Source organism: Helicobacter cappadocius, assembly GCF_030688855.1.
Taxonomy (GTDB): Bacteria; Campylobacterota; Campylobacteria; order Campylobacterales; family Helicobacteraceae; genus Helicobacter_J; species Helicobacter_J cappadocius.
This window is the reverse complement of the sequence record NZ_JAUYZK010000003.1, coordinates 115,343-173,013: the sequence shown is the minus strand read 5'-3', so window position 1 is coordinate 173,013 and position 57,671 is coordinate 115,343. Positions and strand designations below refer to the sequence as shown.

59 protein-coding genes and 1 pseudogene (1 of these 60 cut by a window edge) are annotated in these 57,671 nt (G+C 32.4%); 20 read left to right on the top strand and 40 right to left on the bottom strand.

What is annotated here, in order from left to right; all coding sequences use genetic code 11:
* A protein-coding gene (locus Q5I06_RS03345; RefSeq protein WP_305516902.1) for a hypothetical protein crosses the window boundary here: on the bottom strand, positions 1 to 754 show its 5' portion. It extends 635 nt beyond the left edge of the window; only the first 754 of its 1,389 coding nucleotides appear in the window; its start codon is at positions 752 to 754; its stop codon lies beyond the left edge, outside the window.
* 137 nt (positions 755 to 891) lie between these two features.
* On the bottom strand, positions 892 to 1,173 hold the full coding sequence (locus Q5I06_RS03340) for a hypothetical protein (protein WP_305516903.1): 282 nt from the start codon (positions 1,171 to 1,173) through the stop codon (positions 892 to 894).
* A gap of 72 nt (positions 1,174 to 1,245) precedes the next feature.
* Between Q5I06_RS03340 and Q5I06_RS03335 the strand changes: the two genes are divergently transcribed.
* On the top strand, positions 1,246 to 2,271 hold the full coding sequence (locus Q5I06_RS03335; protein ID WP_305516904.1) for a DNA cytosine methyltransferase: 1,026 nt from the start codon (positions 1,246 to 1,248) through the stop codon (positions 2,269 to 2,271).
* On the opposite strand, the gene Q5I06_RS03330 is transcribed toward Q5I06_RS03335, so the two are convergent.
* From Q5I06_RS03330 to Q5I06_RS03180, 31 genes and pseudogenes are all read right to left on the bottom strand, one after another.
* Positions 2,257 to 3,894, bottom strand: coding sequence for an ATP-binding protein (locus tag Q5I06_RS03330; RefSeq protein WP_305516905.1), 1,638 nt, complete (start codon positions 3,892 to 3,894; stop codon positions 2,257 to 2,259). The two genes, Q5I06_RS03335 and Q5I06_RS03330, sit on opposite strands and share 15 nt — an antisense overlap.
* Before the next feature lie 53 nt (positions 3,895 to 3,947).
* The gene (locus tag Q5I06_RS03325; protein WP_305516906.1) at positions 3,948 to 4,478 is read right to left on the bottom strand and encodes a restriction endonuclease; all 531 of its coding nucleotides are present in this window, start codon (positions 4,476 to 4,478) and stop codon (positions 3,948 to 3,950) included.
* A 33-nt stretch (positions 4,479 to 4,511) separates the two neighbouring features.
* Positions 4,512 to 5,441, bottom strand: a complete 930-nt coding sequence (locus Q5I06_RS03320; RefSeq protein ID WP_305516907.1) for a hypothetical protein — start codon at positions 5,439 to 5,441, stop codon at positions 4,512 to 4,514.
* Positions 5,442 to 5,656: 215 nt separating this feature from the next.
* On the bottom strand, positions 5,657 to 6,031 hold the full coding sequence (locus Q5I06_RS03315) for a hypothetical protein (protein ID WP_305516908.1): 375 nt from the start codon (positions 6,029 to 6,031) through the stop codon (positions 5,657 to 5,659).
* Positions 6,028 to 6,435: a hypothetical protein gene (locus Q5I06_RS03310; RefSeq protein ID WP_305516909.1), complete on the bottom strand. Its 408-nt coding sequence runs from the start codon at positions 6,433 to 6,435 to the stop codon at positions 6,028 to 6,030. The genes Q5I06_RS03315 and Q5I06_RS03310 overlap by 4 nt, the downstream gene beginning before the upstream one ends.
* A gap of 57 nt (positions 6,436 to 6,492) precedes the next feature.
* A complete protein-coding gene (gene ssb, locus Q5I06_RS03305) occupies positions 6,493 to 6,963 on the bottom strand; it encodes a single-stranded DNA-binding protein (RefSeq protein WP_305516910.1) in 471 nt (156 codons plus the stop codon).
* A 66-nt stretch (positions 6,964 to 7,029) separates the two neighbouring features.
* Positions 7,030 to 7,221: a hypothetical protein gene (locus Q5I06_RS03300; RefSeq protein WP_305516911.1), complete on the bottom strand. Its 192-nt coding sequence runs from the start codon at positions 7,219 to 7,221 to the stop codon at positions 7,030 to 7,032.
* A gap of 156 nt (positions 7,222 to 7,377) precedes the next feature.
* Positions 7,378 to 7,578, bottom strand: a complete 201-nt coding sequence (locus tag Q5I06_RS03295; protein ID WP_305516912.1) for a hypothetical protein — start codon at positions 7,576 to 7,578, stop codon at positions 7,378 to 7,380.
* A gap of 139 nt (positions 7,579 to 7,717) precedes the next feature.
* Positions 7,718 to 9,637 carry a type IA DNA topoisomerase gene (locus Q5I06_RS03290; protein ID WP_305516913.1) on the bottom strand — a complete coding sequence of 640 codons (1,920 nt, stop codon included), beginning with the start codon at positions 9,635 to 9,637 and terminating at the stop codon, positions 7,718 to 7,720.
* A 596-nt stretch (positions 9,638 to 10,233) separates the two neighbouring features.
* Positions 10,234 to 11,982: pseudogene (locus tag Q5I06_RS03285) on the bottom strand (type IV secretory system conjugative DNA transfer family protein); the annotation flags it as partial.
* Positions 11,983 to 12,208: 226 nt separating this feature from the next.
* Positions 12,209 to 12,748, bottom strand: a complete 540-nt coding sequence (locus tag Q5I06_RS03280; protein WP_305516914.1) for a hypothetical protein — start codon at positions 12,746 to 12,748, stop codon at positions 12,209 to 12,211.
* Between the two features lie 23 nt (positions 12,749 to 12,771).
* Positions 12,772 to 13,734, bottom strand: a complete 963-nt coding sequence (locus tag Q5I06_RS03275) for a CpaF/VirB11 family protein (RefSeq protein ID WP_305516915.1) — start codon at positions 13,732 to 13,734, stop codon at positions 12,772 to 12,774.
* Positions 13,731 to 14,015, bottom strand: a complete 285-nt coding sequence (locus Q5I06_RS03270; protein ID WP_305516916.1) for a hypothetical protein — start codon at positions 14,013 to 14,015, stop codon at positions 13,731 to 13,733. Before Q5I06_RS03270 ends, Q5I06_RS03275 begins: the two co-directional genes overlap by 4 nt.
* Before the next feature lie 2 nt (positions 14,016 to 14,017).
* Positions 14,018 to 14,569 (bottom strand): hypothetical protein, encoded by a 552-nt coding sequence (locus Q5I06_RS03265; RefSeq protein WP_305516917.1) that lies wholly within the window; start codon positions 14,567 to 14,569, stop codon positions 14,018 to 14,020.
* On the bottom strand, positions 14,566 to 15,138 hold the full coding sequence (locus tag Q5I06_RS03260) for a hypothetical protein (protein ID WP_305516918.1): 573 nt from the start codon (positions 15,136 to 15,138) through the stop codon (positions 14,566 to 14,568). Before Q5I06_RS03260 ends, Q5I06_RS03265 begins: the two co-directional genes overlap by 4 nt.
* Positions 15,135 to 15,707, bottom strand: a complete 573-nt coding sequence (locus Q5I06_RS03255) for a hypothetical protein (RefSeq protein ID WP_305516919.1) — start codon at positions 15,705 to 15,707, stop codon at positions 15,135 to 15,137. Before Q5I06_RS03255 ends, Q5I06_RS03260 begins: the two co-directional genes overlap by 4 nt.
* On the bottom strand, positions 15,704 to 16,282 hold the full coding sequence (locus Q5I06_RS03250) for a putative barnase/colicin E5 family endoribonuclease (protein WP_305516920.1): 579 nt from the start codon (positions 16,280 to 16,282) through the stop codon (positions 15,704 to 15,706). Before Q5I06_RS03250 ends, Q5I06_RS03255 begins: the two co-directional genes overlap by 4 nt.
* Complete coding sequence (locus tag Q5I06_RS03245) at positions 16,279 to 16,857, bottom strand: putative barnase/colicin E5 family endoribonuclease (RefSeq protein WP_305516921.1); 579 nt, start codon at positions 16,855 to 16,857, stop codon at positions 16,279 to 16,281. The genes Q5I06_RS03250 and Q5I06_RS03245 overlap by 4 nt, the downstream gene beginning before the upstream one ends.
* Positions 16,858 to 16,907: 50 nt before the next feature.
* Positions 16,908 to 17,447, bottom strand: coding sequence for a hypothetical protein (locus Q5I06_RS03240; RefSeq protein ID WP_305516922.1), 540 nt, complete (start codon positions 17,445 to 17,447; stop codon positions 16,908 to 16,910).
* 10 nt (positions 17,448 to 17,457) lie between these two features.
* Positions 17,458 to 19,434: a collagen-like protein gene (locus Q5I06_RS03235; RefSeq protein WP_305516923.1), complete on the bottom strand. Its 1,977-nt coding sequence runs from the start codon at positions 19,432 to 19,434 to the stop codon at positions 17,458 to 17,460.
* A 10-nt stretch (positions 19,435 to 19,444) separates the two neighbouring features.
* Positions 19,445 to 20,152: a hypothetical protein gene (locus Q5I06_RS03230; RefSeq protein ID WP_305516924.1), complete on the bottom strand. Its 708-nt coding sequence runs from the start codon at positions 20,150 to 20,152 to the stop codon at positions 19,445 to 19,447.
* Positions 20,153 to 20,166: 14 nt separating this feature from the next.
* Positions 20,167 to 21,420, bottom strand: coding sequence for a DNA type IV secretion system protein ComB10 (locus Q5I06_RS08725; protein WP_370692172.1), 1,254 nt, complete (start codon positions 21,418 to 21,420; stop codon positions 20,167 to 20,169).
* A 56-nt stretch (positions 21,421 to 21,476) separates the two neighbouring features.
* Positions 21,477 to 22,853 carry a TrbG/VirB9 family P-type conjugative transfer protein gene (locus tag Q5I06_RS03220; protein WP_370690922.1) on the bottom strand — a complete coding sequence of 459 codons (1,377 nt, stop codon included), beginning with the start codon at positions 22,851 to 22,853 and terminating at the stop codon, positions 21,477 to 21,479.
* Positions 22,850 to 24,196, bottom strand: a complete 1,347-nt coding sequence (locus Q5I06_RS03215; RefSeq protein ID WP_305516925.1) for a VirB8 family type IV secretion system protein — start codon at positions 24,194 to 24,196, stop codon at positions 22,850 to 22,852. The genes Q5I06_RS03220 and Q5I06_RS03215 overlap by 4 nt, the downstream gene beginning before the upstream one ends.
* A gap of 10 nt (positions 24,197 to 24,206) precedes the next feature.
* Positions 24,207 to 24,989 carry a Rha family transcriptional regulator gene (locus tag Q5I06_RS03210; protein WP_305516926.1) on the bottom strand — a complete coding sequence of 261 codons (783 nt, stop codon included), beginning with the start codon at positions 24,987 to 24,989 and terminating at the stop codon, positions 24,207 to 24,209.
* A 1-nt stretch (position 24,990) separates the two neighbouring features.
* Positions 24,991 to 25,284, bottom strand: coding sequence for a hypothetical protein (locus Q5I06_RS03205; RefSeq protein WP_305516927.1), 294 nt, complete (start codon positions 25,282 to 25,284; stop codon positions 24,991 to 24,993).
* Complete coding sequence (locus Q5I06_RS03200) at positions 25,284 to 26,429, bottom strand: type IV secretion system protein (protein WP_305516928.1); 1,146 nt, start codon at positions 26,427 to 26,429, stop codon at positions 25,284 to 25,286. The genes Q5I06_RS03205 and Q5I06_RS03200 overlap by 1 nt, the downstream gene beginning before the upstream one ends.
* Positions 26,416 to 28,773: a VirB4 family type IV secretion/conjugal transfer ATPase gene (locus tag Q5I06_RS03195; RefSeq protein ID WP_305516929.1), complete on the bottom strand. Its 2,358-nt coding sequence runs from the start codon at positions 28,771 to 28,773 to the stop codon at positions 26,416 to 26,418. The genes Q5I06_RS03200 and Q5I06_RS03195 overlap by 14 nt, the downstream gene beginning before the upstream one ends.
* A gap of 8 nt (positions 28,774 to 28,781) precedes the next feature.
* Positions 28,782 to 29,042: a virB3 type IV secretion protein gene (locus Q5I06_RS03190; protein ID WP_305516930.1), complete on the bottom strand. Its 261-nt coding sequence runs from the start codon at positions 29,040 to 29,042 to the stop codon at positions 28,782 to 28,784.
* Positions 29,042 to 29,326, bottom strand: a complete 285-nt coding sequence (locus Q5I06_RS03185) for a virB2 type IV secretion protein (RefSeq protein ID WP_305516931.1) — start codon at positions 29,324 to 29,326, stop codon at positions 29,042 to 29,044. The genes Q5I06_RS03190 and Q5I06_RS03185 overlap by 1 nt, the downstream gene beginning before the upstream one ends.
* 25 nt (positions 29,327 to 29,351) lie before the next feature.
* Positions 29,352 to 30,035, bottom strand: coding sequence for a hypothetical protein (locus tag Q5I06_RS03180; RefSeq protein ID WP_305516932.1), 684 nt, complete (start codon positions 30,033 to 30,035; stop codon positions 29,352 to 29,354).
* A gap of 104 nt (positions 30,036 to 30,139) precedes the next feature.
* On the opposite strand from Q5I06_RS03180, the gene hisS reads away from it, so the two are divergent.
* Entirely contained in the window at positions 30,140 to 31,465 is a 1,326-nt protein-coding gene (hisS, locus tag Q5I06_RS03175; RefSeq protein WP_305516933.1) for a histidine--tRNA ligase, read from the top strand.
* Between the two features lie 29 nt (positions 31,466 to 31,494).
* Here hisS and Q5I06_RS03170 read toward each other — a convergent pair whose 3' ends face one another.
* Entirely contained in the window at positions 31,495 to 32,280 is a 786-nt protein-coding gene (locus Q5I06_RS03170; protein WP_305516934.1) for an outer membrane beta-barrel protein, read from the bottom strand.
* 235 nt (positions 32,281 to 32,515) lie between these two features.
* Between Q5I06_RS03170 and Q5I06_RS03165 the strand changes: the two genes are divergently transcribed.
* The 10 genes from Q5I06_RS03165 (at position 32,516) to Q5I06_RS03120 (ending at position 42,181) form a co-directional block, all read left to right on the top strand.
* Entirely contained in the window at positions 32,516 to 33,142 is a 627-nt protein-coding gene (locus Q5I06_RS03165; protein WP_305516935.1) for an META domain-containing protein, read from the top strand.
* A complete protein-coding gene (locus Q5I06_RS03160) occupies positions 33,142 to 33,729 on the top strand; it encodes an IMPACT family protein (RefSeq protein ID WP_305516936.1) in 588 nt (195 codons plus the stop codon). The genes Q5I06_RS03165 and Q5I06_RS03160 overlap by 1 nt, the downstream gene beginning before the upstream one ends.
* Before the next feature lies 1 nt (position 33,730).
* A complete protein-coding gene (hemJ, locus tag Q5I06_RS03155; RefSeq protein ID WP_305516937.1) occupies positions 33,731 to 34,174 on the top strand; it encodes a protoporphyrinogen oxidase HemJ in 444 nt (147 codons plus the stop codon).
* 8 nt (positions 34,175 to 34,182) lie between these two features.
* Positions 34,183 to 35,592 carry an argininosuccinate lyase gene (gene argH, locus Q5I06_RS03150; protein WP_305516938.1) on the top strand — a complete coding sequence of 470 codons (1,410 nt, stop codon included), beginning with the start codon at positions 34,183 to 34,185 and terminating at the stop codon, positions 35,590 to 35,592.
* Positions 35,567 to 36,298: a bifunctional demethylmenaquinone methyltransferase/2-methoxy-6-polyprenyl-1,4-benzoquinol methylase UbiE gene (gene ubiE, locus Q5I06_RS03145; RefSeq protein WP_305516939.1), complete on the top strand. Its 732-nt coding sequence runs from the start codon at positions 35,567 to 35,569 to the stop codon at positions 36,296 to 36,298. Before argH ends, ubiE begins: the two co-directional genes overlap by 26 nt.
* 1 nt (position 36,299) lies before the next feature.
* Positions 36,300 to 37,688 carry a cation:dicarboxylate symporter family transporter gene (locus tag Q5I06_RS03140; protein WP_305516940.1) on the top strand — a complete coding sequence of 463 codons (1,389 nt, stop codon included), beginning with the start codon at positions 36,300 to 36,302 and terminating at the stop codon, positions 37,686 to 37,688.
* The gene (gene xseB, locus Q5I06_RS03135; RefSeq protein ID WP_305516941.1) at positions 37,681 to 37,908 is read left to right on the top strand and encodes an exodeoxyribonuclease VII small subunit; all 228 of its coding nucleotides are present in this window, start codon (positions 37,681 to 37,683) and stop codon (positions 37,906 to 37,908) included. The genes Q5I06_RS03140 and xseB overlap by 8 nt, the downstream gene beginning before the upstream one ends.
* On the top strand, positions 37,905 to 38,672 hold the full coding sequence (locus tag Q5I06_RS03130) for a carbon-nitrogen hydrolase family protein (protein ID WP_305516942.1): 768 nt from the start codon (positions 37,905 to 37,907) through the stop codon (positions 38,670 to 38,672). Before xseB ends, Q5I06_RS03130 begins: the two co-directional genes overlap by 4 nt.
* Positions 38,673 to 38,762: 90 nt before the next feature.
* Entirely contained in the window at positions 38,763 to 40,604 is a 1,842-nt protein-coding gene (gene rpoD / locus Q5I06_RS03125) for an RNA polymerase sigma factor RpoD (RefSeq protein ID WP_305516943.1), read from the top strand.
* A 2-nt stretch (positions 40,605 to 40,606) separates the two neighbouring features.
* Positions 40,607 to 42,181 carry a phosphoethanolamine transferase gene (locus Q5I06_RS03120; protein ID WP_305516944.1) on the top strand — a complete coding sequence of 525 codons (1,575 nt, stop codon included), beginning with the start codon at positions 40,607 to 40,609 and terminating at the stop codon, positions 42,179 to 42,181.
* 198 nt (positions 42,182 to 42,379) lie between these two features.
* Here the strand turns inward: Q5I06_RS03120 and ftsZ are convergent, their stop codons facing one another.
* From ftsZ to Q5I06_RS03105, 3 genes are read right to left on the bottom strand one after another with little or no spacing between them, the layout of a single operon-like run.
* The gene (gene ftsZ / locus Q5I06_RS03115; protein ID WP_305516945.1) at positions 42,380 to 43,516 is read right to left on the bottom strand and encodes a cell division protein FtsZ; all 1,137 of its coding nucleotides are present in this window, start codon (positions 43,514 to 43,516) and stop codon (positions 42,380 to 42,382) included.
* A 13-nt stretch (positions 43,517 to 43,529) separates the two neighbouring features.
* Entirely contained in the window at positions 43,530 to 44,918 is a 1,389-nt protein-coding gene (ftsA, locus tag Q5I06_RS03110) for a cell division protein FtsA (protein WP_305516946.1), read from the bottom strand.
* 9 nt (positions 44,919 to 44,927) lie between these two features.
* Positions 44,928 to 46,394, bottom strand: coding sequence for a peptidylprolyl isomerase (locus Q5I06_RS03105; RefSeq protein ID WP_305516947.1), 1,467 nt, complete (start codon positions 46,392 to 46,394; stop codon positions 44,928 to 44,930).
* A 189-nt stretch (positions 46,395 to 46,583) separates the two neighbouring features.
* Between Q5I06_RS03105 and Q5I06_RS03100 the strand changes: the two genes are divergently transcribed.
* The 8 genes from Q5I06_RS03100 (at position 46,584) to Q5I06_RS03065 (ending at position 55,549) form a co-directional block, all read left to right on the top strand.
* Entirely contained in the window at positions 46,584 to 47,879 is a 1,296-nt protein-coding gene (locus tag Q5I06_RS03100) for an adenosylmethionine--8-amino-7-oxononanoate transaminase (RefSeq protein ID WP_305516948.1), read from the top strand.
* Between the two features lie 66 nt (positions 47,880 to 47,945).
* Positions 47,946 to 48,662, top strand: a complete 717-nt coding sequence (gene pyrH, locus Q5I06_RS03095; protein ID WP_305516949.1) for a UMP kinase — start codon at positions 47,946 to 47,948, stop codon at positions 48,660 to 48,662.
* A 32-nt stretch (positions 48,663 to 48,694) separates the two neighbouring features.
* Positions 48,695 to 48,913, top strand: a complete 219-nt coding sequence (locus Q5I06_RS03090) for a DNA-directed RNA polymerase subunit omega (RefSeq protein ID WP_305516950.1) — start codon at positions 48,695 to 48,697, stop codon at positions 48,911 to 48,913.
* Between the two features lie 12 nt (positions 48,914 to 48,925).
* Positions 48,926 to 51,067, top strand: coding sequence for a RelA/SpoT family protein (locus Q5I06_RS03085; protein ID WP_305516951.1), 2,142 nt, complete (start codon positions 48,926 to 48,928; stop codon positions 51,065 to 51,067).
* Between the two features lie 9 nt (positions 51,068 to 51,076).
* Positions 51,077 to 52,321 carry a tyrosine--tRNA ligase gene (tyrS, locus tag Q5I06_RS03080; RefSeq protein ID WP_305516952.1) on the top strand — a complete coding sequence of 415 codons (1,245 nt, stop codon included), beginning with the start codon at positions 51,077 to 51,079 and terminating at the stop codon, positions 52,319 to 52,321.
* A 16-nt stretch (positions 52,322 to 52,337) separates the two neighbouring features.
* Positions 52,338 to 53,429 (top strand): nitronate monooxygenase, encoded by a 1,092-nt coding sequence (locus Q5I06_RS03075; RefSeq protein WP_305516953.1) that lies wholly within the window; start codon positions 52,338 to 52,340, stop codon positions 53,427 to 53,429.
* 3 nt (positions 53,430 to 53,432) lie between these two features.
* On the top strand, positions 53,433 to 54,680 hold the full coding sequence (locus tag Q5I06_RS03070; protein ID WP_305516954.1) for an N-acetylmuramoyl-L-alanine amidase family protein: 1,248 nt from the start codon (positions 53,433 to 53,435) through the stop codon (positions 54,678 to 54,680).
* An 8-nt stretch (positions 54,681 to 54,688) separates the two neighbouring features.
* Positions 54,689 to 55,549: a hypothetical protein gene (locus Q5I06_RS03065; RefSeq protein ID WP_305517018.1), complete on the top strand. Its 861-nt coding sequence runs from the start codon at positions 54,689 to 54,691 to the stop codon at positions 55,547 to 55,549.
* A 3-nt stretch (positions 55,550 to 55,552) separates the two neighbouring features.
* On the opposite strand, the gene Q5I06_RS03060 is transcribed toward Q5I06_RS03065, so the two are convergent.
* The 3 genes from Q5I06_RS03060 to Q5I06_RS03050 form a co-directional block, all read right to left on the bottom strand.
* Entirely contained in the window at positions 55,553 to 56,236 is a 684-nt protein-coding gene (locus tag Q5I06_RS03060; RefSeq protein WP_305516955.1) for an MqnA/MqnD/SBP family protein, read from the bottom strand.
* Between the two features lie 83 nt (positions 56,237 to 56,319).
* Positions 56,320 to 56,979: an ABC transporter permease subunit gene (locus tag Q5I06_RS03055; protein ID WP_370690925.1), complete on the bottom strand. Its 660-nt coding sequence runs from the start codon at positions 56,977 to 56,979 to the stop codon at positions 56,320 to 56,322.
* 15 nt (positions 56,980 to 56,994) lie between these two features.
* Positions 56,995 to 57,630, bottom strand: coding sequence for an amino acid ABC transporter permease (locus Q5I06_RS03050; RefSeq protein WP_305517014.1), 636 nt, complete (start codon positions 57,628 to 57,630; stop codon positions 56,995 to 56,997).
* Between the last annotated feature and the right edge of the window lie 41 nt (positions 57,631 to 57,671).

Genomic DNA, 57,671 nt, shown 5'->3' with positions numbered 1-57,671 from the left:
CTTCTTTAGTTTTAGCATAGCTGTATAAATCCCCTGATAAAGAATATTCATCAAGTTTTAATTTGCAATCGTGCATATCTATGTTGTGTCTTATCACACTAGCTTTTGCACAAAACTCTAGTGCTAATGCTCTTCCGCTAAGCGTTCCTGCAACTGCTTGAGTGTTTGAAGTAATATCATCTGAGAGTGCATCTCCTAATCTTTTAAAAGCTTTGATTTCTTCTGATTCTATTCCTATTTTACTAAGTAACATCTTGATTTGTTTGGGAGCAATTTTATCATAGCTTAGCCAAGGGCAGTTCGTACTTATTCTTTTCCAATGTAAATGATCTCTAATATCATAGTTTTTTAGAGTTTTTTGAAGTCTTTGGGCATTTTCTCCCATTCTTTTGATAATATCATTAGCGTCATCTATAAATTCTGCAGGATTGGCTATAGCAATTGATGATCCATTTAGAAAACTATTAACGCCATTCATCATTTGATTGATTTGATCAAGCTGAGCAACAGTGGCTTTAGCCTCTGTGATGATTTGGTTGTATTGTTCTATCATTTTAGAGGCTTTTGTGATTTGATCTGCCATTCTTGAAGCAGTGATTGCAGCTGTTGCATTAGCCTGTGAATCATGTACTTCTTGCACTGGAGTTATGGCATTTAACATTACTATAGATACAGTGCTTAAAAAGATTGTTTTTATAAGTTGATGGATTGTATTTGTGATTTGTTTTGTCATATTCATAGATTGTTCTTTCATATCTAAAATCCTTGTATAGTTGATTTATTTGAGTGATTTGATAGCTATTTCATAGCAAAATTTACTTTAGTATTAAAAAATCCTATCAGAGAATAGGTAAATCAGAAATGCAAAATCGATGTTTTAGTTTTTGATAATTAAATTGTATTAATTTCAGATAACTCTTTTAATCTATCTTTAGTTATTTTTTTTGCTTCTAGTAGCTCAATAATTCTTTGCACATACATTGGAATACCATTTTTTTGCCACCCATAAATAGTAGGTGTTGAAATACCAGAATACCTTGAAAAACTTGATATATTACTATTTAATAGACGGAGTCTTTTTTTTAGATCATCAAAAATAATTTGTGATTTTTTTGATTTTGTCCTTGTTTTGCCATATATTGTATTTTTGTTTTTTCTTGATTTATTTTGCATTATTTTTAAACCTTAATTAATAAATATTATATTAAAATAATACAACTTAAAAATCATTTAAAAGGATTAAAGGTGAAAAAGATTCAAGCGATCGATTTTTTCAGTGGTGCAGGAGGGTTGACAAAAGGTTTAGAACTAGCAGGTATTAATGTATTTGCTGGAATTGATTTTGAAAAATCATGCAAAGATACTTATGAGAAAAATAATGATGCAATATTTATTAATAAAAATATCACAAATATTACAGTCAAAGAAATCAAAAATCTTTTTAAAGAGAATGTGTCTAAAGGTGATTATACAATGTTAGCAGGTTGTGCCCCTTGTCAGCCATACAGTATGATAAATACAAGAAAAAAACAAAATGATGATAGGAAAACGCTACTTGATGAGTTTAGAAGAATTATTAATGGTGTAAAACCACATTTTGTATTGATGGAAAATGTAAGTAGGTTGAATCAAGAAAATCCTTACTTTTTTAATTTTATTGTAATGCTTCAGAAAAATGGTTATCATTTTGAGTATAAAGTCCTAAACGCAAAAGATTTTGGTGTAGCTCAAAATAGAAAAAGACTTTTTTTGATTGCCTGTAGAATAAAAGGCGTAAGGTTGTCATTTGATAATATTCAAAAACAATCTCCAATCACCTTAAGAGATGTTATTTATAATTTAGAATCAATTGAGCACGATAGACCTTCTGAGAAAGATACTTTACATCGTTCTAAAAAACTCAATGAAATAAACCTTAGAAGAATCAAATCTACTCCATTAAATGGTGGTTTAAGGACTAATTGGAGTGATGATTTGAAATTACCCTGCCACTCCAAAAAAGAAATATTTTGTGATAATTACGGAAGATTAGCTTGGGATAAAATAAGCTCAACCATCACAACCAAATTTAATCAATATTATAGTGGTAGATTTGGACATCCCGAACAAGATAGAGCATTGTCTTTAAGGGAGGGGGCATTATTACAATCTTTTCCAAAAGATTATGAATTTTATGGAACAGATAGTCAAATAGCAAAACAAATAGGAAATGCGGTTCCAGTAAATCTTTCTAAAGCAGTGGGAGAGATTTTTACATCAGCTATTTATTGAACTAAAGAAAATATTATCCATTTCTAAGAATAAGTCTATCATTGCTAAAAATCTTTTTGAGTTTTCAATGGAGAGATTTTTATTTATACATTTTCTATCATTAGTGTGATAAATTATATTTCGAGCAATTACAACTGCTTCTCCCCATTCTCTCATCAGTTTGACAAGATTTTTTTGATTATCAGTGGATAGATTATTTGCATCTGAACTGAGTTTATAAAATTTACTTTTTTCTGCATAAATTTGATTAAAAAGTGCATTGCCATCACTCTGATTGTAGTTATACTTATCTTTTAGTGTTTGTATTAAACAATCATATGAGGTCGTGATATTATCTTTGAAATCATTTTTACTGCGTCGATTGGAGTTTAAAATCTTAATTGGAATAGTTGAATCTATTAATTCTCTAAATGATTTAAAGCTCTTATCATTGATTTCTTCTTCAGAATTGGATTTCAATTGAATATTTATTAATTTAAACAACTCTTCTCGGATAACTTTATTATAAATATTTTCGATCTCTTTCTTCATATCTAAATAAATATCTTGTTCTTTAAAATTTTGTAATTTTTTTTCAGTTCGTTCCTTAGAATCTTCATCATATAATCTAGCATAAAATTTTATAAGTTTTTCTATGATATCAAAAAGTTTCTTTGTAGTTTTTGTTTCACTCAATGCTGTTCTATCTGTTCCAATGTTGTCTTCTAGCTCATTGTCAATAAAATCCACATTAAATTCTGCATATAAGTGTGCGTATGCATAATTATTTGAAGGGTTTATATTTAAATAAGTTGCCTCTTGGCAAAGTTTTCCTCTAGCAAATAAAATTACTCCTTTATTCTCTTTTATATTTACTGTTTTTTCCCTTGCTATTATTATTCCAGTAATTTCATTATCTTTTATGTAATTAATAATTTCTTCATCTTTAGTAAATCGATCTATATCTTCTGGAATTTTATAACTAAATCTTATGTCATGATTTAAAACAAGTTCATTTCTATAACTTTTATTGATAATATTTTCCCCTAAATATATAGTAAATCCATCTGGATCATCAGGAATATTATCATACATAAGATTCAATCTTTTTGCTATAGATTCAGCAAGATTTTTATTATCTATAATTTCTTTTGTATTTTCAGATAAATAAATAATTGTTCCATTGGGATGTTCAACTGCTTGAGGGCGATCATCTATCATTACCTCAAGATTAGAATCGCCTTCTGCATTCTGGATACATTTAACAGTTAGAGAACTTTTATAGTTATCCTTAAAAGTTTCTATTTTAAAAGAGTAAAATAACCCAAAAAAAGCTAGTTTGCCAAGACCCTTTCTGCCTGTTACTAATCTTCCTTTTTGTGTTTTTGTAGATATGTATTTTTTCCGTCTATTTTCCCCAATTTTCAAGAAATTATCATTGAGTTCTTGTAGTGTCATTCCGGTACCGTCGTCTTCTATAATAATACTCCCTTTTTTCCTATCAATTTTAATTTTTACATAAGAAGCATCTGCATCATATGAGTTGGTAATATATTCTATTAAGATGCCATAAATATTTTTATAGAGATTTTGTCCCATTTGCCTAATGGCATTAAACGTAACATCAAATTTAGCTTCTTTCATCAATCAAACCTCTATAGTGTATGTTATCCAGAACTCTCGCTTTTTAAATAACTTCATATCATCAAAGTATTGTCGTGATATTTTTCTTTATTGTCTTCATTGCATACTCTGTATTTTATTCTAGCACTATTTCTACAGTAATCTTTGGCTTTTTGCGTAAGAATATTATCGTGAGAAACAAAAATTCTAATTTGAATATCTGTTATTTTTTGAAATGACCAAATATATGATTTCATAAAGCTATCTATATGTTCTTCGAGTTCAATGAGTTCTTGTTTTTCCATTTGATAAGGACTACTTACATCATAATTCTTACACTGAATCATCATCAGTTCATCATCTTTGATAGCTATCAAATCAACTTTATGATCAGCAATTAAAAAAATCTTTCCTGTTTGAATCACTTGAAAATCCCTATTAGCTAAAACATTTCCAACAAATAACTCATAATCATCTCCTTTGTTTTGACTAGGAGTGCCTTCTTTTAGAGAAATAACCTCAATATCATTGCCAAACAAACTAAGAAGAGTTTCTAGTTTGTTGGCAGTGTCAGTATCTTCAATATTGATTCTGATGCTTTTCATTCTTTATTTCTTAATAATGTAATTCATAATGTTTTAAAACCTATACGCATAGTTGATGGTGAGGTAGGATTGGTTTAGTAGGCTTATTTTATAACTTGTAACAGAAGTTAAACTCGCGTCGGAAAGTACGGCTGTAATTGGCTCTGAATCATAATACACTTGTTTAGAACCTAATTCACTAAATATCCCACCAAATCGATACATCAACTCAAACTGATGATGTCCATAGTAATAATGCAGTCCTATGACAGGGTAGAAGCTATTTAAAAAAATACTATCTAATTTTTCATCATCATAGTTACTTACTGTTGATTTACCATTCACATAAGCATCAAATTCATATCCAAGTCCCACATTTAGCCCTAAGGTATGCTTACCTCTTTGCATAAAATCCCATAGATACTTCACATCAAAACCAAATTTTATGGGTATATAAGATATGCTCCCAGTTACATTATCTCCAAATAGTGGATCAACAGCTGATAATTGCCAGCTATTCCCAAACCCTGAATACAAATGAGCAGAGACTTTGATGCCATGTCTTTGAGAGCTTCCAAAATAGTGTTGATAGCCCCCTACCAAACCCAGATCAAAGGTAGTATTTGAAGCAGTAAAAAGAATAGTAGAACTACATTGAGTTCTCCCATCACAAGTATCTTGAATATAATAGGTATCATTAATGGTATCTCCCCCCAAAACCCCCTCTACTCCTATAAATCCTCCATTTTTTGAGTTAGGATTTTTTGTTTTTCCACTTTTACTATCAATAGTTAAACTATTATTTCCATCAGTATTGTTTTTATTAACCATTTGATTTTGTTTTTCTAATTCTTTTTTCTTCTTCTGAAGTTCTAAGAGTTTGTTCTCTTTTTCTAGTCTTTGGATTTGATCATCTATCTCATCAGCTATTGCTATACTGCCCAATAGTGCAGTAGCCACTAAGGCACTCATCATTATTTTCATTGCTTTCTCCTTGTGTTTTTTGTTATGAATTCTTTAAGGCTTCAAGGCTCTATCTACCTTGCTACAAATTTTATGATCTTCTCTATCTAGGCGGTTTACCCTCACATCTTTGTTGAAAAATCTCTATTTAAAAATTACTTACATATTTGGCAATTATTCTAACTTATGATTTCTTAAAATAAAATTAGCTATTTAATTATTTGTTTGCTTTATGTTTATTTTTCCACAGACAATTCCTCACAACCCTTGTGTTTGCTGCAACTAAGCTTAAAGCTTTTGGGAGGATTTTTTGATAAATCTGTGGTGGTAAAATCAACTCCTTTGCTATTTTTGTCTATCATTACACTTTTAGTACCATCACCACTAGCAATATTGGGATAACTTCTTACAAGTTTTCCTTCAAAATAAATCCTTAATTCATTTGTATAAGGATTATTTTCAACCAAATACTCTTTGTATTTTGCCACCAATGGAGCAGATCCATAATAAACTATTGGAGCGCAAAAATAAGTGATGAGAATTGCTACAATAGCTGCAAATATATCGATCATTCTAATTTTTGGCAAATTTTTTAATATGTTTTTCTTCATTTCTCTAGTCCTTTTTCCTTTAGTGCTGCTTGAATTTTTGCTTGTAATTCTTTTTTTCTTTCTGCTGATTCTTGTTCTTCAGCTCTCTTCTTCTTGGCTTCTTGCTCTTCAGTTTTTCTCTTCTCTGCCTGATAGACTTTAAAATCTATATATTGTTTTTCTAAAAAATGTTTTTTTAGAAAAAAAACAACGACTTCATCTTCATTCAAGCAAAAGGGGAAACACACTAAACAAAGAAAAAACAGAAAATAAGGAACAGAAAATGTTCTCTTTTTGAGAACTGATAGCATTCCAAAAAAAATACAAAAACAAAAAAATGCAAAAAAGAATCCGCTAATTCCAATAATAAAATCAGTATAAGTAAGAACATTTTTATAGTCGAGTAGCCAATATATAATTTCCATTTTAGTTCCTTTAAAATAATTTCCATAATATATTATTGATTAAAAATCCCCTTTGAATTAAAAGGGAAGTTCTTCATCAGTAATGCTGATAGTATCTGTGATTTCCATATTCACAGGATTTGTCTGTGTGTTGTTTTGGGTTTTCGATACTTGATTATTATTATCTACCACAGTTGCATTATCATTTGAATCTGAATCGCTTTTGCCATCTAACATCTTCATGGATTCTGCCATAATGATATGTTTGCTTTTTTTATCTCCATTTTGATCGCTCCAAGTCTCTAAATGCAACCTTCCTTCAATGAGGACTTTTGATCCTTTTCTAAGGTATTGATTTGCTACTTCAGCAGCTCTTCCAAATAACTTCACATCTATAAAACACACCTCTTCGCCTTGTGATCCATCTTGTTTCTTGAACCTGCGATTACTAGCAAGTCCCATAACTGCCAATGCCATACCACTACTAGGCAAATATTTTAAATCAATATTACGAGTCAAATTTCCAATCATAATCACTTTGTTATACATTTTTTATCCTTTATTTTATTTTTTATTCCTTGCCACTTATAAGGGGTGAGATACACTAATAAACCCTTAAGCACTTAATAATTCATCAATCATGAGTAAGCACGATTGTGTCTTAAATAGCAACTCTGGATCAATTTCAATGCCTTTTTTATCTAATTTAGTGTATTCATCCAAATTGTTCTCTAAATCATTTTTCAACGCCATTAGTTCTTCTTTGCTAAGCTTTTCCATATCCAGTTCTAAATTCATTTTATTCATTTGTTAATCCTTTATCTTATGTATCCCCTTATAGATAAACCATAAATTGATACAAACATATCAAGTCTTAAAAACTAAGACAAATGCAAAAACCAAAAATACCTCACAAAAATAAAAAATGGCGGAGAGGTTAAATACTGCATTTGTTGTACCCCCTTATTTTCTTTTATCAATCACATCAAAACAAAACCACTCTTTATGGATAATCTTGAGTGCATTATTAATATCTTCCAAAACATAGGGAATCTCCATCTCAGAAAAAACTTCTGCTAAAAAATCTTGTTTATCCTTAATATCTAATGCCAAATATTCTTTGGCTAAACTTCTTGAATTTTGATAAGTTGTTTCTAAATTCATGTTCTATCCTTTATCTTTTGATGAACATATTATGCCACTGCTAAAGGGCTTAAAACCCACAAATAAAGCCATTTACACGCCTTTTATTCCCTTATATAAACAGAGGTTTGAAGATTTTTTCAGGATTATTTTTTCCCTCTCACTTCTTCTGATTCTCTTGCTTTTTAGCTTTATTAAACTCTGCGATATGTTTATCAATAAAGTCTTTGGCAACATAGCAATCTTTTTCTAGGTCTTTTGGTAAAGGCAATTTCAATCTACTAGCAATCGCTTTTACAAAATCAATCTGTTTAGAGCTAGGAGGAATGCGTTTAGAAGTTTTTTTGTCTTTATCTTCATCTTTTTTATTTCCAAATTTTCCCACTTCACTTCCTAGTTTTTCTTCTAACTCTTGCATAAATTCTAAATAACTTGCTTTATTTGAAGTAATATCATCTAGCTTTTCTTCCATTTTTTTAGTGAATTCAATATCTAATATCCATTTATGAACATTGTTTTTAAAGAAATTCACCACTTCTGTTCCTCTAGGTGTTGGAGTGATTTCTCTTTTTTTGCCATCAATGCTGATATATTCTTTGTTTTGCAAGGTTGGAAGATAGGTTGCATAAGTGCTAGGTCTTCCAATTCCATTTTTTTCTAACACTTCAATAAAATCAGATTCCACATAGCGTTTTGGAGGGGTTTTAGCTATTTCTTTGATAAAGATGTTTTTTATATCGAAGAGATCATTTATTTGTAATCTATCAGTGTTGATTCTCTCTATACTCTCTTCATCTTTATCTTCAGAATCTTTTTGAGCATCTTTTTTAAAAGCATCTAAATACCCTGCCTCTTTGAGATTTTTAAACTTCAAAACAAAAGAAGTGAGCCTGATATTAAAAGTGAGTGTGGTGTTTTCATAAATTGCACTTTTGCATTGAGAACAAATAGTATTTTTAAAAATGAGTTCATAGAGCTTTTTTTCATTCTCACTTTTAATGCCTTCTTTTTCACAAATATTATTTAAATCCTCAAATCTATGTGGATGAGTAATCCTAATTGCTTCGTGTGCTTCTGCTTGTGAGTTTTTACCTGCACTATAGGTTGTGTATTCATAAATATCATTATAGATAGGTTCATAAAATTTCTGATGTTCTTTTAGATACTCTTGTGAAATGAATTCACAATCAGTTCTTATATATGTAATAAGCCCTGCTTCAAAAAGCTTTTGAGCAATGTTTTGAACTTCTTTAGTGGAAATATTTAAAGCTTTAGAACCTGCTTTGAGGAGTTTAGAAGTACTGAAGGGTTTAGGAGGAGCTTCTTTGCTTTCTTTTTTTTCTATAGAAGTTAAAACCGCACTTTGAGCTTCTTTGAGTTTATCTAATTCTTTTTGAGCTTCCTCTTTGTTTTCAAATTTGAATTCTTTTGAATCTTTGATGTGTTTGAGTGTGTATTCTTTACCAAACAAAAATATATTGCTATTAAGTGCATAGCTCTTCTTCTCTTCAGCAGATAAAGAATTAAAATTATTAATGGCTTCTTCTCTTTGGACAATCAGCCCCAATGCAGGAGTTTGCACTCTTCCTGCTGAGAGAGCTTTGATATTAAGCATTTTAGAGATATAAGGGGATAGAGAATAACCTATAAACATATCACTTACCCTTCTTCCTAAAAATGCTTCGTAGTATTTTTTATTAGTTTGAGCAAATAAAACTGCTTCTTTCAATCCTTTAGTAATACCACTTTCTGTGATTTCATGAAACTCTGCTCGATAGACTTCTTTAGCTAAATTTTTGATTTTATGATAAAACATATAGCCAATCCCATATCCTTCTCTATCAGGGTCTGTTGCGATATAAACCTTCTTATCTTTGCAACTATTGATGTAATAGGCGATGTTTTTCTTCTTAGTTTCCATATAATCAAAAATAGGAGCAAAATTTTTAGAAACTTCAATATCTTTGAGTTCCAAAAAATGCCCAGCAGTGGCTAAAACTTTCGCTCCTGTTAGAGATTGTATTTTTTTGATTTTATTAGGTGATTCGATGATGATAATGCTATCTTTTAGTTGTTGCATTGGTTATCCTTTTGTTGGGTTTTATTCCTAATTCAAATATTTCTAATTCACTCATTTTTTTCTCCTTTTGCTAGAAGTCCTAAATACCCTTCTAATCATTCTTAGAATCTTTAATATTTTGAATATTTGGTAAAAGTTGTTCATTACTATCCAACAGGCTCGATTTTTACACTTAAGCCTTTTTGTCTTGCCATCTCTATTTCAGGCTCTTTTTCAAGCTTATTAATAAGAGTTGGATTAATATCTTTAGAAGTAGAAGGAGGCATTAATCTCACTAGAATTTCCTTATCTGTAAGCTCTAAAACATATTCTTTTTTATCTTTATTTGGATAAGGAGGATAGATATGTGTATCATCTAAGTCATTAAATAATTTTGCGTATTCGTATTTGATTTTTCTCTCTTTAAAGTATTCTTCTTGTTTTTGTTGTTCTATGTATCGTTTTTGTTCCATTGCTAGATTTTCTTCATCTTGAGGATTGTTTGCATATTCTTGTTCTTGCAGTTTTCCTTCTTGCTCTAATAATTTTGCCTCTTCGATGGTTTTTTCTGCTAAAGGAATAGCTTTAATTTTGTTATTAAAGTTTGAATTTTGAGTTGTCAGTGTCTCTTCTTTTTTGCATTCCCAATTGATTTTTCCAAGCATTTCTTGGTCTTTATAATAATAATTTGCCTTGAGCTTAACTGGAGTAGCTTGAAAACCTTTAACTAAAATGATGACTTCATCTTCATTGAGATTTAAAATATCTTGTTCGCTTACAAGTTCTTTGCCTTCTTTGTTATAAGTGCTTGTTCCGCCAAATATGAGGCTATTTTTTTCAGTAGAATAACTTTTGGTATTTCGCGTGTATTTTCCGATCTCTTCTGATATGGATTTTGCATATTTATGATCAGTTTTAAAAATAATTTTGTAATTAACAGTTGCTCCAAGTATTTCAGCGTCTTTTTCAGAGTAGTATTTTTCAATGAGTGCATTGCTTTGAGTGATAAAAAGCACTACGACTCCATAACTTCGAGAAAGAGCGGGCATTTCTAGCAAAAATTCAAGTTTTCCAAATCTGACAAATTCATCAAGTATGAAGTAAATCCTCTCACTTTGTTTTTTGCTTTCTTTTAAAAGGAGATTTTTAGCAATCGATTCAAGCAATATTCTAATAAGAGGTGCTAAGGTATTAATATCAGTTTGAGCAATTTTTACATAAAGAGTGATGTTTTCATTTCTAAAATCTTCATATTCAAAACTCATTCCATCAGTGGCATTTTTAACTTGATAGCTTGTAAAAACTCCCATTGTTCTATTGTATGTGGATTTGATAGAAGAAAATTCATCGCCCCCGCTTCCCCCTGACCAAGCCCTTGCATAATCTTTTACTATTTCATCAAGCCTTCTATTTTTGGGTTGTTTTTCATTTTCAGGTTTGTCTTCATCTAAGTCAGGGTCTTGTTCTCTTGCTTTTAAAGAATAATTTCTAGGATCATTAGGATCAAGATAAATTTGTTCGCTAACTTGTTCAAAAAACAATTTTTCAGGATCGCTATTTTCTTTTTGAATAGGTAAACCATTTTTAAGTATTAGTATTCCCTCATCATCGTGTTTCCATAATTTTGCATATTGAGGACTTAGAGGGTGGATATAGGGTTTATAATCCCTCATTGTAGCTGTTGCGATTCTAAAAAGATTGGATTCTCCATATACAGATAAGTCATAAAGTGCATAAAAAATAAATAGGTTTCTTCCTTGATTAATCCAATGCGGGTCAGAGTTTTTTTCTTCTACAAAAATAGTTTGTGCTACTTCTTCTACCAATCTTCTTCTTGCATTAAAATCTAGTTTTTCTACAATGCGTTTATCAAATGGGTTGAATTTGAGTGTGTTATCTTTACCAAAAGGATCAAAAACTAAGATTTTATTTTTAAGTGCTTTTTGTCTATAACCAGCGGTCAAATCGTGTAATTCCCCTTTAATATCAAGCACGATACAACTTGTAGGTAAGTGCAATAAATTAGGTATAGCAATAGCAGCTGTCTTTCCACTACCAGGCGGAGCTATGATAAGGGCTGAAAGAGGTTCGCTAAAATAAACAGGTTTTTTATCTAAAAGATTATCCCAAAGTCCTAGCTTAAAACCATCATCAAAGTTGAGCTTCATTTTGTTTTTCTTTTTCATTCCAAGCTTTAAAAACTCTTTTAGGTTTTTTGTCATTTTATTTGCACTAAAAAAATTGATAGGATTGATGAGTTTGAAGAAATCTTTTAGAAAATCACTCAAAACAAAACGATAGTTCTCAATATCAGATTTGACTGCCCACTTTGCTTTTCCGTGCGTAGTGGATGAATTCTTTGGCATAGTTAGCACAAATAAGGCTATAAGGGGAGCTAAACCAAAAATAGCACTCAAATATACTCCTAGCTTAAAGCTTTTAAAGGAGGATAGGTTGCTAAAAATAAGCTTTTGAAATTCATAGTTTTTTTGGAAACTTCCTAGATGGAAAAAAATATCTAGCATATATCCAAAAACAAAGGGAAATAAGATGATGGCGATAAAATAATACAAGGGTAGATATTTTTTATTTTTAAACATTGGTGTTCTCCTGAGATATTTTTTGATCTTCTTTTTTGATTTGATTTTTGTATTTTTGAAGTTTATTTTTGATTTTTTTTGTCTCGATGCCATTGTTGTCTAAAATAAGCAAAAACTCTAAAATAAGAATTCTCAAGCTAGTGATGTCATTGCATAGATTTTGTAATTGAACAGAGATATTTTTTAAATCTATTTTAGATAAATCGTTTATTTCTCCTCCATCAAGGAGTTTTTGAATATTAAGTGAATATGCTATTTGATTGATGTTAGAATAAGTCGCATTTGTACCTTCATAAAGTCCTTTATTAAGTTTAGTGAGTGCAAAAATCCTAGAGACATTTTCATTATTTTCTTGAGATTTTTCTAGCAACATCTTTTCTAAAAATTTGGTCATCGTTAGAGAATTCTCTTTGGAGTTGTTTTTAAGACTTTCATAGGCTTTAGGGTCTAACACAAAAAATATTTTTTTTCCATCGATGAGTTTATGTTTTTTAGAGTTATCTATTTTTTGTTTCATTTCATTTTCACTCATTTTTTCTCCTTTATCAATTAAAATCAAATATCTGCTAATAGCTTTTTTAGATCTTTTTTCACATTTAGGACATCTTCTATCACTCGTTCATTTCCTATTTTTTTGATTTGAATAATATTGTCCATTCCTCGAACAAAAAAATCTAGCAAGTCTTTGCTATCAATGTCTTTTTTAGAGCCGATTTTTATATTGAGATTGATAGCAAAAATAGCATCTTGTACAGAATTACTATGAAGGGTAGAAATCATTCCGCTATGCCCTGTGTTAGCTAATCTTAAAAACAAAGAGACATTTTTGGTATCAATCTCTCCTAATAAAAGCCTTTGAGGGGACATTCTCATTGCATCATTGAGGGCTGTTTCATAAGAGTAGTTGGAATCTTCATTTTTGCCTACCAAAATAGAAACCAAATTAGGATTTTTTAAATGCAATTCGGGGGAATCTTCGATAGTAATGACCCTCTCATCTAGTGGAATTTTTTCAATCAAACTATTCACAAAGCTTGTCTTTCCACTTGCAGTTCCACCACTAACTAAAATATTTTTAGCTTCTATTACAAGATTTAAAATATCTTCATAAGAAATTCCTTTGTCCTGCACTTTATCTCCTAATTTAAAGGCTTGTATGGGAAATTTACTTTCATTAGGAATCCGAATACACAAGGCGAGTTTGTTTTGAGCGGTGATGCTTGGGTGCAGGGCATTCACTCTATAACGCGTATGAGGAATAGAACAACTTAGATGTGGCACTTGTAAATTAAAAAACAAATTCCTAGAATTAGCTAGTTGTTCGCAAAAATTCATCAAAAAGCGTTCATCAAATAAATCTTCTTGCACTTTTTCATAAGAACTTCCTTTGACTAAATACATCATTTTTGCCCCGTTAAATTGGATCTCATTAATGTCTTGAGATAAATAAGGGTGTAATTTCTGCACTAGCACTTGTAAAATTCTGCTTCCCCCAACACTTGTGCTTTGAGTTATCATACTGCCTCGCTTATGCCTTTGATTTTGTTTCCTAAGACTTTTATTTCTCCCATCAAGCGTTCAAGCTTGACTTTGAGTTTTTTAGCCTCTTCTTTTTTTCGATTGTATTGAGCAATGATATTTTGATTAGGAACGATGTTTTCTTCTAACAAATCATCTATTTCAGTGAGTTTTACATTAGCTGTTTTATTTTTTTCCATTTTTTTATCTCCTGTTTTTTTAATATTTTCATTGTTTTTAAAATCTTTAGATTGCTCTTGGGTTACTTGTTCTTCAGTCATTTTTATCTCCTTTTGTGGGGTTTATTAGGGGTAGATTCATTTTCATTCTCCTTATACTTGGGTTTTTGGGTGTTAGATAATTGAGATTTTTGTGTCTCCTGTGATTTATCAGTTTGTGGTAGAATATCCCGAGCAGGTGATGAAATGTGCTTTTGCACCAGTCGCTCGTCAAGACTTTGGGCTTGAGTGTAGGAGTTGGGCGTCCCTACCATCAACTGCTTTTTTTCAAATTGCTTGAATTTCTTAACATTGATTTTATTTGCGTGAAAAATCATATTTATTCCATCTTCATTTCTGATTCCAATATCCCCCATTTTTTTCTCATTCAGTTTTTTAGCTACTATGAAATCTTGATCATTTTTAGCTTTTGGATTTTTCATAATAATCTCAGGGTCTTTGATCACTTCTTCAATCGTTTTAACTACATCTTGAAAGTTTTCAAACATTTCAGGGTGTCTTCTATAAAGCAGTGCAATATCTGCTATAGCTTCTTTATCTCCGCCCAGTGCTTTAGCTAAGGCTAAACCTAATTCAAATATTTCTAATTCACTCATCTTTTTCTCCTTTTAGTGGAATTAAGAGTATTTGTATCTTCTTCTTTGTATTTTGGTTTTTGGATTTGAGATGCTGATGAGCGTTGTTCTTTTTGTGCTTCTTGTGATTTATCAGTTTGTGGTAGAATATTTTCAGCAGATGAAATGTGCTTTTGCACCAGTCGCCCGTCAAGACTTTGGGCTTGAGTGTAGGGGGTGTGGGCGTCCCTACCATCTGCATTCTCAATTTTCTTTTTTAACTTTTCTAACTCTTGAACCCTTTTTTTATTTGCATGAAATATTGTATTTATTCCATCATCATTTTTTATCCCGACTTCACCCATTTTCTGAGAATTTATTTGTTTTGCTACCAAAATTTCTTCATCATTTCTCCTATTTGGACTGGGATTTTTCATAATAATTTCAGGGTCTTTGATCACTTCTTCAATCGTTTTAACTACATCTTGAAAGTTTTCAAACATTTCAGGGTGTCTTCTATAAAGCAGTGCAATATCTGCTATAGCTTCTTTATCTCCGCCCAGTGCTTTAGCTAAGGCTAAACCTAATTCAAATATTTCTAATTCACTCATCTTTTTCTCCTTTTAGTGGAATTAAGAGTATTTGTATCTTCTTCTTTGTATTTTGGTTTTTGGATTTGAGATGCTGATGAGCGTTGTTCTTTTTGTGCTTCTTGTGATTTATCAGTTTGTGGTAGAATATTTTCTGTAGCAATCATTGAATGTGCGTTAGTACCAGATGAAAGAATTTTTTCTTTCATTAGCTCCCCTGCCGACTTTGAGCGGTGTGTAGAGGGTGTGGGGGTCTCTACCAATGATTGCTTGATTTTTTCTAATTCTTTTATTCTTTTTTTATTTGTATGAAAAACTACATTTGTGCCATTATCGTTTTGTATTGCTATTTCGCCCATTTTATTTCCGTCTAATTCCTTTATAGCTAGTAATGCTCCTTCTGTTTTTGCTTTCATAATAATCTCAGGGTCTTTGATCACTTCTTCAATCGTTTTAACTACATCTTGAAAGTTTTCAAACATTTCAGGGTGTCTTCTATAAAGCAGTGCAATATCTGCTATAGCTTCTTTATCTCCGCCCAGTGCTTTAGCTAAGGCTAAACCTAATTCAAATATTTCTAATTCACTCATCTACCTCTCCTTTTGCTAGGAGTGGGAATATTTTGTTCTTCTTTTTGTCTTTGGGGTTTTGGTTCTATTTTTTTTGGTAAAATAGGGTTATGGGATTGGTTTGATGATAGAATATTGAAGCCTTTGTTGAGTTTCATCTCCGATTCATCAATAAAATTCGCATCGTCAATGGTCTGCGACTTTTCCAATCTCAATTCATTTCTTCTATCAATATATGCAGTCAATATAAAATGATTGTCTTCCCCTCTTGCTAAAATAATGCTTGTTGTGTTGGTAATGATATTGAATCGATTATCAGGCATTTTTATCATCACACCATTTCTGATATTTTCTTGTAGATGAGAAATAAATCTTAGAGCTTTTTCTTCTCCAAATTGTTCAGAACGCCTTTTAAGAATATGACACAATCCAAAATCTTCATTTCCCCATAACAAATCAATATCCCCTGTATCTTCTCTATAAAATGCACCTTTTATGAAGCCTTGCTTTTCCATCAATAGCTTGATAACAGCTAATTGTTCTTTGTGGTAATACTCTTTTGTAAAATCACTCCCAGTATAGAAATCTGTAGTCATCTACCTCTCCTTTTATTGGGAGTGGGAATAATCTCATTTTCTTTTTGTCTTTGGGGTTTTGGTTCTATTTTTTTTGGTAAAATAGGGTTATGGGATTGGTTTGATGATAGAACATCGAAGCCTTTGTTGAGCCTAGAAACCGATTCATCAATAAAATCTATATCGTGAACACTCTGTAGGTTTTCCAATCTCAATTCATTTGTTCTGTCAATATATGCAGTCAGTATAAAATGATTATCTTGACATTGCTCTAAGATAATAGTTGATTTGTTTGTGATAATCCCTATTCTGCCGTGCTTTGCTTTGACTATGACGCCATTTCTGATATTTTCTTGTAGATGAGAAATAAATCTTAGAGCTTTTTCTTCTCCAAATTGTTCAGAACGCCTTTTAAGAATATGACACAATCCAAAATCTTCATTTCCCCATAACAAATCAATATCCCCTGTATCTTCTCTATAAAATGCACCTTTTATGAAGCCTTGCTTTTCCATCAATAGCTTGATAACAGCTAATTGTTCTTTGTGGTAATACTCTTTTGTAAAATCACTCCCAGTATAGAAATCTGTAGTCATCTTCATCTCCTTTAGTGGTATTAAATATTTGTTTTATCATAGGTATTCCTTTATCTCTTTCTTGATTTATTGGTGGTTATTTGGCTATTGAGAGAGTTTTGATTCTCATAGTGTTTTGCTACTTTGTGGTTTTTAAACTGCATTTTTTGGTTAAGATTTCTGTCAGAATAAAATGTTATAATGACTTCATCAGATGGGGAGAGTGGCAGTTGTGGCCCTCCCATCTGATTATCTACTACTGATCTAAATCTCACTCCTTTTTCATTTTCCCATTCATAAATCTTCGCACCTTTTTCATCGATAAATGGCTCTTTGAAAGTGGCTATGTATTTCCTGATGGATTTTCCTAGATCAAGGAGTTCTTTAAGCGTAATAGCACCTTGTGAATTTTGTTCAAGATGGATTTTGATATGTTCTGCACCTAAGCCTTTATCTCTATAGGGATTATGATAACCCTTCACATACATCACCACTTCTTCGATGATGGCATCTTCTATTTTTTCTAAATCAGTCTGCACTGAAATAGGAGTTGCTTTTTTCTCATTGAAGGTTGTGTTATAAATCCCTCTAGTTTCTTTTTTATTTTGCATAGGCACTCCTTTATTTCTTAGGCGGAAGGAGGTAGTCGTTGTATGATGTGCAAGAATAACCATTACTTATTGCCCACCAAGTATGACAATGCGGGTCTGAATTTTGAACATCATAAAAGTTATACATCAAGCATAATCCCCCCTTCTTTGGTTTATAGTATTTGCTGATAAAGTCTGTAAAACCTGAAGAAGTCTTGATGGATTCATCTTTATAGTAATTTTCATTTGCTTCATAGAATTTCATATAATCACTATCTAAATTCAGATCATTTTGAATAACCCTAGTCGTCCTATCAATGGTTTTAACTCTTTTGCTGACATAATAGATGGAAGGTTCTTTTTCATCTTCTTGCTTGGGTCTTTGATACCCTATGGTTACGCCAGTATTGGTAGTTTTATAAGTGGTAATCCATTTAGCTAAAGTTTGGATTCCACCATTTTGATAATGTGGATAATATCTATGATATTTACATTGACCGGTATTTTTAGAATCTTCTTCATAACTCGTAAGTATTCTCTTCTCCATCTCAAACTCATATGTCCCATTCATATCTCCAGCTTCAGTTGTTCCTGATTTTTCTTCACTAGGGAGTTTGATATAAGGTTGTGTGATCCTTCCAGTTTTACCCTCATCAGTGCTATAATCACAAGAAGTGATGTCAATATATTGATTAGCTACATTATCAAAGGCTTTTATCTGTGTTCTTCTATAAGCTTGTAAATTCGCATCATCAAACTCCCAAGCCCCGCAAGCATATTCTTGATAAGGAAATTTAAAAGGTGATATGATTCCATTGTTAATATAAACCTTTTGCCCTGTAGTAGGATCGATGTAGTATTGATTCACAACCCTTTTGACTTGTTTTGATGTAGGGTCTTTATCATAAGAAATCAGTTCTTCTTGCACATTTTGATAATCTGAGCAATCCACAGCAGTATGCACTAGTCCATCAGCCCCACGAAAAAGGATTTGGGTTTGAAAGAAGTAAGCCTGATTACCTTTATAGCCTTTATCTTTTATAATTTGGAGTTGGCATTTACTATCATCTTTATATAAGGGAAAACGATACTCATCACCTTGTAAATCTACACAGCCTCCTACATTTTTCATCTGATTTTCATTATCTACATAATAAAATTGTGTTTGTTTGATTGCTACCCCCTCGTTGAAGTCATAGCGATATTCACATTTAGTATCATCTCTTTGAGCTTTTACATCTACACAGCTTCCATCTTTGGCTATAAAACTTAGTCCTATGGAGTTTTTACCATCATATGCAGGAGATTTACAAAACTGCGTAGAATATTCATCGCCCCCATTTCCCCCACTAGAATTTGAGCTATCAGAATTACTATTTCCATTTGGTACAGGATAATAATTTGTCCCGCCCGTATCGTTAGTTGAAGCATTAGGAATATAGCCACTTCCATAATCACTTCCACTAGAGCTATTAAAGCCCCCTGTGCTAGAACTACCAAAACTTCCACTAGAGCTACCTGAACTCACAGAGCCTGAACTAGAAGGAGTGCTAGAATTTCCCGAACTGCTTGAGCTTGAGCTTGAGCTAGAAGGAGTGGATGAAGTAGCTTTTGTGCCTGATTTTTTCTGATAATCTTCTAAGGATATGCCAAAAATCTTAGCAATCTCATCTTGATTTTCTCCTGCTAAAATTATCTTAGAGCCTTTTTTAAGATTTTTACTACCGTTAATGGGTTTGATAACACTTGGCTGGGAACTTAGATTGTGTGTTTGGTTGTCTTTGATGATAGAAGAGATATTAAAAACAACATCTTTTCCATTAGAACTCACTTTATATTTTCCTACTGCAATAGCTCTTTGAATCTTGTTACCTAAAACAACATTGCCTTTAAGCGAACCTGTTTTTTTATGGTTGAAATTGATAGTTTTATTTGTTAAGATTATCAAAGCCTGTGCTTCATAGCTAGTTAGTAAAATAAAAAATACACTCCAGATTATTTTTTTCATTTTTTCTCCTTCATCTCTTTCTTGATCTATTGGGGGTTATTTCGTTATTTAGGGGTTTATTAATTTCATAGTGTTTTGCTTTGTCTTGTTCGTTATCTTTAGATACAATATCTTTATGTTGATTTCCTGACGAAAGTGATTCATCACCAAGCGCCGTTTTTGCAGATTCATCTGACAAAAATGTAGGGTAAGGCGACCCTACCGTCGGATTTTCTTCATGATTCATTTTAGAGTGTTTTGCTACTTTGGGGTTTTTAAAGCGCATTTTTGCATTAAGATTTCTGTCAGAATAAAATGTTATAATGACTTCATTAGAGGGGGAAAGAGGCGCGATATGGAGACCCTCCCCTCTAATTTTATCTATAATGGTTCTAAATCTAACTCCTTTTTCATTTTCCCATTCATAAATTTTTCTATTATCTTTGTCAATAAAAGGCTCTTGAAATTTATCAATATAAGCCCTGATAGACTTTCCTAAATCAAGGAGTTCTTTTAAGGTAATAGCACCTTGTGAATTTTGTTCCAGATGGATTTTGATATGTTCTGCACCTAAGCCTTTATCTCTTTTGATGTTGTGATAACCTTTCACATACATCACCACTTCTTCGATGATGGCATCTTCTATTTTTTCTAAATCACTCTGCACTGAAATAGGAGTTGCTTTTTTCTCATTGAAGGTTGTGTTATAAATCCCTCTAGTTTCTTTTTTATCTTCCATTAGGTATTCCTTTTTTAAAATTCATTTTCATCATCACTCATATCCTCTTCATCAATAGGAGGCTTATATTCTTTAAAAAATTCAGCATTCACTTCGCCATTTTTAGGCACTGGAAAGAAAATATCTGTATTAGGAGAAATAAAAATCCTAGATCCTTCTTTGATAGTAATGATGGGTTTGATACGAATTTGTTCTCTTAAGATTTGAGAGATAATGTTAGAAATATCTGCCTTCATAGAATTCAGCATTTGGGTAGTCTGATAGCCTTCTAAAAAATTTGAACCATTTTGATTGACTTTGTTATTAAGTGCTGATGAAATAGATAAAAGCAGTCCATTTGAGAGGGTTGAGAGGGCAAGGGGCAATCCGTAGCGTTCCCAACTTTTTTTATGTAAAACACCCACTAATCCAGCATAGCCCTTTACATCAGCCCCTTTAGCGTCTGATAAGATGATATTTATGCCTTGTGGAGTAATGATTCGATTCCAAATCACCTCTAATCGATATTCACCTATTTTGTTATTATTGTTGTAAAAACCGATCACTCTTGAGCCTTTGGGAATAAGCACTGCTCTTCCCATTGAGGCATACACATCGCTTTCTACTTGAGCAACTATTTTATTTCCCCCAATCTGCGATGAGATGGGAGTAATAAGTATTGCAGGTATCATTCTATCAGCAGTGATGGTTCTTAAGAGCTTATTTTCATTACTGGCAATATCTTTTTTATCAAAATTCGAAAAAGAATCAACACCGTATTCTTTTTCCTTATTAGCTTGTAGTGTTTCTCCATTATTGATTTCTTCTAAAGATGAGCTAGAATCCAAAGAACTTCCATCAGAACTAGAAGCTAATCGTTTTGCTAAGAGGGCTAAACGAGCTTTATCGCTTTTTGAAGCTTTGGAGTAATCAAATTGTGAATTTTTATCTTGCTTATTATTTTTGTCTGTCCCATCAGGATTTTTCTTATTTTTTTGAGAATTTATAACAATCAAACCGCCCTTGTAAGAATCTTTTTTATCATCTACTCCTATCTTTTTTTGAAGGGATTTGATTTTATTTTCAATCGACAAAAAGGCATTATCACTTTCTTGAGGTTTCTCTTCCTTTGGTTTTTCTTGTGTATTTGAGATTTTGGAAGGAGTGGATTCTTTAGAGTTTTGATAAAGATAATCTTCGATGGGATATTTTGTTTTATTTTCAAATTCTTCATCATCGATTTCTAGCTTAGAGATAGCCACTAGAACAAAAAATCCAGTAATTAACATCACAAAAAATGTGAGGAGTTTGTGGGTTTTGATCCAGTTTAAAATAACACCCATTATTACAACTTTGTTTTTACTTTAGAGGAATTTTCCTCTTGTTTTTTTTGATCAGAAATTGGAATCACAACTTGCTGTGCTTTTTGTAATCTTTCTTCATCTAGCTCTTTTTTAGAAGGGATTTTTTGCACACATACATATTCTTCACCTAAACGCAAAGTCCATTTAGCATTCACATCTTCAGCGATAATATAGTTTCCTACTACTCGTGAATTGATGGGGTTGTCATATCCATCAATAACTTTATAAGGGTAAGGAAATTTAGAGATAGCAATTTCTCTGTTGTATTTAAAATAAGTGTATTTTCCATCATCAAAAATATCAATCGCTTTTAAATCTTCTGCTTGTTTATAAGGTTTTTTATATAGCCACAAACTCCACCACATACGCTTTTTTCGAGGGGCTTGATAATAGTGCTTTTTGATTTTTGATTTATCAATAAAGAGATGATTACTCTCATCTCCAATTCTTATGAATTTTCCATCATCGATTTCTTTAGAGGTATAATCAACACTTTTTTCATTATCGCTTTTAGATGAATCTTGTTTGGGAATTTCAATAGAATTAATTTTTTCATCTGCGTTGTTTGTATTTGCACTAGAATTTCCTTGTGTGAGTTGTTTGTTAATAGTTTGTAGCTCTTGTAGTTTTTTAAGTTTTTCTGCTTGTTTGACTTCAGGAGGAATGATGTCAATTTTGCCTATTTTCCTATCATCTGAAATAAATACAGTTAAGGCAGGATTTCTTGAATTGGTAAAATGGGTAGAAAAAAGATAAAAAGTATAGATTTTCCCACTTTTTCCTATCACGGTAAGGTTCGTATCTACACCAATTAAAAGAGGCTTGATGATAAGGATATTAGAGAGATTATAACCTTCTTTTGTTGGGGCTAAAACTTCAAAAAACGAACTATCTCCTAATGAAACATAAGCGATGGTATCTTTATCAAAAATAAAAGTTGTACTCATTGCATATCGAAGACGAATTTTTGGAGTATCCCCTGCTTTATAAATTATATTGAGATTATTATCTTGTGGATTTCTTTTTTTTGAAAAAAACGAACTTTGAATCGCATTTAGAAATTGCATTTTAACAGCTTCTTGTGCGTCTTGTTCTTCTTGAAATTCTTCCAAAGTCATTTTGTTATTTTTGGAATTAGGGCTAGAGTCTTCTTTAGAATTTGTGCTAGGATTTGAGCTATTAACAAAAGGACTAGGTTCATCTGCAAAAACTTGATTTGTTATTAATAAAAGCCCCGTTAAAATAGTGCTTCTTAAAATCTTATAGCACCTACAATGCCCATCAAATCCAAAAACCCCCAAGCCCAATCTCAATCCCTTGTTTCCCTTATAATAAAAAATTTGATTGATTTTTTTCATTCTTTATCCTTTGTGTTTTCAATAAAAGGAGAAAGAGTGTTATTGTTACTATCTTCTTTGGTAGGGGTTAGATTGTTAGGATTATTTTGATTATTTTTTAGGCTTTGTTGTTCTAGTTCTTGGAGTTGATTTTGTAGTTCATTGAGCTTGTTGCCGGGCATATCATTTTGATGTTGTTGCAAGAATATTTTGATATTTTCAATCTGTTCTTGAATCTGCGATGTTTCTTTTTCATTCAAATCATCTTTGTTGGTTTTTGAATTCATAGCATTAAAATCAGAATCTTTATTTTGTTTAACATCTTCTTGAGTGTTTTTATCGGTGACTTGGTTTTGTTCTTGAGTGTTGTTAGATTTTTTATTTTCTTTTGATTCTTGATAAAAATACGCATCATCTAAAATATCTTCATTGTTTTTTTCTTTATTATTTTGATATTTGATTCTTGATTTAGAATGGCTTATTTTATTTTCTTCATCTAAATCCTTGATAGTAGCAATTTCTGTGATAGAATATCCCGTAACAGTGAATCCTGTAGGGTTTTTTGGAAGGGATTTATAATCAATAGCTAAGGTTTTAAATTTATAGGAAATGACAATTCTATATCTTTTTTCAGATTTTAAAATCCCGTTATAAAATAGAGAAATCGAGACATCAGCATTGGCATATCCTTTTTTAATGATAGCAATATTGACGATTTTAACAACCCTTGTAAGGTTTTCATTGCTATAAATAGAATCTTCTTGTGCAATGATTCGCTCAAACACATTCCAAACTTCAGGGGAACTTTGTTCTCTTACAATCTCATTTCTTTGTTTATCGTCAATTCGATTGATACTCTCTCTTGAGAGGATATAAGCTCCTAAGAGTTGCCTATTCAAAGCTTCATTAGCAGTGATACTTTGATCTGCTTTTTGAATAATGGCAAAGCTTTGAGTATCATTGGTAAAAGTTACTAGGTAAGGTTCTTTTTCTTTAAGGGGCAAAAGAGTAAGGATTATAATAAATTCGATAAAACTAGTGAGAAAAAAGAATAAAGCAATTAAAATCAGATAATCTCCAATTTTTCGTTCAATCTTAAAGATACTCCCTGCATCTTGAACGCTCTCAAACACTGAATTTATTTTGAATTTAGCTCTTATTTTAGGCAAAACTAGGTTTTGAGTTGTTTGTTTGGTTTTTTCTAATGTGGATTTTATTGTTTTAAATATCGAAGTATTTTTTGAAGTTTTGATTTTTTCTTCAAGGATTTCTTCTTGTTTTACCTCTAAATCATCTTGTTCATTTTGCATTATTTGTTCTGAAGGATTTTTTGATTCTTGAAGCTCTTTAAGATTGTTTCCCATCTTTTTTTCCTTAGTTTTTTAGCTCTTTGAGTTCTTTGATGTAGGAAAGATGTGAGTAATTCGTATAGCGACTGAGTTTCTTAATGATGGTTCTTGCTTTATTCATTATCTTAGAGATTTCTTCTACGCTTTTGCCTTCTTTTAAAAATGAGAGGATCATTTTTTCTTCTGAAGGGGTGAGGGTGTTTTTAGAGTGGTCTATTTTGATTTTTGTTCCTTTTGCGATGATTTCACTTTGAAGGTTGATGATTTGATCTTTTAAATCAAGTCTTTCTTCTTGAAGTTCTTGTATTTTTTCTTGGAAATTTTTTTGTTTTTGGATATGATTAATAAGAGTATTGATTTTTTGTTCTATAACATTTAGTTTTGTTGAATCTTTTTGCATTTGATATTCGTAGTCCTTTTTTAAAGAGGCTAATTCAAACATCTTACTTCTTAGGTTTTGTTCGATTTTATTAAATGCTTCAATAAAGAGGATTTTCCATTTATAAGCCTTTTCTCCAGTGAATCCCATTGCTAAAAGACAAAATCCATCTTTAGTGATTTTGTAGTATTTGCTATTTTTTTCAAAAAGCCCATGTTTGCGGACTTCGTTCGATAGCCCAAAATTGGACTTACGAAAATCATCATCAGGAAGAGCTTGTATATCTCTTAAAATATGTTTGTGTTGTTTTTCAAAAACTTCAGCTATATCAAAACTAGTGATAAAGACTTTTTGATTTTCAATATCAAAGCTGATTTTTTTATTTTCAATGATGATAGAATTCTCTTGTGTATTTTCTATATAGTTCATTTTAAGCCTTTTTTACTCTTTTTAATAGGTTTTTATAAACTGCACAATTCCCATATTTAGGGTATTCTTCCGATAGCCCAATTTTGGACGATCGGTAATAAGTGTTTTGAGTATTTGATTTTGTTTTTTCCAACTCTTCTTTTTGGATTTGCTGATAAATCTTTTTTAGGTCTTTTTGAGAAAAACAAGCGCAAGGGCTTTTATACATTTCATAGTATCTATCAGAACACGCAGTTAAAAAAATAGCACTTGATATAAAAAATAAAATAGTGAATTTTTTAGATTGTTTGTTCATTATTTTCCTCCTTTAGAGAGTTTTGAAGCTCCAAAGGATACGCCTTTGGCAATTCCTTTAGCTACAGATTTCATTGCTTGAGGAACTGCGGTACTTGCACCTCCGCTTAAAGCACTTAATGCAGCCATTCCTAAACCTTTAGCACCCCCGCCACTTTTAGAATAAGCTTGTTTCATCATTCCTACTATTCCTCCAGCCATAGCACCCCCAGCCATTGAACCTAATGCACTTGCACCTTTACTTGCCATATTGGTAATGTTGCTAACTCCGCTAAAGCCACTTTGAGTTTGTAAAATTCCATCAATGATTGATTGAATGGATTTGATAAGAACGATACAAATAGCTCCCATAATGATCATCATCATTAAATCTCCTTCAATAAAGACTTTATCAATCATCATTTTTCTTTCAGCTTCAATAATGGCTACATAAAATGCTCCAATGAGTAATAAAAAGGGTTTATAAAGAGTTAGAGAGATTAAAATTCTAATGTATGCTCCTAGCATTCCTCTTGTTTGAGGAAAAAACATTAGAGGAATAAAAAATATAGCTAGTGCTTCCCAAAGTTTTAGTTGAATGGTGGTAGAAATAATGACAAGGCACATAATGATGATAAAAGTAAGTTCGACAATAATCATGAAAAAAAATAATACAAGATCAAATATGATTTTGATACTTAAATTCCATAAAGAGATTTTAACTGTCTGTTTTGCAGTATCTAAAGTGAGATTAAAAATTTGCTGAATGATTGTAGATATACCATCTTGAGTTGAAATATTGCTATTTCTAATATTTTTAATCCCAGCGATAATGACTTGATTTAGTGTATCTGCAGGAAAGTTGATGAAGCCATCAAAATAAGTGCTAAAATCATTTGATCCTGTTGGGCTTAACACCCAATTTACAAATCCAATATAACAAACAAAAAGAATCAAAGAGATGATATTTTTATGTTCAAACATATCTTTTTCACGAATTCTTTTGATCGCCCAAATCCATATGAGTAAAACCATCAATATGTTTAAAATCCCTAACATATGAAGTTCATTAACGATTTGCACTCCTATTTTTCCAGCAAATTGATCTGTAATTTCAGTAAAAAGTCCCATCAGATATTCATAAAATGTTGTATTAGAGCCAGGCATTGAGATACCTCTCTTTCCAATTATTAGGATAGTTCTTTTTACATTCTTTGAGTTTTTTTACATTGTTAGAGTTTGAATTAAAGATATTGAGATATTTTCCAAGTTTGGATAAATTCACATCTAAAATATTTGAGGTATTATCAATGCGGTTTTTAAGCAAAATCTTCCGATCGTTTTTTGAAGTGGAGGTCAAAAACTCTTTTTCAATGTCTGAAAGAATAATCCCGTGTTTTTCTATCTTTTCAATATTTTTAGTAGGAAATAAGATAATATGTCCCATATTTTCAATAAAAGAAGAGGCATTTTTGACTTCATCTAATTGATTGATATCTTGAAAAGCTAGAGCAATGACACCATTAACCTTCCTTGCTTGAGTAATAGCAAGATTTAATTTTTCATTCATCGTTTCATTTTCTGTATAGGATTTGAACTCATCGATAAACATAAAAAAGCCTTTATTATTTTCTTTGGCTTCATAAATCATTTTGTGAAATAAGTAATAGGCAATCAAAGAGGCGTCTTTGCCTGAATTAACAATAAAGTCCATATTTAAAGTGGTGAGCTGATTTTTAAAACTGAGGGAATCTTGTGTTTTATTAAAAAGTGGATTTTCTAAATATCTTTGGAGTTGCATTTGCACAAAACCATCTTCCATTTTTACAATGCCCTCGCTAATATCGCTTAGTTGAGGGGTGATTCCTTGAATGTGTAAATTATGATAAGTATCTTTTACTACTTTTTCTAATGCAGAGAGTTTGGAAATATCATCAGGATTGTTTTCATTAATACCTACTAAAAATGCTAACCAAGCACTCAAAAATGATACATTTTCAGGCGTGTAGTCCAATGTAAATGGGTTGATGTAAAATTCTTCTCCGCTATTGTATTCACCATCAAAGAACTCTGTCATAATTTGCATTCCATAAAGTCTATCTAAGGATAGAATGTTGATAGGATATTTGAGTGCATTCATCATCAAAAATGACACAAGTGTTGTTTTCCCTGCACCTGTTCCACCAATAATCATCGTATGTCCTAATACATACTCTTTATTTTTGACTTCTTCGGCGTGGAAGTTAAATAAAAATGGCGACATACTTTGATTTTTAAATACTGATAGAGGCATATCTCCCCAAGAATTTTTATTTCGACCAGTCTGTTCTTTTTCAAACAAAATAAGCGAAGAAATCACTTTAGAGCTTTGCAGTCTTTTTCTAGCATTGAGATTATTGCGATTTGGGAAAAAACTAAAAAATGTTGGCATCATATTGATGGTTTCTATAACAGCGACTAGTCCATCGTTTTTAAAGATATTAACAATTTGATTACTGATTTTATCAAGGGATTTTTTGTCTTTTTCTCTTACAATCACTATTAAAGAGAGATTTTGCATAATAATGCGATCTGTTTTTACTAATTCTTTGAGTTCTACTAAGCTCTCTTTGATAAGAGAACTTGATCTTTTTCTCTTTTCTTCAATTCTTGAGATTGCTTTATTTTTAGCTAGAGGATCAATAGAGAGAACAATATCAATCTGGCATTCTAAATGAAGCAAATTTGAAAGCGTTAAAGAAGTGATTTCTTCGCAGTCATAAGATTTAATAGCAATGAATCGATTGTAAGTTTTATGAGTATTGAAATCTTGAATGAAATAATCTTTATGAAAACTCACATTACTAGCTATATAACTATCAGAAAGTATTCCATTGCTAGGATTAAAAGGAATATAAACACCATTAATATATTCTGCATAAAATCTTAGGATTTCTATAGAATTTAATTGCTTAGGTTTAAGATCACTTAGAGTTTGGCATACTCTTTGAATGATTGATTTTAGGACTATCTCTTTATTAATAAAGGTAAAATTAGTATTTTTTTCTTCTTTAATAGAAGTAGTCATCTCAAGTTTTTTCTTTTCTAAAAACGAAGTAAAATTACCGCTTTTGGTTTCAAAAATAAGAATGTATTGATTTGAAAAGACTTTTTCTTTGCCTTCCCATAAATTGATTATTTTTTTAGCATATTCATTTGGAATATCATCATATTCTTGATTGAATAAATACTGCCTTCTTTTGGTGATGATTTTAAGTTCGACTCCTTCATCAATCGCATTTAAAGCATTCAGACGATTTAAAAAGAGTTCGAGCATATCATCTTCATTGAGGTTACTATAATTGATGCCTTCTAAAGTGATAATTCCGATAAAATTTTCATTTTTAGTAATAACAAAATCATCGTTATAAATTCCAAGTATGTTGTTTTCTTCTATCATTGAATAGTGATTGGGTAAGCTTTTATCTAAAACTATTCCTGCATATTTTTTGATGCTTTCAAAGATATTCATTTTGATCCTTAAGCATAATAAGTATCAATGCCCTTTATGTTAAAAGAGGCAAAAATAATATCTGTAATATCTTCATCAAAAAATTCAGCTACATAAAAAAACGATATAAGAACAAAAAATAAAATCAGACCATAAAAAAAAGTCATATTAGCAATAGGCAAAACCGATATAGTGCAAAGAATCCAAGAATTCAAATTAAGCCCTAGAAACTTTTCTTTTTTGCTCAATTCCCTGATATTTTCGACTTTAGCGTGTGCAACATTAAACATTAAATCAACCAGTCAGCAATTTGTCTTGCATTTGTAATAGTTGCTACTGCTACGATGATAACAATACAACTTGTCGCAATTTCTTTAAGGCGTTCTTTCTCTTTAATCATATAAATGCCTACAGCTAATATAATCAAACCACCTAAAGCTTTCATATAGGTATTACTTATGAGATCTAAAATATTATTGACCTGATCGACAAAGTTTTTAGCCTCTGCAAAATTCATTAAGAAAATAAATATCATCAAGCTGTATCGGATTTGAAGTTCATTGATTTTTTTCATTGTTTTTCCTTATTATTATTAATTTTTACGAGGCTAGTTGGATTTTTTTATAAGAATCACTGCAATGCTCTAGTGCTTCTTTGATTCGTTTTTTGATGATGGCTTGAGCAAAATTACATTTGAGATTTGGGAGAGGTTGCCTGACTAGATCTTCATAGATGATGTTGTGCTGAAATTGTTCATCGTTTGCTAGTTTTGTTTTTACATAAACACTTTGTGCAAAAGAGAGTTCGTTTCTACTTGAGAAATCACAAAGAATAACTTCTTCATTTTCAAACACTAGGGTTTTATCTTTGAAGTCTTTGATGGCATTTTTAATAATGAGTTGCACATCTTTGTAAAATCTTGAAGGGAAAATAGGATCTCCATTTTCTTTATGGGTTTTTGGATAAAGGATTTGAAGTTTAGTATAATCCTTCATCTGTATATAACACAAATCAAATCTTTTATATTTAAATTCTAAAAATCCTAATTCTTGGAGTTCATAAAGCCAATTTTTTATGGTGCGATCGGTAACATCAAATTCATAAGTTTTTTTCCTTTGATTGATGGCAATCATCCCATTTTTTATTTGAAGATTCCAAAGAATGTCCCTTAACTCAGCATAGAAAAGATATATCTTTGAATTCTTATAAGATTTAAAAAACGAACGCAGATTAGAATTGTGAAAGGTTTGTAATTCAAACTTGGAAAGATCAAAGTCCAACATATAAGCTCCTAGTATTTTTTGGAACTTACATCTTGCTTAATGTTGCTTTTATACCCAAAAGAGGATAAAATTCAGTCAATCTAACAAACTGGAGAATTTATGTAATGCTAGTTGTGCCTAGAACATTGAGTGGATTTAAAGACAGACTACCTAAAGAAGCAATGGCAAAAGAAAAACTATTAAACAAAGTTTCTAAAGTTTTTCAGAGTTTTGGATTTGTTCCTATTGAGACACCCCATCTTGAATATGCAGATATACTTATTAAGCAAGGTAGCGATGAAATACAAAAAGAACTCTATGCTTTTAAAGATCATGGTGGCAGGGATGTAGCACTTCGATTTGATCAAACAGTGCCATTAGCAAGGTTTATTTCACAGTATCACAATGAGGTAGATCTTCCTTTCAAACGCTATGTCATTGGGAATGTTTTTCGAGGAGAGAGGGCACAGAGAGGACGATATAGGGAATTTACTCAGTGTGATTTTGATTTTATAGGCAGTAATTCTATTGTATGTGATGCAGAAATTGTAGAGGTTATTTATGCTTCTATGGAGTCTTTGGGGATTGAAGAATTTACCATTTGGCTCAATCATAGGGAAATACTCAATGGAATTTGTAAGTATTTTGGGATTGTAGAAAAAAGCAATATAGAAACTACGCTTAGAATCATTGATAAGCTTGATAAAATTGGTAAAGATGGCGTATGTATTGAGCTAAAAAAAGAACTCAATATGACGGAGAAAAAAATACAAGGGTTGCTTGAAGCTACAAATATCAAGCAAATAGGTGCTAGTGATGATTTTTTTGAGGAAATAGCACCGATGAAGCAATGGAATGAAGAGCTCAAAAAGGGCATAGAAGAGCTTGAAAAAATGTATGAAATTCTTTCAAATTTGGAAATGGATAGGGATACATACCGGATTAATTTCTCTATTGCTAGGGGACTAGGCTATTATACAGGGATTGTTTATGAGACTACTTTAAATCGCCTCAAAAGTCTAGGAAGTGTCTGTTCGGGTGGGAGATATGATGATTTGACACGAACTTTTTCGAAGGAAAAACTAAGTGGGGTGGGGGCATCTATCGGGATAGATAGACTTTTAGCAGGACTTGAGGAGTTGGGATTGCTTAGCAATAAATCTACAAATGCAAGAATTTTGATTTCCTGTATGCACGAAGCTTATTTTAGTTATGCTCGAGCACTTGCAGAATCTTTTCGCAGAAGCAATGTAAATACTGAGGTATATCCAGAAGCCACCAAACTAAAAAAACAATTTAGCTATGCACACTCAAAAGGGCATGAATTTGTTGTGGTTATCGGAGAAGATGAATATATTAGCAAGACTATCACCATTAAAAATATGACTTCAGGGATGCAACTAGATAGATTGAGCTTTTTAAAAATCTTAGAAATCATCAAAGAAGGTTGATGATTTTAAGATGTTTGGATTTTGGCTATTTAAAATCGATAGGTGTAGCTGAAATTTACTGTTGTAGAAACTACTAAATTAGCTGTTTGGTATCCTTCTATTGGCATTGATGAAGTGCTAGGTATGCTTTGTTTTTCTTCCCCACTTGCTACATAGCTAGTGAAGAATCCAAAAACATTGAAGGGTATCTTCACTCCAAATTCAAATTGGTTGTGATTAAGATAGTAGTGAGCCCCAAGATTGAGATAAGCCCCATTTCCAAAAAGGGAATTTTTGTAGGTTATGATACTTGTTCCATCGGTTATGGTTGTTTTACCAGCGATATAGTTGGCTAGTTCATAACCAAGACCAAAAGAAAGTCCTATAGAGTCTCTATTTGTGTTATAAAAATCATATAGATAATCTACATCAACTCCATATCGCAAACCAAAGTAATTTGCTTTTTTCTCCATATCAGTAGCACTTGAAGTTTTGCCTTTCATAGCTGAAGTGTCTTTGGCTTGTCTAATATAGCTTCCCATACTAATATGACCTCCTATTCTAAATCCTTGCTTAGGAGTTACGTAGAGTTGATAACCTCCCTTTAAGCCGTAGGTAAAAGCGGTTTGAGTTAAGGGAGTAAAATCAAATACTGAAGTTGGATAAGATGAATATGAAGAACCACCAGTAGATAGACTCACACTATCTCCATATGAAAAACTGCTTGAACCTAGATCAATACCAGCAAAGTATCCGCTTTTTTGTTTTTCATCCATTCCGTAAGTTAGACTACTTATGAGTGAAAATACCGCCATTGAGACATAAAACTTATTCATTATATTTTCCTTTATATTTTTTGAAAAATGGATTTAATTATATAAATTTAGATAAGTTGCTTAAAACTATTTTTATTTAAAAATATTCTTATTTATATTTACTTTTTGTAACAATTTTTGATTGTTTTTAGATGTTGACAGATTGAATATTGTTTCATATTTATTATTAAGATTTAGGTATTATTTTTGCTTTTAATTTTACATTTAAAACTGCTTGGTAGGAGTGTTGGAAATAATGAGATTGTTTAGTTTAGTTTTGGCAGGGGTATTTTTTACTGGATGTTCGCTGCTCAATGTTTTTGATGGAAATATTGCTCAAGATAATTGGAAGATACAAAAAATCATTGTGGGAGGCAAGGAATATCTCTCTCCTCAATCTTTGAAGGCGGAAACCTTAAAGGATGCACAAAATAAAACTTCTGAATCCACGCAAGAGACAGATAATACCGATAATGCATCTTCTGAAAAAAATACACTTCTTAGCGATTCAGATGCTACTTCATCTGATAGTATAGATAATGAAGCCAGTGATATAAAACAAAACAATGCATCAAATGATGAAGGAGAATTTACAAGTTTGAATGAAGTATCTACAATGACTTTTGATCCTTCTCAACATAGAATTTATGGTTTAGCTGCGTGTAATAATTATTTTGCTAGTTATGCTTGGAAAGATGATGATCATATTGAGATTGCAAACTCAGGCATCACTAGAAAACTTTGTAGCCCTGATGAATTGATGAGTTTTGAATTTCGGTTTATGAGAGATTTTAGTGGATTATTTACTATCACTAGGAATAAAACTTCAATGATATTAGATAATGGAAAAATGCAGATATATCTTCAGGCAATCAAGCCATAATGGACACAATCATAGCTTGTGTAGATTCACAGACAACCATCAAGGGTTCAAGATTTTTGAGTTTTTTGATTCCTTTTGATGGTTTTGAAAAAACTTTGGCTGAACTTAGAACTACCCATCTAAAAGCTACTCATTGTGTGTATGCTTATCGTACTATGGTCGAAAATCAGATTATTGAGAGATTTAGTGATGATGGAGAACCTAAAGGTAGTTCGGGAATACCTATCTTGAATGTCCTAAGAGGTAGGGAAATGATAAATATCGCAGCAATTGTTGTGCGGTATTTTGGTGGCACTTTGTTAGGCGTAGGTGGATTGGTCAGAGCATATACAAAAAGCGTTCTTAAAAGCGTGGAAATAGCAGAAAAATCAGGAATGTTGTTGAAATTTGAACCCCTAATTAACAGTAATTTGGAATGTGATTATTCGCTCATAGGACGCATAGAGTATCTAGCAAAAAAACTAGGAGTAAATTTACAAAAAGAAGCTTTTTTGGAAAAGATTGTTAAAATCAGGATATCAGGTTCTATAATGAAAGTAAATTTATTTCTAAAAGAATATGAACAGGATTTAAAATTCAGGAGTTAAAATGGAAATTCTCAATCAGTATTATTTGTGGATAAAAGCAGTGCATATAATAGCCTTTGTTTCTTGGATGGCGATGCTTTTTTATCTCCCTAGAATTTTTGTCTATCATGTTGAAAATCAATCAAATCAAAGCTACACCAATGTAGCAAAAGTTCAAGAGAGGAAGCTTTACTCATTTATTGGAAAACCTGCTATGCTATTAACTCTTATCACGGGGATTTTGATGATAAGTATCAATCCTGAGCTATTTCGATCGGGTTCTTGGTTGCACATTAAATTGCTTTTTGTTGTTTTTTTGCTAATTTATCATTTTATGTGCGGGTATTATGTGAGGGCATTTCAAAATGATCGATGTGAAAAAAGTGGAAAATTTTTTAGAGTATTTAATGAAATACCGACTTTGTGTTTGGTTGTGATTGTTGTTTGTGCAGTGATTAAATTTTAGGAGAAGAGATGGCAAAGTTATGGGGTGGAAGGTTCGCCCAAGAAAGTAGCAATTTGTTAGATAATTTTAATGCTTCCATTGTTTTTGATAAACAGCTTTGGGAGTATGATATTAAGGGATCTAAAATTCACGCAAAGATGCTTTTGAGTATTGGTGTTTTGGAAAAATCTGAATATGAGCTTATTATTAAAGGACTTGAGAGTATCTCAGAACAGATTCAAAAAGGTCAATTTGAATTTAAGATCGTTGATGAAGATATTCATATGTCGATTGAAAGTGCCCTCATAGCTCTTATTGGCGAGTCGGGAAAAAAACTTCATACCGCTAGAAGTCGTAATGATCAAGTCGCCCTTGATTTTAGAATGTATGTTTTAGATTATAACTGCAAAATCAGAGTAAAAATATTAGATCTAATAGATACTATCCTTTTTTTAGCTAAAAAAAATACAGATACTATAATGCCTGGGATGACGCACCTTCAACACGCTCAACCCATTAATTTTGGATTTCATTTAGTTGCTTGGTGTGCTAGTTTAAAGAGAGATTATCAGAGGTTTTTCGATAGCTTTGAACGTAATAATTTTTTACCATTAGGTGTTGGAGCATTAGCGGGGACACCCTATAAAAATGATAGAGATATGATGGCAAAAGAACTAGGATTCAAAGCCCCTACTTTAAATGCTATGGATACAGTGAGTGAAAGAGATTTTGCACTTGATATGCTCTATGATATCTCGATGCTATTAATGCATATTTCTAGGATCGCTGAGGAGTTGGTACTATGGAGCAGTTATGAATTTAAATTCATTGCATTATCTGATGCATACTCCACTGGAAGTTCTATTATGCCTCAAAAGAAAAATCCTGATGTTCCCGAACTTTTACGAGGAAAAAGTGGAAGGGCATTTGGCAATCTTATGGGGTTACTTACGGTTATGAAAGGACTGCCTCTAGCGTATAATAAAGATACACAAGAGGACAAAGAAGGTGTGTTTGATAGCGTTAAAACTACAATGATTTCTTTGGATATACTAAAAGAGGTACTTCTTACAATGAAGATATATCCTGAAAATATGTTGAAAATGGCAAAAATAGGGCATTTAACCGCTACGGATTTGGCTGATTTTTTGGTTAGAAAAAAGAATTTGCCCTTCAGAGAAGCCCATCGTATCACAGGGGAGGTGGTAGCTTTTGCAGAAAAAAAAGGTGTGGATATTAGTGAGTTAGATGAAGAGGAAATTTTTCAAATCACTTCCTTGGAGCTAGTAGGAATCAAAAAAGTTTTAGATACTAGAGCCTCTATGAATGCACGAGATAGCCTTGGAGGAACATCTACAGGCAGAACAGAAGAACAAATAAACATATTAGAAAAATGGATAAATGAGGAAAAAAATGGACAAGCAAAAACAAATCATTGAAATGTTTGATCAAATTGCCCCTACTTATGATAGTGCTAATCGTATATTAAGCTTGGGGATTGATGTAGCTTGGAGAAGAGAAGCTTGTAAAAAGGCGTTTGAGTATTTCGGAGAAAACAAACCTTCTGTGATACTTGATGTGGCTTGTGGAACTGGTGATATGATACTGCATTGGGAAAAAAATGCCAAAAAATTTCAAAAGGATTTTGGAAAGATTATTGGTATTGATCCATCTAGCGGGATGCTTGAGGTAGCACAAGAAAAACTTAAAAATCAGTTAAAATCCAGAAAGGCTGAACTTCTTTTAGGTGAGGCAAAAAATCTCAGGGGTATAGAAAATCAAAGTGTAGATATTTTGTCTATTGCTTATGGACTTCGTAATGTTGTAGATGTCAAAGAAGCATTAAGTGAGTTTGCTAGAGTCCTTAAAAAAGGAGGGGTTCTTGTTGTATTAGAATTCACAAAGAAAGAAAAAGAGAATTTTTTAGATAAGATAGCAGGATTTTATACAAGGAATATTTTGCCACTTATTGGTGGTCTGGTATCAAAAAATTACAAGGCGTATAAATATTTGCCAGATTCTATTGATGGATTTTTGACCTCAAGTATGCTGACACAAGAACTTAGCAAACTTGGTATCCATACAAGATTCATCAAAGCTTATAGTGCAAATATTTCAACCCTTCTGATTGGAGTGAAACAATAAGATGAATGATAAAACTTTTTTAAATAGTTTTTTGGCTCTTTCAGAACCAATAACTTGGGCTACATTGGGAATTTTGGCTATCTGTTTTTACTTGCTGTGGGTATTGCAAAAGAAAAATTTCAGTTTTTCTCTTCGAATGTTTGTCGCACTTTTTGTAGGACTTGCTTTTGGATTTGTCCTTCAAGCTATAGCTGGTTATCCAGATCAAAATCAAATGAAAAATATTTTGTGGTTGGTTGAAATTAAGACTTGGTTTAGCTTTTTTGGTAAAGCATTTGTAAGTTTTATTAAAATGCTTGTTGTCCCGATTATTTTATTTTCGTTGATACGAATTATTTTGCGAATTGATAATGGCGTCAATCTAAAGGCATTGTTAGGTAGATCGGTTTTTTGGCTTTTATTTACCACTGCAATTGCTGCTAGTGTAGGAATTTTTTTGGCTGTGAATTTTGGATTGGGTCAAAATTTACAATCCATTTCAGATGGTGCAGAGATAAGAAATGTCAAGACTTTTACAGATGTTTTATTGGGAATTATTCCGGATAATCCTGTTTTTGCGATGAGTAGCGATAATATTATTGCTGTAGTTGTTTTTACATTTTTTGTTGGATTTGGTGCTAGGGCTATTGCAAAAAATAAAGAGTTTGAAAAAATATCTAAAACGCTTGATAACATTATTGAAGCAGGTTATCAGATTGTGATGTGGATGACTTTATTTATCATTCGATTTATGCCATATGCAGTGATATGTTTGATGGCCAATACATTGATTTCAAATGGTTTTGGAGCTATTAGAGGTGCGATATTATTTGTTGGACTCATTTATCTAGCGATGGTTGTTATGTTGGTAATACATCTCCTTTTGATTGCTTTGCACGGTTTGAATCCTTGGATTTATTTAAAAAAATCTTTGAACACTTATTTGTTGGCCTTTACTAGCAGATCTTCGATGGCTATGTTGCCATTAAGCATTTCTACATTGACAGATAAGTTAGGAGTAAATGCAGGAACAGCTAATTTTACTGCATCTTTGGGAAGCACAGTGGGACTTAATGGCTGTGCAGGATATTTTCCTGCTATGACCGCTGTATTCATTGCTAATATTTTGGGAGTGCCGATTGATTTTAGTTTTATGGTGATGGTGGTAATAGTTGCTATTTTGGGTTCTTTGGGGATAGCTGGGGTTCCTGGTGTGGCTACTATGGCTGCTTCTATTATGCTCGCAGGTATTGGCTTTGGAGAGCATTTTGGACTTCTTGCAATTGTATTAGCCATTGATCCTATATTGGATATGGCACGGACATTGAGTAATGTTTCTGGAGCTATGACTTCTGCTGTTTGTGCTGACAAGGAATTGGGCACATTAAATAAGGAAATCTATAATGGATAAAGAAAAAATACTAGAAGAACTTAGTTTTGAAGAAAGAATAGAAAAAACTAAGCAAATTCTATCTAAACTCAATAATCAAAGTCTAAATTTAAGAGATGGACTTAATCTTTATAAAGATGGACTAAAAGAGTTAGAACTTGCTCAAAAAATGTTAGAGAATGTAAAATTACAATATCAAGAACTGAAGGTGCAAAATATGGAAAATAAGGAACAAGAATGAATTTTGCGATTTTTCAACTCCCTACATTACCCTTAAAAGAAGAGAAATTATCCACTTATATTAAAGCCATTAAAAAGGGTTCAGTCGTGGTTTTGGGTGAGTATGTTTTAAATTTTTTTTTTCATGATCTCAAAAACTCACCAAAAGAGCTTTTGAATAAAATAGCTCAAAGTAAGCTCACACAACTCTCTAAACTTGCAAAAAAGTATGATTTGACTATTGTCGCTCCTGTGGTATGCGGGGATGAAAAAAAGATTTATAAAAAAATTGCCATTATTGATGGAGAAAAAACACATTATTACATGCAACAACGATTGATCTCTTTTTCGCATTGGGATGAGGAGAATTTTTTTGCAAATCCTAAAAGTAAAAATTTCAAATTGCCTTATATCTTTGAAAAAGATGGATTGAAGATAGCAACACTTTTTGGTTTTGAATTGCATTTTGATGAAATATGGCTCAAGCTTAAACAAGCTGATGTAGATGTGGTAATTTTATGTACAGCAAGTACTTTTGATTCCAATAATAGGTGGAGAGATTTGTGTAAGGCTAGGGCATTTATTAATTCTTGCATGGTGGTTCGGGCAAATCGGATTGGTGAATATATAGAAGATGGATTTAAATGGAAGTTTTATGGAGATAGTTTTGTAGCTTTGCCAAATGGAAAAATAGAAGATAATCTAGGCGAAAAAGAAGAAATTTTGTGTGTAGAGATTCAAAAAGAAGAGATTGATAAATTTGTCAAAGAATGGAATTTTAGGTAATTCTAGCGTTATCTTTAGAAAATGAATAAAAATTTGGGTATAATCCAATCACTAAATACACATTCTTCACACTAATCTACAAGGGAAATTATGTCAGCAAAAGAAATCAATCAGGAGCTAGAAAGTCTATTTAAGGAAGCTGAAAGCGGTTTTGTTTCTTATGAAAAGATAGCTCAAACCATTCAAAAAGCACCTACTTTGGCTCAAGTAAAGAAAATAAAAGAGTTAGCAAAGAAATTTAAAAGAGTGCTTGTAACTTCATCTGAATTAGCAAAAAATCTCAATACAGCAGATAAGATTAAGCTCGCCGAAGAGAAGAGAAAAGTTTTAGATGAAGAACTTGAAGATGAATTTGATTTCATGAAAGAAAGAGAGCTTTTAGAATGGAGTAGGAGTGATAGTCCAGTTCGTATGTATCTTCGAGAGATGGGGCAGATTGCTCTTTTGACAAAAGATGAAGAGATTGACTTGAGTAAACAGATTGAGCTTGGGGAAAATACAATTTTAGATGCGATTTGTTCAGTACCTTATTTGATTGATTTTATTTATGACTATAAAGACGCATTGATTAATCGAGAAAGAAGAGTAAAAGAACTTTTCAAAAGCTTTGATGATGAAGAAAGTGATGATGAAGAAGAAGATGAAGAGAGTTTAGATGATGAGGAAATAGAAAATAAAAAACCTGTTAGCAAGAAAGATCAAAAACGTGTAGATAAGGTTTTGGATAGTTTTAAAGCATTGGATAAAGCCAAAAAAGACTGGATGAAAGCTTTAGATATTGTTCCAAATCCAGAGGATGATGAATTGTTACACATCCTTACTTTGGCATATAAAAAACAAGTCTTGAAGGATAAGTTGCTTGATTTGGGACCTACAAGTAAGCTTATTAATGAACTAGTTAAAGCAATGGAAAATACTCTCAAAAGCGGAGATGGGTTTGAAAGAGAATTGAAGAGGTTAGAATATAAACTTCCCTTATTTAATGATATTCTCATAGAAAATCATCAAAAAATTCTTGATAATATCACTAATATGTCTAGAGATGATATTGCCGCAGCTGTTCCTGAAGCAACAATGGTCAGTGTATATGTTGAGCTTAAAAAACTTTTTCAAACAAAAGAAGCTAGTGAGGGGGGCTTTGATCTTGAGCCTGAAAAACTTAAAGAAATTTTAGAGCAGATAAAAAGAGGAAAATCTATTTCTGATAAAGCAAAAAATAAGATGGCTAAATCAAACCTTAGATTGGTGGTTTCTATCGCTAAGAGATATACCAATAGAGGATTACCATTTTTAGATTTGATCCAAGAGGGTAATATTGGTCTAATGAAGGCGGTAGATAAATTTGAGTATAAAAAAGGGTTTAAATTCTCTACTTATGCGACTTGGTGGATAAGACAAGCAATTTCTAGAGCGATAGCAGATCAAGCAAGAACAATTCGAATCCCTATTCACATGATAGAAACTATCAATCGTATCCATAAAATTATGCGTAAATATGTGCAAGAAATAGGTAAAGAACCTGACGTTGAAATCATTGCTCAAGAAGTTGGACTGCCTGTGGATAAGGTCAAAAATGTTATCAAGATTACCAAAGAGCCTATCAGTTTAGAAGCCCCGATCGGAAATGATGATGATGGAAAATTTGGAGATTTTGTCGAGGATAAGAATTCAATGGGACCGATGGATTACATCATGAAAGAAGATTTAAAAGTTCAGATTGACGAAGTTCTCGATCAGCTTAATGATAGGGAAAAAGCGGTTATTCGTATGCGTTTTGGATTGCTTGATGATGAAAGTGATCGTACGCTTGAAGAAATAGGCAAAGAACTCAATGTGACAAGAGAGCGTGTCAGACAAATAGAATCAAGTGCCATTAAAAAACTCAAGCATCCTAAAGTGGGCAGAAAACTCAAAAATTATATTGAAGAATAGAAGTGAAAAAGCTTTTTTCAAACTCTTTTTCTTATCACTGTATTATCTTTATTTTTGCAGTTGTTTTTGTGGGGCTTTATAATGATACTTTTTGGCTGAAAATCCATTCATATTCGATTGAAGATGGTAATGGTGGATATTTTCTTATTTCTACGATCTTTATTGCCTATGTTTTGATCTTGAGCTTAGCTATGGAACTTATAACGTTTAGAATAACTGCAAAATGGTTGATTGGCATTCTTGTTTGTATTGCTGGAGTGAGTCAATATTATATGAAAACTTTTGATATCACTATCAATGATATGGTTATAGAGAGCTTGTTTAATACGCATTTTTCTGAAGCAAAAGAATTTATTACTATAGGATTATTCTTTTCATTTTTGGGTTATGTAATTTTTCCTATTTTTATTTTATACATGATGAAACTATCTTCTAAAACCCCATTTGTTAAGGGCATGTATGTAAAAATATTTTTTGTTCTGATGTATGTGCTTTTGATATCTGGAATATATCTATGGCAAGGTAGCAATATTGTTTTTGCCTTTAAAAGTTCTAAATCTATCATTTATATGACAAATCCTATTTCTACAATTCGATCGGGCGTTGATTATGTTTTGAATTCTTATGGGAATACAAAGCAATTCGTTCATATTGGATTAGATGCAAGACTATCTGAAGATCATCATAAGAAAATTTTTGTTTTAGTTATCGGAGAGAGTGCTAGAGCTGCTAATTATTCTTTAAATGGCTATGCCAGAGACACTAATCGCTATACGCAGAAGCTAGATTCTTTGGTCAATTTTAGAAATTTTTATTCTTGTGGAGTTATCACTGCAATTTCTATCCCTTGTATGCTCACTAATTACACACATCAAACTTACAAAAAAAGAAATCAATCATTATATATAGATAATCTTTTGGATATTGTCCAAAGGGCAGGGTATGAAACTTATTGGATTAGCAATAATGGAGGGAGTTGTATGGGGGATGTTTGTGTAAGGATAAAAAATATCAAGTATTATAATGATGGGGATTTTGATGGAGTAATGCTTGGTGAGATTGGGGCATTGATAAAAAATGCAAAAAAAGATTCCTTGATAGTGGTAAATCTACATGGCTCTCATGGGGCATTATATTATCAAAGATACCCGAAAAATTTTGAGATATTCACTCCTGTATGCAAGGATAAAGAACTACAAAAATGTTCTTACCAAGAAATAGTGAATGCTTATGATAATTCCCTTATTTATACAGATTATTTTATTGCTCAGGTTATCTCATCTTTGCAGGAGAAAAAAGGTTTTTCTGTGGGGTTATGGTACTTGAGCGATCATGGAGAGAGTTTGGGAGAATATGGGCAATATATGCATGGAGGATTACCTTATGCACTTTCTCCAGATTTTCAGAAACATATTCCTTCGATGATTTGGTTGGGGAGAGGATTTCAAGGAGACTTTGATAGACTCAATAAGCAAAAAGACAGGCAACTTAGTCAGGATTACTTATTCCATACAATGCTAGATTTACTCGATATTCAAACAAGTGTCTATGAAAAACAGCTTGATATTTTGGAGTGAAAGATAAAATCCCATATATTTTGGAGTGTAAGACAAGACTCTATCTGATCTTTTTATACATTTATGGTTTTAAAGATTGTTTTGTTTATTTTTAAGAAACTCGTTATGTGCAAAATTTTTTATGATGGAAATGATGGTTTTAGCGGGATATACCCATAAAACCATCATTTAGGAGCGAAGTATTTTTGATATATGGTTTTAATCTTTTTGATTTCTCATCATTGTTGGCATATCAAGATCGACTTCATTATAATAGTCTCCATTTGATACCCTAATCGCTTCCAGGGATATTTTAGGCATGGGACGAGCATGGGATTCTATGTTTGCTTGAGCATCATTAATAATCTCTTTTTCAAATCCTGTAGCAACAATGGTAACCCTAACAGAATCTAATGCTGTATCTTCGCTTGTCTGAGTTCCGAAGATGATATCAGCATCTTGATGTGCTGCTTCTTCTACAAACTGCATAGCCGCATTAATTTCAGTTGTAGGATAATTTGTGTTGACTTCGAAATTCACCAAAACACCCATTGCACCATTAATAGAAAGATTGTCAAATAATGGAGAGTTGATAGCATCTTTTATTGCTTCAGCTGCAGCATTCTCACCTTTGGCTTCACCTATCCCCATCAGAGCAAGACCCTTATGACTCATCACTGTTTTTAAATCAGCAAAATCTAGATTAATATCATTTTCTCCGTAGTTTAAAATTACCCCAGATATTCCATTTACAGCTTGAGCGAGAATATTATCAACTTCTCTGAAGCTTTCTTTGATACCGGTATTTTTGCTAATAGTTGATAATAGTTTTTCATTAGGAATAACAACAATGGCATCACTATTTTTTTTAAGTTCTTTGAGACCCTCTTCAGCAATCTTGGTGCGTTTATTTCCTTCAAATTTGAATGGTTTGGTAACGATAGAAATGGTTAATGCACCTATCTCTTTGGCAGCAGCAGCGATAATGGGTGCAGCACCTGTACCTGTTCCACCACCTAATCCAACAGATACAAAAACAATATCAGATCCCTCTAATGCTTCTTTTATATCTTCAAAACTTTCTTGAGCTGCCTGCATGCCTACTTCAGGTTGCATCCCTGCACCCAAGCCTTTGGTTAGTTTTTCGCCAAGAGTAATTTTGATTCTAGCTGGAGACTTATCTAAATGTTGCACATCTGTATTGGCGGCAATGAGTGTTATATCTTTATGAGCTCCTGTTGCTATAAGATGGGCTATCATATTTGATCCACCACCACCAACACCGATAGCAGTTATTTTAGCTCCATTTGTAGTGTGAATTTCTTGTATATCTATTTTTATATTTTCTTGTGCCATTCTTTAACCTTTCTTAAAATAACTTTGATGCCAATCGTGTGAATAAATTGGTTACAGTGTTCTTTTTGGAACTATCAATGTCCTCAATTATATCTTTTTTTTGAACTTTTTGCGTATCTTTTGTGACTTGTTCTTTTAGATTTGTCAGATCTGCTTCAATAAAGCTTCTTTGTTGATTGTATTGGGGCATTGGTTCTGAGTTGAGCTTATCTTTTTTATAGCGAATATTTTTTTCTGAATCCTTTTCATAATTAGTATGTTTTCCTGAACCATACCATATAAGACCTATTGCTGTAGAATTTGATGGATCTTTAAGATCATCAAAAAGTCCTCCAATATCAATAGGTTTTTTTATTTTTACTCGCATTCTTTGAAAAATAGCCTTTGCAATCTCTTCAATACCAGCCATATTGGTCATTCCTCCAGTGAGAACAACTCCTGCACCTAATTGATCTTTTAGACCACTGCGACTGATGGATTTTGCGAGAATGCTCAATGTTTCTACAACCCTTGAATGCATAACTTCCTGAGCCGTTTCCAGAAGAACTAGATGCTTATTGTCACCTTCTCCAATAGAAGGAACCTCAATCCTTTGAGATGATTTTTCATCTGAAATCGGAGCGAGGTTACCATAGTTTATCTTTACTGCTTCAGCTGCTGAAACATAGGTATTTAGAACGATTGCCAAATCGCTTGTTATATGATGAGAGCCAACCCCTAAGAAGTCGTTATATTTCATAGAGTTTCCATCATATATCATCAATTCGCAAGTATTTCCGCCAATATCAATACAGGCTACACCCATTTCTTTTTCATCATCATCTAAAACAGCGATTGAACTTGCATAAGAGGCCAATACGACATTTTCTATTTCAACTCCTGCTAATCGGACAGTCTTTTTTAGATTCTCCAAACTTGTGCGTTGAGCAGTCACAATGTGCACAAAAACTTCAAGTCTCGTGCCACTCATTCCCATCGGATCTTCTATAAAATCCTGATCATCAAGCTTAAATTTGTATGGGAGAACATGGATAACTTCGTATTCAGAGGGTATAGAAGCATTATAAAGAGCAGTCTCAAGAACACGTCCTATTTCTTTGATGCTTATTTCACTACCAGGAATATTAATGACACCAGAACTATTGATACTTTTAGTGTAGGCTCCTGAAATAGAAATAATTGCTTTGTTGATATTATCTACACCAGCCATTCTTTTAGCATCAACAATAGAGCTTTTGACACTTTTACTAGCTTGTTCGATATTAACAATAACACCTTTTTTAACCCCTAAAGATTTTTGTGTTCCGGTACCGATAATTTGAGGGATACCATCTCTCACTTCAGCGATGATTGAGCAGATCTTGCTCGATCCTATATCCACTCCTAGTATTGTATGGGTCAAACTCGCCTCCTAATCTTGGTATCGTTGTATGGTGTATTTTTGTCTAAGATAATCAATAAGTACTTTTTGCAGATATTGAGTTTTTAGATTTGTTGTCATTGCTACCATTGTGCTATTATCCTTGATAGGATTGTTAAAATTCTGTTCTTTTATTCTATATAAAATCGCTTTATTGTTTATTATAACAAAATTTGACTTTTTTTGGTTAATAAAAATTTCTTTAATAAGGGTGGATACTTCTTTTTCATCAAGTCCTTGTATCTTTCCTTTGAAATTTACATTTACAAATCCAATATCCTTGCCTTTAAAAGAAGAGAGCTTATTTTGTGCTTCTAGTTTTAAAAGTTCCATCTTTTTGGTTTGTGTGAAATCCAAGATAGCCTGTATTTTTGCCTGTTCAAAGGTTTTTATTTCAGGTTCTTTTTTTGAAATCAGTTTTAAAATAATATAACCATTTTTGTATTCTAGTGGTTTTAGAGTTTGCCCTGTTTTGGACTTTTGAAGTTCTTGCATAATTTCTGGAGGGTATTGATTGCTACCTTCGGTGATCGTTTTAGAAATCTCAGTGGCATTGCTTTTTTTTAGGTCGAGATATTCTTTTGTTGCAACTGAAAGAGCTTTATGTAGCTGAATATCTTTTTGGACTTTGGTCTTGATTTTTTCAAATGACTCTAATTCGCCCTTATCGTTTATATATAGACTTTTATTTTCATTATAGTAGCTTTGAGCTTCTTTTGGAGATACATTTTGCGTACTCGCATCTACGAAACGATATTGAACTTCATATTGAGATGGAGTTTTATATTTATCTTTATTTTTTTCCCAGTAAGCTTTGAGTTCAGAGTCTGTAATTTTTGGTTGGAGAGTATCTGCATCTAGGATGGACAATTCGATTTTATCTTGCAGTTTGAACGCAGAAGATACAGCATCTAATTCTAGTGGGGTGATGGTATCAGGAAACAAATTTGTCATTTTTTGCAAAAGCAACATTTCGCGGATATTTTTTTCGAAATCTACAGGTCTGTAGTTGTTTTCTTTTAAGGTTGCTTTGTAAATAGCTTCATCAAAGTGACCATTATTTTGAAATGCATCGGTTTTGGTGATTTCATCAATCACTTCAGAATCTTCAACTCGCAATCCTAAATCTAGGGCAAAGTTTCTAACCAAAGCTTGATTAATGAGTATCTGTGTGGCTAGTTGTTTTGCCATCTTATCTAACCCCATTTTCTTTGCTTCATCAGGATCTATATTTCCACCTAGCGCTTGAGCATAGGTTTGATAAGTATTATTGTAGGCTTGTTCAAATTCTTGTGAGCTGATCTTGATATTTCCAACCTTGATGACCGTATCACCAAATAAAGATGTGCTAAGGTTGAATTGTCCCCATCCTATCCCTCCAGCGACAATAAAAGCTATTGAACTGATCCATATTGTGATAACAAGATATTTTCTATGTTTTTGCATCCACTCTATCATTGTGCGAAAAATCCTTTATAGTTATAATTTCAAAAACCTAACTCTTAAAATGTGCCAATATATCTTAAATGTTTCAAAAAAATCTTTAGAAATCTTAAAAATCCTATCTAAATACCCATAATTTCATTAAGGATTATACCAAAAATCGTTAAAATTAGGCTTATGTGAGACAAATTTAAAGGGATTTTGATGAATACTAAGCAAATAATAGATTTAGACATGAAGAGTATATGGCATCCTTGCACACAGATGAAAGATCATGAGAAGCTTCCTATAGTGCCTATTAAAAGTGGCAAAGGTGTTTATTTGTATGATTTTGAAAATAGAGCATATATTGATTGTGTGAGCAGTTGGTGGGTTAATCTATTTGGTCATAGCAATGATTATATCAACTCTAAACTCAAAGAACAGATAGACACTCTTGAACATGTTATATTGGCAGGTTTTACACATGAAGGAATCGTAAAGCTTTCTGATAGATTGATAAATCTGACACCAAAAGGTTTGGACAAATGTTTTTATGCTGATAATGGTTCTTCTGCTGTGGAGGTGGCTTTGAAGATGAGCTATCATGTTCATTTGCTTGATGGAAAAAAACGATTCAAATTTCTTTCCTTGAGTAATTCCTATCACGGAGAGACTATTGGGGCATTATCTGTAGGTGCTGTGGAGCTTTATAAAAAAACATATAGTCCTATCCTCATTGAATGCGTTGTTGCTCCTGTACCCCAAAATGATGGAGATGTTGAATTTGCACTTAAGGAATTAGAAAAGATTTTGGACAAGGAAGGGGAAAACATCTCGGCTTTTATCTTAGAACCTTTGATTCAGTGTGCTGGAAATATGCACATCTATTCTAATTTTTATGTCAAAAAAGCTGTGCAAATGTGTCAAGAAAGAGGGATTTATGTGATTTTTGATGAAATTGCAGTAGGTTTTGGTCGTACAGGAACTTTGTTTGCGTATGAACAATGTGAAGTTGTACCTGATTTTCTATGTTTATCAAAGGGTATAACTGCAGGATATATGCCATTATCTGTAGTGATGATGAGTGATGATATTTATCAAAAATTTTATGCTCCTTATGAGCATCAAAAGGCATTTTTACATTCTCATAGTTATACAGGAAACGCTTTAGCTTGTGCATGTGCTAACGCCACTCTTGATATTTTTGAGAATGAAAATGTGATTGATAAAAATAAGGAATTAAGTAAATTTATTATTGCTACTATGAATAATCTAAGCGAAATCGATTTTGTCGCTAATATGCGTTATAAGGGAATGGTATTCGCGTTTGATTTAGTGGGTTTTGCTCCAAATAGAAGAGTAGGATTAGAAGTTTTTGAGGCAGGACTTAGGGTTGGAATTTTGTTAAGACCTCTAGGAAATACGATTTATTTTATGCCTCCTTATGTCATTACTCACGATCAAATAAAATATGTTTTTGATTCTCTTAAAACCATTTTAAAACAAATCAAATATTAAGTAAGAATGAAATATAATTACATAAAAATTGATCGAATGTGGCAGGAATCTAAAAAGGAAGGTTTTATGGAGACCAAAAAGAGACGTGTTTTGGTAAAATTTTCAGGTGAGGCATTAGCTGGAGAAAATGGCTTTGGTATTGATAGCTCTATTTTGGGTTATATTGCAAGTGAGATTAAGACTCTTTCTGAAAGTGGGATAGAGGTTGGGATTGTTATTGGTGGAGGTAATATTATTCGTGGCGTGAGTGCTTCTGCTGGGGGAATCATAAGAAGAACAAGCGGGGATTATATGGGTATGCTTGCCACTGTTATTAACGCTGTGGCAATGCAAGAAGCACTTGAGCATATTGGTATAGATGTACGTGTTCAGAGTGCCATTGAGATAAAAGAAATTTGTGAATCTTATATTTATCGAAAAGCCATTAGGCATCTTGAAAAGGGCAGAATTGTTATTTTTGGAGCAGGGACAGGAAATCCTTTTTTTACTACTGATACGGCCGCTACATTGCGTGCTGTTGAGATTGGTGCAGATATGATTGTGAAAGCTACTAAGGTTGATGGTGTTTTTGACAAAGATCCGCATAAATTTACAGATGCAAAAAAACTTGATGTGCTGAGCTATGATCAGGCACTCAAAGATAATATTAAAGTGATGGATGATACAGCAATTGCTCTGGCTAAGGATAATAAGCTTCCTATAGTGGTATGTAATATGTTTAAAAAAGGAAATTTGTTGGAAATCATCAAAAATGATGGTGGAATTTGTTCTGTAGTAAAATAGAGAATTTGAATATTAAAATAAAAGGATAGAAATTGAGAATAGAAGAAATTGTATCAAAAGCATTGGAAAAAACAGGAGATGATAGATATTTGCTTTCAAATTTGGTCTTTGCTAGGGTAAAACAGTTGTGTGCAGGTGCAAAACCTTTGGTGGATATGGATTTGAAACAAAACAAACTTGCAGATATTGCACTTCAAGAGATTGCTGAAGGAAAAGTAAGTATCGACAGAATTGATGAAAAAAATCCCTAGGCATATAAGCAATTGGAATTTTTTGATACCTTAAAGCAGATCAAAACTGAACAAGAGGCAATAAAGACCCTCGTTGATCTGACAAAAATCACTCCAAAAATACAAGACGCACTTGATATTGCTATCAAGTACCATGATGGCCAGAAAAGAAAGAGTGGTGAAGCTTATGTAATTCATCCGATTTGTGTTTCTTGTATAGTGGCTTTTTATGGCGGAGATGAGGCAATGATCTGTTCTGCACTTTTGCACGATGTAGTTGAAGATACCTTATGCGATATAGAATTTATTAAAAATGAATTTGGACAGGATGTTGCCGTTTTGGTCGATGCACTCACCAAGATTGTTGAAATCAAAGAAGAATTAAATCCCAATCATTCTAGCAAAAAACTCATCACCACAGCTCTATCTTTTCGAAAAATGCTTGTCGCAGCCATTAAAGATCCTAGAGCACTGGTCATAAAAATCAGTGACAGACTCCACAATATGCTCACTTTAGAACCACTGACACACGAAAAGAAAATTCGCATATCTGAAGAAACTTTAGTTGTATATGCTCCTATAGCGCATAGACTTGGCGTTTCTTCGATAAAAAACGAACTTGAAGATAGGAGTTTTTATTATATTTTTCCTCAAGAATATGAAAAAATTCAAGAATATATCAAGGAAAATAAACAACCATTATCGCTTAAACTCAATGATTTTACTGAGAAATTAACGAATATGCTTTTAAAAAATGGTCTTTCTGGATCTGATTTTCGCATAGAGAGCAGAGTTAAACGTCCTTATTCAATTTATCTCAAAATGCAAAGAAAGGGTGTGAGTATTGATGAGGTGCTTGATTTGTTGGCAGTGAGAATTATCGTGAAAGAACCTCTTGATTGCTATAAGGTATTGGGTGTTGTGCATTTAGATTTTAAGCCTATTGTTTCAAGATTTAAAGATTATATTGCTTTACCCAAAGAAAATGGCTATCAAACTATCCATACTACGATATTTGATGAATCTTCTATTTATGAGGTGCAAATTCGAACCTTTGATATGCACAAAAGTGCTCAATATGGCATTGCAGCTCATTGGAAATATAAAACTGGAGGCATAGCTCCTAGTTTAGAATGGCTCAATAATCTCCAATATCAAGACAATACGATTGAAGAGTTTTATGAACTTGCAAAAAATGATTTATATCAAGAAGACATTGTTGTTTTTTCTCCTGCTGGAGATACTTATACTTTACCTGTAGGGGCAGTAGCACTTGATTTTGCTTATGCGATTCATAGTGAGTTAGGGGATAATGCAAAAGAAGCCTATATTAATAATGCCAAAGCTTCACTCTTGCAAACTTTAAAGAGTGGAGATATTGTTCGGATTATTTCAGATGCCCAAAGTATGCCTAAATCAACATGGATTGATGCGGTTAAAACCTCTAGAGCCAAGAGTCATCTAAGAATTCAACGTCAAAATCAGATTCGAGAGGTGGAGAAAAAAAGTGCAGTCAATATTCTAGCAACAATTTTTAGTAAAGATAGAAAAATTTTTGAACGTTATATTTCTCTGAAGGGGTTAGATGTTTCTATACATAGGGCAACCAAAGACATAGGATTTTTACAAGAACTCAAAAATAAAATCAAACAAAGCTTTAATAGCCAGTCAAACTTTTTTGCCAAAATAAAGATGAATATGCTAAAAATAAAAGAGATAGAGTTAGAGAATTTTGTTATTTGGACAAATCGAAATGTAAATGAAGTTTTATTTGACTATTGTTGTCACCCAAAATATGGGGATGAAATTTTGGCTATAATATCAGGACAAAAGGCTATTGTTCATCATAAGTTGTGTGAAAAACTTAGAGATGAGATTGAGATGGGTGTCCCGATGGTTTTTGTACAATGGGCAAAAAAGATGAAAACAGCTTTTAAAATTATCGTTGCCCTTGAAGATAAAAAGGGGAGTTTGGCACATTTTTTGACGACCTTGGCAAATAATAATTGTAATGTTATGGGTATTTCCTACATGGGGTATAAAAGTCAGTTTTTAACACATTGTGAGATTTTGTTTGAAACAGATATGAAAGATGTCAAATCGTTTAGAGATTTTTTGATGAGAAAGTATAAAATGATAGAATTTTCAAGTTTAAAAGACGCATATCAAAATTAGAGGATAATAATGGATGAGCAACATAGGATAAATTTTAAAGCAGAACTCAGCGATAAAACAAAAGAGGCTATGGCCGAGATAAGTAGGGGTTGCAGTGAATTTATCGGAGCTGATTATATTGCTTCTTTGGTAGAAAGATTTAATCAAAGCTCAGAAAGGTTTATTGTAAAAGCGGGTTTTGATCCTACTGCTCCAGATCTTCATCTAGGACATACAGTTCTCATTCAAAAATTAGCTACATTCCAAAAATATGGTGGAGATGTGAAGTTTTTGATAGGAGATTTTACTGCTACCATTGGCGATCCTAGTGGAAAAAGCGAGACTAGAAAACAATTAAGCAAAGAAGAGGTGCAACAAAATGCCCTCACCTATAAAGAGCAAGTTTTTAAAATACTTGACCCAAAACACACAGAAATTTGTTTTAATTCCAAATGGATTAATGATTTAGGAGTGGGTGGGTTAGTTGATTTGACATCTAAATTTTCTGTAGCTAGAATGTTAGAGAGAGATGATTTTGAAAAACGATATAAAGAAGGCAGACCTATTAGTATCATAGAGTTTATGTATCCTCTTCTTCAAGGATATGATTCTGTTGCTTTAAAATGTGATATTGAACTTGGAGGAAATGATCAAAAATTTAATCTTCTTGTAGGTAGAACCCTCCAGAGGGCATATGGAATTAATAAAGAGCAGTCGGTCTTGACTGTGCCGTTGCTTGAAGGCTTAGATGGGGTTAATAAAATGAGCAAAAGTTTGGGAAATTATATTGGTGTTACAGAAAATCCTAACTCAATGTATGCTAAAATAATGAGTATTTCAGATGAACTGATGTGGAAATATTATGAACTTTTGAGCACGAAAACTATCAAAGAATTGCAAAGTTTAAAAAATAGCGTTATTGATGGTGTGTTTCATCCAAAAAAAGCTAAAGAAGTATTGGCTTTGGAAATCGTCCAGAGATACCATGGTTTAGAATTTGCACTCAATGCAAAAGAAGAATTTGATAAGGTATTTGCAAAAGATGAGATGCCTAGCGAAATTTTAGAAATGGAATTTGAAAAGGATATTTGGATTTGTGAGTTATTAAAATTAGCAAATCTTTCATCATCAACATCTCAAGCAAGACGTGATATTCAAGGAGGGGCAGTTAAAGTAAATAAAGATAAAATTATGGATCAAAACTATAGGCTTCAAAGTGGAGATTATATTATTCAAGTAGGTAAGAGAAAATTTATCAAAGCAGTCATTAAATAATTAAGGGAAAGGATTAATGAAAACGACACTAAAGCCTTTAAAAATTGGAAAACATACCATCAAATATCCTATATTTCAAGGAGGTATGGGAGTTGGTATTAGTTGGGATGAGTTGGCAGGAAATGTATCTAAAGAAGGCGGACTAGGTATTATAAGTGCTGTTGGAACAGGCTATTACAAAAAAATGCAATTTGTTGAAAAGATAGTTTCTTCCAAGCCTTTTGAGGCAATCAATTTTTATTCGAAGTATGCCTTAAATGAGATATTCAAAAATGCTAGAAAGATATGTGGAAACAATGCGTTAGGTGCAAATATCTTGTATGCTATTAATGAGTATGGAAGGGTTGTGCGTGATGCTTGTGAGGCTGGAGCAAATATTATTGTTACCGGAGCTGGACTTCCCACAAATATGCCTGAATTTACAAAAAATTTTCCAGAAGTTGCACTTGTGCCTATTGTCTCCTCAGTAAAAGCACTTAGAATTTTGTGCAAGAGATGGGAAGAGCGTTACCAACGTGTTCCTGATGCTATCATAGTTGAAGGTCCTCTGAGTGGAGGACATCAAGGGTTTAAATATGAGGATTGCTTTAAAGAGGAATTTCAGCTTGAAAATTTGGTTCCTCAAATCGTAAATGAAGCAAAACAATGGGGTGAAATACCTGTGATTGCAGCAGGTGGAATATGGGATAGATCTGATATTGATAAGGTAATCGCATTAGGTGCTAGTGGGGTGCAGATGGGCACTAGGTTTTTAGGGACAATAGAATGCGATGCTAAAGCTTATGCTGATATTTTGCCACATATCAAAAAAGATGATATAAAGCTTGTAAAATCACCTGTTGGATACCCTGCTAGGGCTATTAACGTAGGAGTTCTTCAAAGACTTCAAGAAGGAAATGCCCCTAGGGTAAAGTGTATTAGTAATTGTGTGTCTCCTTGTCATCGCGGAGTAGAGGCAAAAGCGGTAGGTTATTGTATAGCAGATAGTTTAGGTAAGGGACATTTGGGAGACAAGGAAGAAGGACTTTATTTTAGTGGTGCTAATGGGTATCGTATCGAAAAGATAGTAAGCGTGAAAGAACTCATACAAGAACTAACACAGGAGTAGAGGGTGTGGAGAATCCTGATTGCCATTTTGTGCTTCTTGGGATTTTCCTTTGCCTCAGAGCCTAAAATACTCCAAATTATACCATTTGGAACAAGTAGTGTCCGCATTACTTTTGATCAAGATATTTCTAAGCTGGTTATCAAGGAGCATACTCTAAAAGACTTTAGAAGTTTTTTGGATATGAAGGCGATTTTGGTTATTCCTAAGAAAGTTTATAATTTCTCTAACAAAACTCAAATTTCTATAGCACAAAATAACTCACAAATCGTTCGTATTGTTGTTAGAACAAATAAAGACAGTTCTTATCAAACAAGAATTGTTCAAAAACATTTATATATTAGCGTGATTGATAAACTTCCAGAGGTTTCTAAAAAATCATTACCTTCTCATAAAATAACTCCAAAAATACAAGCTCAGGTTTCTAAGACAACCAAAACTTCTACATCTCATTCCTCAAAATCTACAACATCAAACCCGCAGTCTTCTGAAGCTAAAAAACATCCACAAAAAAATCAAACTCCTATTTCAACCGCTAAACGCGAAAATGTTTCTCCACCATCAAATAAAACAAAAAAATATAGAATAGTTATTGATCCTGGACATGGTGGAAAGGATTGTGGAGCAATGGGTATTACGAAAGTTTGTGAAAAAAATATTGTTTTGAGCGTTGCAAAATTTTTAGAGCAGGAATTGAAAAAAAGAGGCTACATCACTTATATGACACGAAATAAAGATGTTTATATCAACCTCAAAGAGCGCACAGATTTTGCTAATGCTAAAAATGCAGATTTGTTTGTATCTATTCATGCTAACTCTGTGACAAAAAACTCTAGTAATTCTCCGCAAGGTATAGAAACTTATTTTCTCTCTACTGCAAGAAGTGAACGGGCTAGAAAGGTGGCAGAACTTGAAAACAAAGATGATGTAGATGTAATGAATTATTTTTCACGATTTTCTTTTTTAAATTCTTTGAATTCTCATCGGCTCATTGCTTCTAATAAACTTGCCATAGATATACAATTTGGAATTTTGAAAGAACTTAGGAAAAATTATCAAGGAGTGGTAGATGGAGGGGTTAGAGAAGGACCTTTTTGGGTTCTTGCAGGAGCACTTATGCCCTCTGTGTTGATTGAGATAGGATATAATTCAAACCCAATAGAAGCAAGACGTATTGATGATAAGCGTTATCAAAGATTTCTAGCGAAAGGTATAGCTGATGGCATTGAGGGGTTTTTTGCAAAAAATTATTAAGGAAAGAAATGAACAAGATTAATATGTATAAGGTTGTTTTTTCATCTATATTTTTCTTGTTGTTTGTTTTTAGCATACTCTCGCTTTTAGTCTCTCAATTTAGCAGTATTTTTTCACAATTATTCTTGATACTTACGCGTGATGAACGAGCTTATGATAGCATCATAAATTTTTTTTATTTTTGTGGAATTTTGATGTCAATTTTTTATTTGGTTGTATCCACTCTATGGGATAAAGATGTTTTATTGCAACGTCTTGTAAGTGTCATTTTTTGCATAGGATTTGTTTTTTTACTTGTTTTTCGTCTTAGTAGTGAAAAAACACTTGATTCCACTATCTTGGGATTTGTAGCTGATAGTAGTTTTGAGAGGCTTGGTTTTGGTCAGCTTGTGGCGGAAAACTTTGGTTCTATTATCCTATCTGGATTTATATATGTTTTTTTTGTGATTTTGCCTTTAGTATTTTTTGGTTTTGGTTATGGTCTTAATACTAAAAATATATTTGGAAAATATCTTGATTTTTTTTGTCCTTCTATGAATGTTTGCGTCATAGCACTTTTTGCTTCTGGGTTTCAAGCATACTATGATAAATCCAGTGCATTTTTATATATAGACTTTATGGTTTTTTGTTTGTGTTTAGTGCTTTTTTTACGAGTATTTCTGACTCATAAAGAGCTTTTTGGACATTATGAATATGCTAATATTTTGCTTATGATCTTAGGCATTTTGATATGCCTACTTTGTTCTAATACCATTTCACAAGCACAAGATTACTACAATGCTAGAAAATCATTTTATTTGTTAGTATTTTTGGGGTGGTATGGAGAGTGGATGTATAAGAGTTTATTGAGGGAATTTTATTTGAAATAAATTTTAAAATCTTGAAGGCTTTTTGATTTTTTTAAAGAGAAGTTCTCTATAAAAACGTTTAAGACCTAATCTTTCTTTTGGCCCTATTTTGTAATAGATATGTTTGAGGTACTCAAGGATATATTTTTTTGGAATAGAAGTTTTTTGTGAATATTCATTTAGAATATAGTAAGGGATTTTAGTCTTTTTTTGGTTGAAATGTTTGGATAGATTCTTATAAAAGTCACCGTGCGTGTTATAGCAAAATCTTCCAAACACAAAAGGTAAATGTTTTTTTTGATACCATCTCTCTCCCATATCTATGTGTTCCCCACCATTATATCTATATAATAAGGCTCTATCCCCGATAAGTACCTCACCTTTTAGATCCAACACCTTGCATAGGGCATTTGAGGTGGCGGATTGGTAGTCTTCTGATTGTGAGGTAGGCATTACAATTACGCTCCAAACGCTTCCTTTGGCTATAATACCAGAAGTTGTAACTTTATTTTTAAGAGAAGACTGATATCCGGCAATAGAAGAGATAAATCCCGCATCAATTCTTTTGAATAAAAAATCTTTATTTAATCTAGCGGGATAAGATTTATGCGATTGTAAAAACTTTTTAAAGCTAGAGGTTGTAGGGTATGATTTGATAAACACATCAAATGGAGCAAGATTAAGGTAGTCTATTTTTCCAAATCGCATTTACAGTCGCCTTTATTTTCAGATAGGATTAATTTTACCTAAAAATAATAATACTTGTATTAAACAAAAATATTTTCTAATGTCTATGATATTTTGGCTTCTAATTTTTTACTCAAAATAGATAGGGGGTAACATAGAAAGAAATAAATAATAAAAATTGCTCCATATACCCAAAAACTAGCATCAGGAATTTTAAGGATATTAGCTTCAATGATCTGTTGTCCCACCTTGAGCAAATCAATAACTCCTATTAGGGCAAGCAAAGAAGTAGTTTTTATCATTCGAGTGAATAGGTTGATAGAGCTTGGTAGTAGTCGCAAAAATGCTTGTGGAAAAATTACAAAAACAGCTATTTGTATCCTGTTTAGACCAATGGCTTTGGCACTTTGAGTTTGATGCAGAGCGATAGATGTCAAAGCCCCACGTGTAAGATCGCCCATTTCTGCAATGCCCCACAAGCCAAATACTAAAATACTGGCTGTTAGTGCGTTGATATGCACTCCAGAAAGAGTAGATAAACCAAAATATACTATAAATAGCCATGCTAAAATTGGTATGATGCGGATACTTTCCAAGTATAAGCGGCATAAAAAAGTTGCTAGAGTTGATTTGGAAGCCATAATAATGCCCATTACTATCCCACCTAAAATGGCTATAATGATTGAAATGATAGATACATAAAGCGTGATAAAAATACCATGTGCAAATCTCAAAATAGTATTAGGCTCAAAAAGAAACATCATATTCATCATATTTCCTTAAAGTCTTTTTCTGTAATGATGTTCTAAAAAAACAAAAAATGCAGACATTGGTAATAAAACTATCAAATAGCTTAAAACCAACATTATCAAAGCTTCATTTGTTTTATAGTACGTTCCGATAAAGTCTTTTGTCACAAACATTACATCAACCAAGGCTATAGCACTCACAACAGAGGTTTCTTTGAGTAAAAAAATAGCATTAGCTCCAAGATAGGGAATGGAAACACTTAGACTTTGAGGCAATATAACATGATAAAGCAGACTGATTTTTCCTAGCCCTAAGCTTTTTCCTGATTCAATTTGGATTTTGCTGATAGACTCTAGGCCAGAACGAAAGCTTTCTGCCATATAACTTCCTCCCAAAAAAGCTACAGAGATAATCGCACATTCATAGGCTTCAAGCTTAAATCCAATCTGTCCAAACCCATAATACAGGAAAAAAAGTTGAATCAGCATAGGGGTGTTGCGTGAAATTTCAATATAGATTTTTGAGATATTTTTGAGATATTTAACTTGATAATAGAGTGTTGTTGCGACTACAAAGCCTATTACTATGGCAATCAAAATACCCCAAAATGATATCTGCAAGGTTAGATATAAGCCTTTTGTATATGCAGGTATTGAATGTATCATAAAGTTCCAATCTAGCAATTATCATCCTTTTTTATAGAATT

Excerpts from the sequence above, each read along its gene's own strand:
- Q5I06_RS03340 (WP_305516903.1), bottom strand. The coding sequence starts at position 1,173 with ATGCAAAATAAATCAAGAAAAAACAAAAATACAATATATGGCAAAACA.
- Q5I06_RS03330 (WP_305516905.1), bottom strand. The coding sequence starts at position 3,894 with ATGAAAGAAGCTAAATTTGATGTTACGTTTAATGCCATTAGGCAAATG.
- Q5I06_RS03325 (WP_305516906.1), bottom strand. The coding sequence starts at position 4,478 with ATGAAAAGCATCAGAATCAATATTGAAGATACTGACACTGCCAACAAA.
- Q5I06_RS03320 (WP_305516907.1), bottom strand. The coding sequence starts at position 5,441 with ATGAAAATAATGATGAGTGCCTTAGTGGCTACTGCACTATTGGGCAGT.
- Q5I06_RS03315 (WP_305516908.1), bottom strand. The coding sequence starts at position 6,031 with ATGAAGAAAAACATATTAAAAAATTTGCCAAAAATTAGAATGATCGAT.
- Q5I06_RS03310 (WP_305516909.1), bottom strand. The coding sequence starts at position 6,435 with ATGGAAATTATATATTGGCTACTCGACTATAAAAATGTTCTTACTTAT.
- ssb (WP_305516910.1), bottom strand. The coding sequence starts at position 6,963 with ATGTATAACAAAGTGATTATGATTGGAAATTTGACTCGTAATATTGAT.
- Q5I06_RS03300 (WP_305516911.1), bottom strand. The coding sequence starts at position 7,221 with ATGAATAAAATGAATTTAGAACTGGATATGGAAAAGCTTAGCAAAGAA.
- Q5I06_RS03295 (WP_305516912.1), bottom strand. The coding sequence starts at position 7,578 with ATGAATTTAGAAACAACTTATCAAAATTCAAGAAGTTTAGCCAAAGAA.
- Q5I06_RS03290 (WP_305516913.1), bottom strand. The coding sequence starts at position 9,637 with ATGCAACAACTAAAAGATAGCATTATCATCATCGAATCACCTAATAAA.
- Q5I06_RS03280 (WP_305516914.1), bottom strand. The coding sequence starts at position 12,748 with ATGAGTGAAAATGAAATGAAACAAAAAATAGATAACTCTAAAAAACAT.
- Q5I06_RS03275 (WP_305516915.1), bottom strand. The coding sequence starts at position 13,734 with ATGATAACTCAAAGCACAAGTGTTGGGGGAAGCAGAATTTTACAAGTG.
- Q5I06_RS03270 (WP_305516916.1), bottom strand. The coding sequence starts at position 14,015 with ATGACTGAAGAACAAGTAACCCAAGAGCAATCTAAAGATTTTAAAAAC.
- Q5I06_RS03265 (WP_305516917.1), bottom strand. The coding sequence starts at position 14,569 with ATGAGTGAATTAGAAATATTTGAATTAGGTTTAGCCTTAGCTAAAGCA.
- Q5I06_RS03260 (WP_305516918.1), bottom strand. The coding sequence starts at position 15,138 with ATGAGTGAATTAGAAATATTTGAATTAGGTTTAGCCTTAGCTAAAGCA.
- Q5I06_RS03255 (WP_305516919.1), bottom strand. The coding sequence starts at position 15,707 with ATGAGTGAATTAGAAATATTTGAATTAGGTTTAGCCTTAGCTAAAGCA.
- Q5I06_RS03250 (WP_305516920.1), bottom strand. The coding sequence starts at position 16,282 with ATGACTACAGATTTCTATACTGGGAGTGATTTTACAAAAGAGTATTAC.
- Q5I06_RS03245 (WP_305516921.1), bottom strand. The coding sequence starts at position 16,857 with ATGACTACAGATTTCTATACTGGGAGTGATTTTACAAAAGAGTATTAC.
- Q5I06_RS03240 (WP_305516922.1), bottom strand. The coding sequence starts at position 17,447 with ATGCAAAATAAAAAAGAAACTAGAGGGATTTATAACACAACCTTCAAT.
- Q5I06_RS03235 (WP_305516923.1), bottom strand. The coding sequence starts at position 19,434 with ATGAAAAAAATAATCTGGAGTGTATTTTTTATTTTACTAACTAGCTAT.
- Q5I06_RS03230 (WP_305516924.1), bottom strand. The coding sequence starts at position 20,152 with ATGGAAGATAAAAAAGAAACTAGAGGGATTTATAACACAACCTTCAAT.
- Q5I06_RS08725 (WP_370692172.1), bottom strand. The coding sequence starts at position 21,420 with ATGTTAATTACTGGATTTTTTGTTCTAGTGGCTATCTCTAAGCTAGAA.
- Q5I06_RS03220 (WP_370690922.1), bottom strand. The coding sequence starts at position 22,853 with ATGAAAAAAATCAATCAAATTTTTTATTATAAGGGAAACAAGGGATTG.
- Q5I06_RS03215 (WP_305516925.1), bottom strand. The coding sequence starts at position 24,196 with ATGGGAAACAATCTTAAAGAGCTTCAAGAATCAAAAAATCCTTCAGAA.
- Q5I06_RS03210 (WP_305516926.1), bottom strand. The coding sequence starts at position 24,989 with ATGAACTATATAGAAAATACACAAGAGAATTCTATCATCATTGAAAAT.
- Q5I06_RS03205 (WP_305516927.1), bottom strand. The coding sequence starts at position 25,284 with ATGAACAAACAATCTAAAAAATTCACTATTTTATTTTTTATATCAAGT.
- Q5I06_RS03200 (WP_305516928.1), bottom strand. The coding sequence starts at position 26,429 with ATGCCTGGCTCTAATACAACATTTTATGAATATCTGATGGGACTTTTT.
- Q5I06_RS03195 (WP_305516929.1), bottom strand. The coding sequence starts at position 28,773 with ATGAATATCTTTGAAAGCATCAAAAAATATGCAGGAATAGTTTTAGAT.
- Q5I06_RS03190 (WP_305516930.1), bottom strand. The coding sequence starts at position 29,042 with ATGTTTAATGTTGCACACGCTAAAGTCGAAAATATCAGGGAATTGAGC.
- Q5I06_RS03185 (WP_305516931.1), bottom strand. The coding sequence starts at position 29,326 with ATGAAAAAAATCAATGAACTTCAAATCCGATACAGCTTGATGATATTT.
- Q5I06_RS03180 (WP_305516932.1), bottom strand. The coding sequence starts at position 30,035 with ATGTTGGACTTTGATCTTTCCAAGTTTGAATTACAAACCTTTCACAAT.
- hisS (WP_305516933.1), top strand. The coding sequence starts at position 30,140 with ATGCTAGTTGTGCCTAGAACATTGAGTGGATTTAAAGACAGACTACCT.
- Q5I06_RS03170 (WP_305516934.1), bottom strand. The coding sequence starts at position 32,280 with ATGAATAAGTTTTATGTCTCAATGGCGGTATTTTCACTCATAAGTAGT.
- Q5I06_RS03165 (WP_305516935.1), top strand. The coding sequence starts at position 32,516 with ATGAGATTGTTTAGTTTAGTTTTGGCAGGGGTATTTTTTACTGGATGT.
- Q5I06_RS03160 (WP_305516936.1), top strand. The coding sequence starts at position 33,142 with ATGGACACAATCATAGCTTGTGTAGATTCACAGACAACCATCAAGGGT.
- hemJ (WP_305516937.1), top strand. The coding sequence starts at position 33,731 with ATGGAAATTCTCAATCAGTATTATTTGTGGATAAAAGCAGTGCATATA.
- argH (WP_305516938.1), top strand. The coding sequence starts at position 34,183 with ATGGCAAAGTTATGGGGTGGAAGGTTCGCCCAAGAAAGTAGCAATTTG.
- ubiE (WP_305516939.1), top strand. The coding sequence starts at position 35,567 with ATGGACAAGCAAAAACAAATCATTGAAATGTTTGATCAAATTGCCCCT.
- Q5I06_RS03140 (WP_305516940.1), top strand. The coding sequence starts at position 36,300 with ATGAATGATAAAACTTTTTTAAATAGTTTTTTGGCTCTTTCAGAACCA.
- xseB (WP_305516941.1), top strand. The coding sequence starts at position 37,681 with ATGGATAAAGAAAAAATACTAGAAGAACTTAGTTTTGAAGAAAGAATA.
- Q5I06_RS03130 (WP_305516942.1), top strand. The coding sequence starts at position 37,905 with ATGAATTTTGCGATTTTTCAACTCCCTACATTACCCTTAAAAGAAGAG.
- rpoD (WP_305516943.1), top strand. The coding sequence starts at position 38,763 with ATGTCAGCAAAAGAAATCAATCAGGAGCTAGAAAGTCTATTTAAGGAA.
- ftsZ (WP_305516945.1), bottom strand. The coding sequence starts at position 43,516 with ATGGCACAAGAAAATATAAAAATAGATATACAAGAAATTCACACTACA.
- Q5I06_RS03105 (WP_305516947.1), bottom strand. The coding sequence starts at position 46,394 with ATGATAGAGTGGATGCAAAAACATAGAAAATATCTTGTTATCACAATA.
- Q5I06_RS03100 (WP_305516948.1), top strand. The coding sequence starts at position 46,584 with ATGAATACTAAGCAAATAATAGATTTAGACATGAAGAGTATATGGCAT.
- pyrH (WP_305516949.1), top strand. The coding sequence starts at position 47,946 with ATGGAGACCAAAAAGAGACGTGTTTTGGTAAAATTTTCAGGTGAGGCA.
- tyrS (WP_305516952.1), top strand. The coding sequence starts at position 51,077 with ATGGATGAGCAACATAGGATAAATTTTAAAGCAGAACTCAGCGATAAA.
- Q5I06_RS03075 (WP_305516953.1), top strand. The coding sequence starts at position 52,338 with ATGAAAACGACACTAAAGCCTTTAAAAATTGGAAAACATACCATCAAA.
- Q5I06_RS03065 (WP_305517018.1), top strand. The coding sequence starts at position 54,689 with ATGAACAAGATTAATATGTATAAGGTTGTTTTTTCATCTATATTTTTC.
- Q5I06_RS03060 (WP_305516955.1), bottom strand. The coding sequence starts at position 56,236 with ATGCGATTTGGAAAAATAGACTACCTTAATCTTGCTCCATTTGATGTG.
- Q5I06_RS03055 (WP_370690925.1), bottom strand. The coding sequence starts at position 56,979 with ATGATGTTTCTTTTTGAGCCTAATACTATTTTGAGATTTGCACATGGT.
- Q5I06_RS03050 (WP_305517014.1), bottom strand. The coding sequence starts at position 57,630 with ATGATACATTCAATACCTGCATATACAAAAGGCTTATATCTAACCTTG.